Source organism: Natronogracilivirga saccharolytica (genome assembly GCF_017921895.1).
GTDB lineage: Bacteria > Bacteroidota > Rhodothermia > Balneolales > Natronogracilivirgulaceae > Natronogracilivirga > Natronogracilivirga saccharolytica.
The window spans coordinates 1-57,671 of sequence record NZ_JAFIDN010000008.1; the positions used below are offsets into that span (position 1 = coordinate 1).

43 protein-coding genes and 1 tRNA gene (1 of these 44 running past the window's edge) are annotated in these 57,671 nt (G+C 48.6%); 23 read left to right on the top strand and 21 right to left on the bottom strand.

The genetic code is table 11. The features are described 5' to 3' along the window. The first annotated feature begins 165 nt into the window (after positions 1-165). A complete protein-coding gene (locus NATSA_RS10370) occupies positions 166-801 on the top strand; it encodes a TonB family protein (RefSeq protein ID WP_210512354.1) in 636 nt (211 codons plus the stop codon). A 156-nt stretch (positions 802-957) separates the two neighbouring features. Here NATSA_RS10370 and NATSA_RS10375 read toward each other — a convergent pair whose 3' ends face one another. Beyond that, positions 958-2,655, bottom strand: a complete 1,698-nt coding sequence (locus tag NATSA_RS10375; protein WP_210512356.1) for a phosphodiester glycosidase family protein — start codon at positions 2,653-2,655, stop codon at positions 958-960. 310 nt (positions 2,656-2,965) lie between these two features. Here NATSA_RS10375 and NATSA_RS10380 point away from each other — a divergent pair. The 6 genes from NATSA_RS10380 to gcvP all read left to right on the top strand — a co-directional run bounded on the left by NATSA_RS10380 (position 2,966) and on the right by gcvP (position 15,062). Next, positions 2,966-3,039 (top strand) — tRNA-Val (locus NATSA_RS10380). 935 nt (positions 3,040-3,974) lie between these two features. After that, positions 3,975-7,178, top strand: a complete 3,204-nt coding sequence (locus tag NATSA_RS10385; RefSeq protein WP_210512358.1) for a TonB-dependent receptor — start codon at positions 3,975-3,977, stop codon at positions 7,176-7,178. A 131-nt stretch (positions 7,179-7,309) separates the two neighbouring features. After that, on the top strand, positions 7,310-9,361 hold the full coding sequence (locus tag NATSA_RS10390; protein ID WP_210512360.1) for a hypothetical protein: 2,052 nt from the start codon (positions 7,310-7,312) through the stop codon (positions 9,359-9,361). A 70-nt stretch (positions 9,362-9,431) separates the two neighbouring features. Next, positions 9,432-10,457, top strand: a complete 1,026-nt coding sequence (locus tag NATSA_RS10395) for a PorV/PorQ family protein (protein ID WP_210512362.1) — start codon at positions 9,432-9,434, stop codon at positions 10,455-10,457. Between the two features lie 50 nt (positions 10,458-10,507). Next, positions 10,508-11,791, top strand: coding sequence for an IPT/TIG domain-containing protein (locus NATSA_RS10400; RefSeq protein WP_210512363.1), 1,284 nt, complete (start codon positions 10,508-10,510; stop codon positions 11,789-11,791). A 382-nt stretch (positions 11,792-12,173) separates the two neighbouring features. Further along, positions 12,174-15,062 carry an aminomethyl-transferring glycine dehydrogenase gene (gcvP, locus tag NATSA_RS10405; RefSeq protein ID WP_210512365.1) on the top strand — a complete coding sequence of 963 codons (2,889 nt, stop codon included), beginning with the start codon at positions 12,174-12,176 and terminating at the stop codon, positions 15,060-15,062. A 71-nt stretch (positions 15,063-15,133) separates the two neighbouring features. Here gcvP and NATSA_RS10410 read toward each other — a convergent pair whose 3' ends face one another. The 5 genes from NATSA_RS10410 to NATSA_RS10430 all read right to left on the bottom strand — a co-directional run bounded on the left by NATSA_RS10410 (position 15,134) and on the right by NATSA_RS10430 (position 20,321). Beyond that, positions 15,134-15,865, bottom strand: coding sequence for an SPOR domain-containing protein (locus NATSA_RS10410; protein ID WP_210512367.1), 732 nt, complete (start codon positions 15,863-15,865; stop codon positions 15,134-15,136). A 69-nt stretch (positions 15,866-15,934) separates the two neighbouring features. Further along, on the bottom strand, positions 15,935-16,798 hold the full coding sequence (locus NATSA_RS10415; RefSeq protein WP_210512368.1) for an aldehyde dehydrogenase family protein: 864 nt from the start codon (positions 16,796-16,798) through the stop codon (positions 15,935-15,937). Continuing rightward, the gene (locus NATSA_RS10420) at positions 16,795-18,279 is read right to left on the bottom strand and encodes an aldehyde dehydrogenase family protein (RefSeq protein WP_210512370.1); all 1,485 of its coding nucleotides are present in this window, start codon (positions 18,277-18,279) and stop codon (positions 16,795-16,797) included. The genes NATSA_RS10415 and NATSA_RS10420 overlap by 4 nt, the downstream gene beginning before the upstream one ends. Positions 18,280-18,283: 4 nt before the next feature. Next, the gene (deoC, locus tag NATSA_RS10425; protein ID WP_246481794.1) at positions 18,284-19,177 is read right to left on the bottom strand and encodes a deoxyribose-phosphate aldolase; all 894 of its coding nucleotides are present in this window, start codon (positions 19,175-19,177) and stop codon (positions 18,284-18,286) included. Positions 19,178-19,268: 91 nt separating this feature from the next. Then, positions 19,269-20,321, bottom strand: coding sequence for a glycosyltransferase family 2 protein (locus NATSA_RS10430; protein ID WP_210512372.1), 1,053 nt, complete (start codon positions 20,319-20,321; stop codon positions 19,269-19,271). 153 nt (positions 20,322-20,474) lie between these two features. On the opposite strand from NATSA_RS10430, the gene NATSA_RS10435 reads away from it, so the two are divergent. Next, entirely contained in the window at positions 20,475-20,999 is a 525-nt protein-coding gene (locus NATSA_RS10435; protein WP_210512373.1) for a metallophosphoesterase family protein, read from the top strand. A gap of 17 nt (positions 21,000-21,016) precedes the next feature. Here the strand turns inward: NATSA_RS10435 and NATSA_RS10440 are convergent, their stop codons facing one another. The 5 genes from NATSA_RS10440 to NATSA_RS10460 all read right to left on the bottom strand — a co-directional run bounded on the left by NATSA_RS10440 (position 21,017) and on the right by NATSA_RS10460 (position 27,915). Further along, positions 21,017-22,504: a phytoene desaturase family protein gene (locus NATSA_RS10440; protein WP_210512375.1), complete on the bottom strand. Its 1,488-nt coding sequence runs from the start codon at positions 22,502-22,504 to the stop codon at positions 21,017-21,019. A gap of 560 nt (positions 22,505-23,064) precedes the next feature. Next, complete coding sequence (gene rlmD, locus NATSA_RS10445; protein WP_210512377.1) at positions 23,065-24,492, bottom strand: 23S rRNA (uracil(1939)-C(5))-methyltransferase RlmD; 1,428 nt, start codon at positions 24,490-24,492, stop codon at positions 23,065-23,067. Further along, positions 24,493-25,044 (bottom strand): cyclic nucleotide-binding domain-containing protein, encoded by a 552-nt coding sequence (locus NATSA_RS10450; protein ID WP_210512378.1) that lies wholly within the window; start codon positions 25,042-25,044, stop codon positions 24,493-24,495. It abuts the gene before it with no gap. A gap of 204 nt (positions 25,045-25,248) precedes the next feature. After that, positions 25,249-27,537, bottom strand: coding sequence for a BamA/TamA family outer membrane protein (locus NATSA_RS10455; RefSeq protein WP_210512380.1), 2,289 nt, complete (start codon positions 27,535-27,537; stop codon positions 25,249-25,251). Between the two features lie 132 nt (positions 27,538-27,669). Then, positions 27,670-27,915, bottom strand: coding sequence for a DUF2795 domain-containing protein (locus tag NATSA_RS10460; protein WP_210512382.1), 246 nt, complete (start codon positions 27,913-27,915; stop codon positions 27,670-27,672). Between the two features lie 181 nt (positions 27,916-28,096). On the opposite strand from NATSA_RS10460, the gene NATSA_RS10465 reads away from it, so the two are divergent. The 4 genes from NATSA_RS10465 to NATSA_RS10480 all read left to right on the top strand — a co-directional run bounded on the left by NATSA_RS10465 (position 28,097) and on the right by NATSA_RS10480 (position 31,572). Continuing rightward, a complete protein-coding gene (locus NATSA_RS10465) occupies positions 28,097-28,360 on the top strand; it encodes a Sec-independent protein translocase subunit TatA/TatB (protein WP_210512384.1) in 264 nt (87 codons plus the stop codon). Between the two features lie 58 nt (positions 28,361-28,418). Continuing rightward, complete coding sequence (locus tag NATSA_RS10470; protein ID WP_246481795.1) at positions 28,419-29,966, top strand: amidase family protein; 1,548 nt, start codon at positions 28,419-28,421, stop codon at positions 29,964-29,966. A gap of 17 nt (positions 29,967-29,983) precedes the next feature. Next, complete coding sequence (prmA, locus tag NATSA_RS10475; RefSeq protein WP_210512385.1) at positions 29,984-30,838, top strand: 50S ribosomal protein L11 methyltransferase; 855 nt, start codon at positions 29,984-29,986, stop codon at positions 30,836-30,838. A 131-nt stretch (positions 30,839-30,969) separates the two neighbouring features. Beyond that, a complete protein-coding gene (locus NATSA_RS10480; RefSeq protein WP_210512387.1) occupies positions 30,970-31,572 on the top strand; it encodes a sigma-70 family RNA polymerase sigma factor in 603 nt (200 codons plus the stop codon). Between the two features lie 129 nt (positions 31,573-31,701). Here NATSA_RS10480 and NATSA_RS10485 read toward each other — a convergent pair whose 3' ends face one another. Further along, on the bottom strand, positions 31,702-32,196 hold the full coding sequence (locus NATSA_RS10485; protein WP_210512388.1) for a hypothetical protein: 495 nt from the start codon (positions 32,194-32,196) through the stop codon (positions 31,702-31,704). Positions 32,197-32,396: 200 nt separating this feature from the next. Here NATSA_RS10485 and NATSA_RS10490 point away from each other — a divergent pair, with 200 nt between their 5' ends. Together NATSA_RS10490 and queG are read left to right on the top strand one after the other, a co-directional pair. Beyond that, positions 32,397-33,557, top strand: coding sequence for an ion transporter (locus NATSA_RS10490; RefSeq protein WP_210512390.1), 1,161 nt, complete (start codon positions 32,397-32,399; stop codon positions 33,555-33,557). After that, positions 33,554-34,564 carry a tRNA epoxyqueuosine(34) reductase QueG gene (gene queG, locus NATSA_RS10495; protein WP_210512392.1) on the top strand — a complete coding sequence of 337 codons (1,011 nt, stop codon included), beginning with the start codon at positions 33,554-33,556 and terminating at the stop codon, positions 34,562-34,564. The genes NATSA_RS10490 and queG overlap by 4 nt, the downstream gene beginning before the upstream one ends. Positions 34,565-34,594: 30 nt before the next feature. Here queG and NATSA_RS10500 read toward each other — a convergent pair whose 3' ends face one another. Beyond that, positions 34,595-36,046 (bottom strand): alkaline phosphatase, encoded by a 1,452-nt coding sequence (locus tag NATSA_RS10500; protein ID WP_210512394.1) that lies wholly within the window; start codon positions 36,044-36,046, stop codon positions 34,595-34,597. A gap of 332 nt (positions 36,047-36,378) precedes the next feature. Here NATSA_RS10500 and htpX point away from each other — a divergent pair, with 332 nt between their 5' ends. From htpX to purB, 4 genes are all read left to right on the top strand, one after another. Next, a complete protein-coding gene (gene htpX, locus NATSA_RS10505; RefSeq protein WP_419539879.1) occupies positions 36,379-37,239 on the top strand; it encodes a zinc metalloprotease HtpX in 861 nt (286 codons plus the stop codon). Positions 37,240-37,394: 155 nt separating this feature from the next. Beyond that, complete coding sequence (locus NATSA_RS10510; protein ID WP_210512398.1) at positions 37,395-37,835, top strand: single-stranded DNA-binding protein; 441 nt, start codon at positions 37,395-37,397, stop codon at positions 37,833-37,835. 199 nt (positions 37,836-38,034) lie between these two features. Further along, a complete protein-coding gene (locus NATSA_RS10515; RefSeq protein ID WP_246481796.1) occupies positions 38,035-39,438 on the top strand; it encodes a hemolysin family protein in 1,404 nt (467 codons plus the stop codon). A gap of 47 nt (positions 39,439-39,485) precedes the next feature. Continuing rightward, positions 39,486-40,778, top strand: coding sequence for an adenylosuccinate lyase (purB, locus tag NATSA_RS10520; protein ID WP_210512400.1), 1,293 nt, complete (start codon positions 39,486-39,488; stop codon positions 40,776-40,778). A 68-nt stretch (positions 40,779-40,846) separates the two neighbouring features. Here the strand turns inward: purB and NATSA_RS10525 are convergent, their stop codons facing one another. From NATSA_RS10525 to NATSA_RS10535, 3 genes are all read right to left on the bottom strand, one after another. Further along, on the bottom strand, positions 40,847-42,421 hold the full coding sequence (locus tag NATSA_RS10525) for a class I adenylate-forming enzyme family protein (RefSeq protein ID WP_210512401.1): 1,575 nt from the start codon (positions 42,419-42,421) through the stop codon (positions 40,847-40,849). Beyond that, complete coding sequence (gene menC, locus NATSA_RS10530; protein WP_210512403.1) at positions 42,418-43,533, bottom strand: o-succinylbenzoate synthase; 1,116 nt, start codon at positions 43,531-43,533, stop codon at positions 42,418-42,420. Before menC ends, NATSA_RS10525 begins: the two co-directional genes overlap by 4 nt. 152 nt (positions 43,534-43,685) lie before the next feature. Next, entirely contained in the window at positions 43,686-44,564 is an 879-nt protein-coding gene (locus tag NATSA_RS10535; RefSeq protein WP_210512405.1) for a 1,4-dihydroxy-2-naphthoate polyprenyltransferase, read from the bottom strand. Between the two features lie 240 nt (positions 44,565-44,804). Here NATSA_RS10535 and NATSA_RS10540 point away from each other — a divergent pair, with 240 nt between their 5' ends. Next, on the top strand, positions 44,805-47,000 hold the full coding sequence (locus NATSA_RS10540; protein WP_210512406.1) for a glutamine synthetase III family protein: 2,196 nt from the start codon (positions 44,805-44,807) through the stop codon (positions 46,998-47,000). 120 nt (positions 47,001-47,120) lie between these two features. Here the strand turns inward: NATSA_RS10540 and NATSA_RS10545 are convergent, their stop codons facing one another. Then, positions 47,121-48,644 carry an MFS transporter gene (locus tag NATSA_RS10545; protein ID WP_210512407.1) on the bottom strand — a complete coding sequence of 508 codons (1,524 nt, stop codon included), beginning with the start codon at positions 48,642-48,644 and terminating at the stop codon, positions 47,121-47,123. 234 nt (positions 48,645-48,878) lie between these two features. Between NATSA_RS10545 and NATSA_RS10550 the strand changes: the two genes are divergently transcribed. Next, a complete protein-coding gene (locus NATSA_RS10550) occupies positions 48,879-52,253 on the top strand; it encodes an amidohydrolase family protein (protein ID WP_210512409.1) in 3,375 nt (1,124 codons plus the stop codon). A 5-nt stretch (positions 52,254-52,258) separates the two neighbouring features. Here NATSA_RS10550 and NATSA_RS10555 read toward each other — a convergent pair whose 3' ends face one another. After that, on the bottom strand, positions 52,259-53,302 hold the full coding sequence (locus tag NATSA_RS10555) for a DNA-3-methyladenine glycosylase family protein (protein ID WP_210512411.1): 1,044 nt from the start codon (positions 53,300-53,302) through the stop codon (positions 52,259-52,261). Positions 53,303-53,329: 27 nt separating this feature from the next. Next, a complete protein-coding gene (locus tag NATSA_RS10560; protein WP_210512413.1) occupies positions 53,330-53,689 on the bottom strand; it encodes a hypothetical protein in 360 nt (119 codons plus the stop codon). A gap of 116 nt (positions 53,690-53,805) precedes the next feature. Between NATSA_RS10560 and NATSA_RS10565 the strand changes: the two genes are divergently transcribed. Continuing rightward, positions 53,806-54,660, top strand: coding sequence for an ATP cone domain-containing protein (locus NATSA_RS10565; RefSeq protein WP_210512415.1), 855 nt, complete (start codon positions 53,806-53,808; stop codon positions 54,658-54,660). 49 nt (positions 54,661-54,709) lie between these two features. Here the strand turns inward: NATSA_RS10565 and NATSA_RS10570 are convergent, their stop codons facing one another. Then, complete coding sequence (locus NATSA_RS10570; protein WP_210512416.1) at positions 54,710-55,513, bottom strand: ABC transporter permease; 804 nt, start codon at positions 55,511-55,513, stop codon at positions 54,710-54,712. Further along, complete coding sequence (locus NATSA_RS10575; protein WP_210512418.1) at positions 55,506-56,147, bottom strand: ABC transporter ATP-binding protein; 642 nt, start codon at positions 56,145-56,147, stop codon at positions 55,506-55,508. The genes NATSA_RS10570 and NATSA_RS10575 overlap by 8 nt, the downstream gene beginning before the upstream one ends. Before the next feature lie 111 nt (positions 56,148-56,258). Between NATSA_RS10575 and NATSA_RS10580 the strand changes: the two genes are divergently transcribed. Continuing rightward, the gene (locus NATSA_RS10580) at positions 56,259-56,804 is read left to right on the top strand and encodes a TlpA family protein disulfide reductase (protein WP_246481797.1); all 546 of its coding nucleotides are present in this window, start codon (positions 56,259-56,261) and stop codon (positions 56,802-56,804) included. Positions 56,805-56,915: 111 nt separating this feature from the next. Then, positions 56,916-57,671, top strand: the 5' portion of a protein-coding gene (locus tag NATSA_RS10585) for a GNAT family N-acetyltransferase (protein WP_210512420.1). Its footprint extends 141 nt past the window's final position; the window shows 756 of its 897 coding nt (coding positions 1-756); its start codon is at positions 56,916-56,918; its stop codon lies off the right edge, out of view.

Genomic DNA, 57,671 nt, shown 5'->3' on the forward strand with positions numbered 1-57,671 from the left:
GTATTTTATAACCGGCAACGACCTCATTCCTGGATGGATGGCAGTAGTCCGGAAAATTTTGAAATCAAACTCCAACCCTTAAACAAATGTGCTTAACCGGGTGTCCTGTTTTTGGGGTCCACTCCAATGTATTGAAAATTCAACACAGCAAATAGAATTTTTGAGATGAATATTCAATCTGTAATTATTAAAATTTTTTTGCCAATAGCATTATCAGTTTCAAATACCTTGCTCGGGTGTACTGCCAAGCGCGAGGCAATGGAACCAACTCAAGTTACCGAGCTCCCGGCATTTAAAAGTGAAGAAGACAAAGATTATCTGGAACTCATAGTTATGTTCCACCTGGAAGAAGATGGAACTATCAAGGATCTTCAAATGGTCGATTCAAGTGGAGATGTTCGTTGGGACAGCGCCGCAGCTGATTCCATGAAAAGCTGGCGTTTTCCCTCACCGTCTGACTCTGAGAGCAAAATCTTCACAAGAACGGTAAAAGTTGATATTATACCTGCTGAAATTCTGAATATTGCCGAGTTGCTGTTTCAAAATAAGAGTGATGCAGACCTGATCTACTCACGGCTCAGGGCGGGTAAGAGTTTCGAAAGTTTTGTTAAGGAAACGCAAGAAGGAGAGACCATTGCCATTGAGGGGCGTTTGATAGAAGGAGTAGAGTCAACAGAATATCCGGCTCAAGTTGCTAAGATACTTGTTAATTTGCAAGAAGGGCAATATTCCAGCCCTGTTGAACTGGGAGGAAAATATGCCATTTTTAAAAGATATGGTGATGACTTGCAAGACCAATAAAGCAGAAGCTTACACAGGCAACAGGCTGTTGTATAACTCACTTTTCGTTAATACAGGCTCATCAGCCAACTGGCTTTGTGTCCAGATAGTTTTTGAAGTTATTCCACGGAATGGTTCTTCATAAATCTGCTAAATGGGTTTTCTTGTTTCTGCGGGCTATTTCATAAGCGTCATGGTTTTCCTTTCGATGTAGTTACCCGAAGAAAGCTCGTAAATATATGTGCCTGAGGACAGGCCGGATGCATCGAACCGGACCTGGTGCGTGCCTGCCTGCTGCTCTTCCGAAACCAGTACAGAGACCGGACGTCCGAGTATGTCGTATACTGTAATCTGGACATGAGCTGTTTCAGGAAGCTCATAGGATATTCTGGTGTCGGGGTTGAACGGATTAGGGTAGTTCTGGTGCAGAACAAAAGCCAGAGGCCGGTCGCTGACGGGTTCAGTTGAAACCGGTTCCCTGACAGTCACACTGGCGGTATCAGAAAGCTCACCGTAATGGGTTACAATATAGCCCTCGCCGTAATCTGACGGCGCAAACCTGCCGGAAGCGTCAATATTGCCCTCCAGGTCTATAAGCTCCCAGGTAAATCCATCCTCTGCTCCCGGCAGGGCATAATCCCAATTGTCAATGAGACTCGCAGTGAACTGTTCTGTTTCAGAAGTGTCAATTACCGCCTCTTTTGGGGATATGCTGACGTGACTGGTAATTTCATCATAGTTTATCCTGGCAACGGCAAGAATTCCGTTAGCCACCGAGCGAAAGGTTCCCAGGCCGAAGGACCGGTCATGATCATTTACAGGTTCGTCTCTGACCACAAGTGTAGTTGATCCGCCGCCGTCAAGATTCACAGCGTTCCAGGCACCGATACCTTTCATAATATCAGCCATTTCCCTCATGGTTGCTCCACGCGAGTGGTGCTGCCTGCCATCAACGGCGACAAAATAGATTTTTGTACTGTCTTTGCTGAACCCGACAGCTGAGCGCGGGTGTCTCTCGCCAGAATGGTTTTCCCCGAAACCCTCAAATCCTACAAACTGGGTTGTTGCCCGTTCACCGTTGGTCAGCAGACGGGGGCCGCCACCCATCAGTTCGGAAATGGATTTTCCGGCCAGTTCTTCGTGCATAGAGGGCTGTACGCCGAGAGTTACGGTTACCTGATCACCTGCCGAGAGGTATTTATAGACAGAGTCGGCTATGGCATTGGTTCCGGTAAGGACATAAGTGTCTTCCTGAATAGTCATGCTTCCCTGATGGCGCTCTACTTCTGTAACTTCGAATGTTACAGGCCTGTTTGTTGCAATATCGTCCAGAGGAACAAGCCGCCATTCCGTAGTGGAAGCATCTGAACGGGTATCCGGAGCCAGGTAATGGTTGTAGATCACAAGTCCGCTGTCAACCGGCGCTCTGTTCAATCGCTCAATTTCATAGGTGTCACTATTTGGAAGCTCAATATGTCCGAAAAAATTGAGAATGTCTATTACCGGCTTGCCGTCATCGGTCATGCCAAACGACGAACGGTTGCGAAAGCCGCCAAATACATATTTGTTATCGATGATCTGACCGTTACGGAGCTTGTCAAAGGGATAACTTGTGCCATAATAATCACCGTTCAGAGCTCCGATCACAAGGTGGCCGTCACCTGTGTTGCGGTCCGACATGCTTTTCACCTGTTCGTTCGATGATATGAGCTGATCATTGGCCAGTACTGTGGTTAGAGAATTTTCCGGATGACTGATGTCAAATTCCAGAATTTCAATGTGAACAGGCTGCGACGGGTCATGGATGTGGATGTGAACGGCGCCGGGGCCTACAACGGTGCGTGTTGTGTCAGCTGCCTGAGCCGGTGGCAGCAAGAAAAGCGACAGGTATACAAGCGGAAATATGGAATAGCTGAGGTGGTTCAGTAACTTTTTTTCATATGCATGATGAGGTGTTTTCAGGCGATCAATCGCCGGAGGTTGTTTGTCCCTGTTAATACTGAAACTGGTGCTTAGAGTAATTTCCGAAATATTGACTTACCAAACAACATCAAGCCTGTCCTGGTGAAATTTTAAGTCGATGGTTGTCAAAAATTCAGGTATGTGGTATATTTCAAATCTGATAATATCAGTGATATTTTTGAATGCCTGTTGTTTTCTAAAACAGGAGGTTGAAGCCTGATAAGGGTTCTTAGCTCAGTTGGTTAGAGCGCCACGTTGACATCGTGGAGGTCGGCAGTTCGAATCTGCCAGAACCCACTATACTCTTCGTTATATGTAATAAAACCAGTCATTTATGCACTTCTTTCGATTGGTCCAAAACCCGAAATTGACGAAATAAGACCGTGCAGTCCAGCGTCTGACCAGGTTCAAAAGGCCTGAGTTTGGGAAAATTCAGTCAGCTATTACCACAAGATAGTCACTATTTTGCCACAAATAGGTGAAGGCAGCCCCGCTTGCACAACTGCCGTTCCTGTAGTCGGGGATCATTAACCTGCATCAAGGTATACGGCAAACACCTGATTGCAGACTACCCTGAGTTTGTCTCCGGCAAAATTCTGTAATCTTTGAGACTAAAGGCCGGTATCACACAGCGATATTTTTTACATGCGAAACTTGATCACTGTGTCTGGATCTGCATTAATAAATAATTCCGGCTGCAAAAAATAATCTACGACCGGATGATATTGCAGAACTTATTGGCAGTTTTTTATATCCTGTTTACCGCTTCCGTGTGGACCGGCAAAACCGCTTCCATACAATACTATTTACTTTTTGTTAATAAAGAGCACCTGATACGAAACAGATGAAAATATAAGTTTCAGAGCGTCAAGTGTTGTAAAAACGAGGCTATGTGCATTGATTGTCTCGTGTGAAATTCAAAATTTTACTTAACAAAATTCAGAAGAAAACAAACAAACTAAAATCGTGCATACAGCACATCCGGTAATGTCAACAAAGACCGGATAATGTATTGAATTCTATCGATAATTTTAATTACAGGGACATTTTTTCTGGCGAACAGGGCTGTTGTTTATTGCATCATAAGCAACGGAAAACCAATGTCAATCAGTGTTTCCTGCAAGAGCATATGTGAAACAGAAATTTAATATAATCAGCCTGTCATTTCACAAACCATATCATTCGAAATTCCATAATCCCGAATACAGGTTACCAAGAAACATATACTAATCATGGCAATATTTGATTCATTTCTACCACGAATAAAAAGAATCCGCATATTCTGGATCACAACGTTAATGCTGTTCGGGTTTACCAGCCTTTCACTCGCGCAGACAGGCCGGGTTGCCGGAACAGTTACAGCTGCTGATGATGGAGAGCCTCTTCCAGGAGCTCACGTGATGATTGTGGAGGAGGATGCCGGCGCGGCCGCTGATCCGGACGGCAACTATTCCATCGTAAATGTCCCCCCCGGAACTTATACCATTGAAGCTACTGCTGTCGGCTTCGCCTCAACAACTATTGAAGATGTCCGCGTCAATATCGACCAGACTACCAATGTGGATATTGAAATGCGTGAAGAAGAGTTTGTCGGAGAAGAAGTGGTCCTTGTGGATGAGCGCCCGGTTGTAGAAAGGGATGTGGCTTCCAGTCGGGCCAACATCAGTGCTGCAGATATGGAGAGCCTGCCTGTAGTGGATGTTTCTGAAGCGATTGGGTTGCAGGCTGGTATTCAGGGACTGAATGTCCGTGGTCTGGGCTCGCAGTACATGCAATTTCAGGTTGGCGGTTTCAGTATGCGTGATGAACGCGACAACACTCCGTACACTGCCATCAGCATGACTTCTGTAGCGGAAATGCAGGTGCAGACCGGTGGTTTCAACGCCGAGTACGGAAATGTGCAGTCCGGAGTCGTCAACGTAGTGACACGTTCGGGGGACAGGGATAACTACAATGCAGATGTGATCTTCCGTTACAGCCCGCCCGGCAAGAAACACTTCGGACCTTCGCCCAATGATCCCGAATCCTTTTTTATGCGTCCCTATCTCGATGATGATGTCGCCTGGGACGGTACTGACAGTGGTGCATGGGACCGGTATACCCAAAGAAAATATCCCGAATTTGAAGGATGGAGAAACGTAGAGCAGTCCAATCTGTCACCCGGATCGGAATACTACGGTCTCTCCGCTACAGCAGCCCAGCGTCTGTTTGAACATGAGCACAGAAAGGACTTCGCCATCACAGAGCCTGATTATGATCTTGACCTTGGATTTGGTGGTCCGGTGCCTTACGTCGGTGAATTTCTCGGGAATCTCCGCTTCTGGGCTTCACATCGGCGTACCCAGGAAATGTATCTTTATCCGCTCTCTGAAGACCGGTACCAGGATCACAGTACACACATCAAGCTGACCTCCGATGTCATCGAAGGGGCCGGCATGACACTGGATATTGAAGCTCTGTTTGGCTCTCAGTCCGGAACAAATAACAACAACGTCGGACAGCCCGGAATTTTCCGCGGTGCAGGAGGAATAGCTGCAGCACCAAGTATGCACTCATATCAGCGCTCTGTTGTGTTCTCAAGTGACTATTTCGCACCAACAGAGGTTGACCGGTTTATGATAGGAGCCAATTTCACCCGAATGGTGACAGACGATACTTTTTATGATATCTCCTTGAGCCACTTCCAGTCTGACTATGACACCAATCCAAATCCGCTTCGGAGTGATGAGACTGTTGCCGTTTTCGGAAATGACTACGAGGCAAATGAAGCTCCCTTCGGGTTTCAGCCCGAACCCTCATCGGGTATCGGTACCGGTATGAGGATGGGCGTTGGCATGAGCAACTCCAGAGACAGCAGCCGTGTCAGCTATCAGACAGCCGAATTCGATCTGACAAGCCAGCTGACGCATTTCATGCAGATCAAAACAGGTGCCGAGTTTGTCCGGACGCACAGCAAGGTTAACTATGCAGCAGTGGATGAGTTCCTTCAGGCCGGAAGAACAGCTTCCCGATGGGATAAAAAGCCCTTGCGCGGCGGACTCTATGCCCAGACCACACTTGAATTTGAAGGTATGGTGGCAAATTTAGGTTTGCGGGCAGATTACCACTATGCGAACACGACCTGGTACGATTTTGACCCGTTTGACCCGGCTCTCGGACCCGGAAATATCGATATGATGGATGACCTGCTCGAGACGACGGACACCGATCACCAGGTATTCCTCAGCCCGCGTCTCGGAGTATCTTTTCCTATCACCGTGGAAAGCAAGCTCTTTTTCAATTACGGACATTTCCGGTCCATGCCGCAACCCGAAAATCTCTATATGATCCGAAGGGAAACCCTTGAAGACCGTGTGGCCCGGATTGCCAATCCCAATATGCCGCTCCCCCAAACCGTAGCATACGAACTCGGATATGAGCACAGTCTGATGGATCAGTATCTGATCAGGGTAACCGGATATTATTCCGACATGAGAAATCATACGGAGCTGGTGGACTATGTCAGCGCCGATGACCGGATCAGCTACAGCATCAGCGAACCCAACTGGTATCGTGACCACAGAGGTTTTGAGGTCACGCTGGAGCGGGGCGAGGGACGGTTCTTCACCGGATTTGTCAACTACACGTATATGGTTACTTCCCAGGGCAGGTTCGGCTTCCCGTGGCAATATGAGAACCCTGCAGAGCAGCGCCAGCAGGAACGCCGGTATGAACCCGCCGAAACCCGGCCGGTTGCCCGTCCGTATGCACGTGTCAATCTGGACTTCCACACTCCGGCAGATTTCGGACCTGAGTGGGGCGGTTTCAATCCGCTCGAACGCTGGAATATTAACCTGCTTGCAAACTGGCAGGCAGGCCGATGGCTGACATGGACCGGCCCTGGTGCAGCCCCTCCGGGTGTCTCCAACAACATACAGTGGAGAGATGAATTCAATATTGACATGAGAATTACCCGGGAATTTGAAATGCAGGGCACACGTATCCGACTCTTTGCAGACATAAGCAACGTTCTGAATACCAAGCGGATGTCACAGTGGGCAAGCTACGGTTTCGAGGACGGTGATGACTACAACCGCTATATGCAGTCACTGCACCTCCCGGCCGAGCATGAAGACGAAATGATGTACGAATATGTACCAGGCGATGACCAACCCGGTGATTTCCGGGAGCTGGACAAGGACTTCGTCCCCATCGAAGCCCGGTCGACAGTCAGCAGTGATGAGGTTTCATCTCCCAATGAAAGGGCTCTTTACTACGATACCGGCACGGACGAGTATTTCCAGTGGAGTGATCAGGAAGGTGATTTCATTCCGGCGGATGAAGACCATGTGGATCATGTACTTGACAATAACAAGTACATCGAAATGCCCAATCATCAGTCATTCACATTCCTGAATCCGCGCAATGTCTTCTTTGGTATCCGGGTTCAGTTCTGATATCACCGCCTGCAGCCATTTCGCACAACATTCTCACTGTTTTAACTATATATACACTGAATTATCCAATGATGAATTATTTGAATAAAGCATCTCTGATCTTACTATTGGTTACTCCTGTTTTTCTGGTCTTGACTACACAGACAGCAGAGTCACAGCAGACACGCTGGATGAACGCCGGATCATTGCATAACTGGTATTCCGAAATCCACTCGGAGAGAGAGCACGGACTCAGGCAGGAGCAGCAGTTCGGACTCCGCTGGCCCGCCATTTTCCAGTATCAGGATTCCCAGGCATACAAGGGATGGTGGATAGGTGTCGGTTCGTTTGATGACGGGGTCAGGGATCCCTACACGCCAAGGGTGATTCATGCGGGCCCCCGTGTTACCGGAGAAGATTACTTCGAAGCTTCGGAGTTTAACCTGGTATCCCGGATTCCGCAGCCCGAGGTTCTTGTGGACGGCCTGCCGAGTTTTCTTGAATCCGTAGAGCCGGATGAAGTGGACCCGGATATGCCCGCCGATCTTATGATCTCCAACACCATCGAAACCGCAATGGGTATAGAGGTGGAACGGAATATCTATCAGTTCAGCCAGGAGTTTCATGACAACTACCACATCATGGAATACACCTATACGAACAGAACCGGAGAGACCGGTGAAACCGGAATTTTTGACGATATTCCCGAACAGACTCTTGAGGATGCCTATTTCTTCCACATCTTCAGGTATTCCCCCGTGCGCAAGACGCGGTATATGGTAGGAAATGCGTCCGGCTGGGGTATAAACACCATGATTGACCGTGTTGGTGACGGCATTGACGGTGAAGTCGGAGATCCCATGCGGGCACAGTTCGCATGGCACGGTTATTTCCCCGACCGTGATGTGGATTACGATAATATCGGGGCGCCGATGATTGAACCCAATACCGTCGGCGGATATATGAGCGAAGCTGACTCTACGGGAAGACTGGGAGCATATCAGTTCCCCGGTTTTGCAACGATTCATGCCGACGAGTCTCCTGATAATCCGGCGGACGATCCGGCGCAGCCCTCTACTCAGAGCTATGTTCATTCCGATGATGACCGGACTTCCGGCAACGATCCGTTCAACCGTGCTGAAATGCAGCGGGAATATAACCTGATGACCGAGGGTATCGGCTCGCGGCACGCATGGGATGTAGAGAGCGACGGCGATTTTGCCAATCAGCGCAGTGCCCCGAACATGGGAGCATCCGGTGGTCATTCAGCGACCAAAGGCTATGGCCCGTATACACTGGAACCCGGAGAATCGGTACGCATTGTATGGGTTGAAGGTGTGTCCGGTTTGAGTGAAGAGAAAGCAGAAGAGGTCGGGCGCGCCTTCAAGGCATATTTCGAAGATACCGGCGATGATCAGTATGAAAATATTGACGGTGAAGTGGTCACCATGGATGAGGAAGAAAAAAACCGATGGGTGCTGACAGGCCGTGACTCGCTGCTGCAGACCTTTGAGCGGGCCATCGCCAACTATGAAAGTGAATTTGACATTCCCGCACCTCCGGATCCGCCAAGCATGGTAGAGGTAAATTCCGGTGGTGACGCAATTTTTCTTGACTGGTCTTATGATGGTGACATAAGTGAGGTATCCCACTTTGAAATTTACCGGGCCGAGTCTTCCTTCGACAGTACACATACAAAGATTCACAGAGCAGAACCCGATGAAAGATCATTTGAAGATCCGGAACCGGTCCGCGGCCGGGATTATTACTACTACATCACCGCCGTGGGTTTTGAGGAAGACAATACCGGTGATGTGATGACTCCTGATGATGTCGCTCTGCGAAGCAGCCGTTATTACACTCAATCCTATGACCCGGCACGCTTGCAGCGGGCACCCGGTGAGGCCATGGAACAGATAGCCATTGCTCCGAATCCGTATGTAAGAACCAACGAAACGGAACTTAGTCTGGCTGATCGTGATGAGGTAGCATTTTTTGATGTGCCCGGCGAGGCAGACATCAGAATATATACCGAACTAGGAGAGCATGTCAGAACCATAGAACACCGTGACGGAAGTGGTGACGCCTTCTGGGATCTTCAGACCGAATCACGGCAGATGGTTGCCAGCGGAATATATCTGGTCGTTTTTGAAAACCTGGAAACCGGTGAGTCCATAACTAAAAAACTGGTCGTGATTTATTGATCACAGCCGGTCAATAACACAAACACAGACCGTTAAAGTCCAATTCTTAATTAACCAAAGGATATTTACCGTGAAGCTGAAATCATTACTTACAACGCTTTCAATCTTTGCCCTCTCTGCAGCATTGCTTGTTGATGCCGATGCACAGCCCAGAGATAAAAGGGCTCAGACTACGATGAAGTTTCTCAGTGTTTCCACCAATGCCAGGGCAACAGGAATGGGAACGGCTGTTACAGCCATAGAAACGAAATCCTCCTACGGCCAGTTCTACAATCCGGCAACCATTGCCCGGCTCGACAGAAGCTTTGATGCTTCTTTCGGCCTCGTGAACTGGATCGCAGATATCGACTACAACATGGGAAGTGTCGCATGGAGACCAGCAGACGGCCGCTATGGCGTTTTCGGGTTGCAGTTCGTATCCACCGACTATGGCGAAATTGACGAAACCATACTCGGCGCTGGAGAAAAAGGATATTACAGACTCGGCACGTTCCGGCCCAATGCATGGGCAGCCGGAATTTCCTATGCAAGAGCTCTGACCGGCCGTTTTTCCGTCGGTGCAAACCTGAAATATGCCAACCTCGATCTTGGAACCGGAACGCACGGCTTGTCGGGCGACGGTGACCTGGAGCGCAGCGACTACGAAGAAGGGACCATGGTTGTGGATTTTGGTGTTCACTACCAGACCGGATTTGAAAGTCTGAACTTCGCGATGTCAGTCCGCAATTTTGCACCTGATATCAGTTTTAACGAGGAAGACAGCGAACTCCCGCTGACATTCCGCATAGGTGTTGCCATGGATATGATGGATCTGTTCGACGGCATTGATCAGAATATGCACTCGTTCAATCTCAGTATTGATGCCAATCGTCCCCGTGATTTTGACGAACAGCTGATCATCGGAGGTGAATATACCTTCATGAACGCATTTTCAGTCAGAGCCGGATACGGTTTCCCGACAGACACCGAGCAGATATCAGCCGGCTTTGGTATACGTCAGAGTCTGGGATCCGTGGAGTTGAGTATAGATTACTCCTATACCACATTTGACGTCTTTGATAATGTCGACACCTTCTCCATTCAGCTTGGATTCTAACGATTACTACATACGTTTATTCAGATATTCCTAATTATTGACTTTCTACCATGCTAAAATTCAAGTTTCAGTTTCTGCTTCCCGTTGCAATTTTCCTCATTTCAGGAATTTTGTACGGATGTGACGATGACAGCAATACTATTTTTGATCCGGACAAGGAAATGGATCCGGATCCCGAGATTCAGCAGGTTGTGCCTGAAAACGAGGCCTTTGCCGGAGTCGGTTCCGTTACACTGGAAGGAATCGAACCCGTTGTCATCTACGGTGAAAATTTCGGCAATGACAAAGACCGGGTTGATGTATACTTTGGTGAGAGCCAGGCTGAAGTTCTTGAACTGCACGAAGACCGCGTTATTGTAACTCCACCAGATGACCCGGGTGAGGAACGCAAAATTCGTGTCTCGGTCATCGGTGCTGAAAAATACTCTGAGGTAGACTACGAACTGGTTCCCATTTTCGAAACATTTCCGGGCCTGGAAGATGCTGATGAACCCCGTGGTATGACGACAGATCCCGATGGAGTGCTCTACGCAGCCAACATAGTCAGTGATGCTTTCGACGGTGTGGACCGCTTTTTCCGGGATGGCAGCAGTGAAAAGATTATCGAACCGGAGAACTGGTCCTATCTGCGTCTGCGACATGGACCCGATGATGCCATCTACCTGCTGAGAGGAGGAACAATCCCTATCGTCTATCGCGCTGAAGAGGGCCAGGATTCTCCTGATGTAATATCAGGACCGGCCCATGGCCTGGCGTTGCAGGATCTGGATTTTGACAGCAACGAAAACCTGTGGACCGGTGGTCTGAATCATGGGGACGACGATCAGGATATCCTGAGAATTGACATTTATGGGGATCCCAATGATCCGGAACATTTCCGGTTTGAGGGCGATATTCATGCCATCAGGGCATATCAGGGAGACTTGTATGTCAGTGCCCAGCGGTATGAAGATGATGATGCCAATGATCCGAATCAATCAGGTGTCTGGAGACTGCCGATTGACGGCAATGATGAGCTTGGTGATGAGGAACTGTTCGTCGAAATGCCTGATCCGGAAGAGTACATTCGCAAGATTACCTTCACCGAAGCCGGTCAGCTGGTTGCGGCAACCACCACGGCGGAATCGATATATATCCATCGCGACCAGGAGCTCGAACCGCTTTATCCGGGTGTCATCCCGCCGGGTGCATTTAACTTTGCCGTATCATCCAAAGATAAAGAGCAGCTTATTGTCGGCATTCAGGGAACCACCATTGACGGCCGGACATCCGAAGACAAAATGATTATTCTTGAAATGAATCAGGAAATGGCTCCCTTTTACGGCTCAAGATGATCAGGGTTCATTTTCTGACGTACATGGTTTCCGGATGTAATCTCTTATACCGAAATCCGGTTTAGTCCGGAAGCAAGACCGCCGGGAATACATTATTAGTCCCGTACATTTTGATTTTGTTCCCTGTGACAGGTAAACACCCGAAAGTCACAGATTTATGGAATGAAGTCAGCATGTACGGGATTTTTTTTGCAGTCCTCTGTGAGAAGCCGGAGCGTTTTTAATTCAGGAAACGCGGAATGTTGTGTATCTTAGGCATGTTTTGAGACACATACCGGCACAATCAGGCATTATATACGTTAATAAGCCATGCAGATGTGGTTGTCATGCTGATGTGCTTACTGATGTAACGTTTTCATTAAAAAAACCGACGATTATTTTCATGAATACCCTGTTTCAAAGAGAATATTTTGAGCATCGTCACAATGGACCGGACCACTCTGAAATAAATAACATGCTGGAGACGGTCAGATGCGCTTCACTGGATGAACTGATTGAGCAGACAGTACCGGAAAATATCAGGCTTAAAACCGGTTTGAATTTGCCGGAACCGCTCAGTGAGCACCATTTTATCAAAGAGTTTCGCAAGATCGCCTCAAAAAACCGGTTGTTTCAAAACTATATCGGAATGGGGTATTATGATTCCATCACACCGGCGGTCATTCAGCGCAATATTCTTGAAAATCCCGGATGGTATACCGCTTACACACCGTATCAGGCTGAAATTTCACAGGGCAGGCTTGAAGCGCTTGTCAACTACCAGACCATGGTGATGGATCTGACAGGGATGGAGATAGCCAATGCTTCGCTGCTCGATGAGGCTACGGCAGCTGCTGAAGCAATGACGCTGCTCCGTGATACCCGCAAGGGAATCAGGAAGAAAGGGACGCGATTTTTTGTCTCCGAATTATGTTTTCCGCAGACCATAGACGTACTCAGGACACGGGCTGAGTATATGGGAATTGAGCTGCTGATTGATCATCCGGATAATCTCGATGTAACCGATGAAAAGCTATTTGGTGTTTTGCTGCAGCACCCCGATTCAAACGGGGCGATAAATGACATCCGTCCTGTAATCGAATCGGCCAATGAGTATCAGGTCGGTGTTGCCGTTGCAGCAGATTTGCTTAGCCTTGCTTTGATCACACCTCCGGGAGAAATGGGGGCCGATGTAGTCATTGGAAATACCCAGCGGTTTGGAGTGCCTCTTGGCTATGGCGGGCCGCATGCTGCATATTTTGCTACAAAAGATGTCTTCAAGCGTCAGGTGCCGGGACGTATCATCGGTGTTTCCAGAGACAAGGAGGGAAACCCAGCATACAGAATGGCGCTGCAGACCAGGGAGCAGCATATTAGAAGAGAAAAGGCGACATCAAATATATGTACTTCCCAGGTGTTGCTTGCCGTAATGGCCGGTGCCTATGGTGTGTATCACGGACCATCGGGGCTCCGGAGAGTTGCAAAGCGTATCCGGGCTCTTGCCAGACTTACGGAGCTTGGACTGGAAAAAGCGGGATTTGCACAGGTTAATGAATTCTATTTTGACACACTGAAAATTGATGTCGGTTCAAACGACAGGAAGAATCAGATCCGTGAAGAGGCGCAACGAAGGAAAATTAATCTCAGATACTTTGAGGATGCGTTCGTAGGTGTTTCATTTGATCAGGCCAAAGAGCCCGAAGATGCGGCAGAGATCATTTCTCTCTTTTCGAAAATTGCCGGAGTATCAGAACCCGATACCCAACAGCTCATGGATATGGTAGATGTTGATTATCCTGCAGCTATGGCCAGACAAAGTGATTTCCTGACACACGAGGTATTCAACAGTTATCACAGTGAGCATGAGATGCTGCGCTATCTGAAGCGCCTTGAAAACAGGGATATCTCTCTGACTCACTCCATGATATCACTGGGTTCCTGCACCATGAAACTCAATGCCACGACAGAGATGCTTCCTGTCAGCTGGCCGGAGCTCGCCGACATCCATCCATTTGCACCGGACGACCAGGCTGAGGGCTATCATCAGATCATCCGGGAACTGTCAGACTGGTTGTGTGAAATTACGGGATATGACAGCATGTCGATGCAGCCCAATTCAGGTGCTCAGGGAGAGTATGCAGGGCTGCTCACTATCCGGTCTTACCTGGAGGCAAAAGGGGAGCAGCACCGGAATGTGACCATCATCCCTTCATCAGCTCACGGGACGAATCCGGCCAGTGCCGTAATGGCTGGCATGAAAGTGGTTATCACCAAATGTGATGATCAGGGGAACATCGACCTTGAGGACTTGCGCGAGAAGGTGGCGCAGTACAGGGAAAATCTGGCGGCACTGATGGTTACCTATCCCTCGACACATGGTGTTTTTGAAGAGGACATCCGGGAAGTCTGTGATCTGATCCATGAAAACGGTGGTCAGGTTTACATGGATGGCGCAAATATGAATGCCCAGGTCGGAGTAACATCACCGGCCATTGTGGGGGCAGATGTTTGCCATCTCAATTTGCATAAAACATTTTGCATCCCGCATGGCGGCGGCGGGCCCGGAGTGGGGCCGATCGGCGCGGCAGCCCACCTGACCCCGCACCTTCCCGGCCACTTCCGTCTTCCCGGTGATAACCGTGCCGTAGCGGCAGCGCCTTATGGCAGCCCGGGTATTCTTGGCATTTCCTATGCCTACATTCGTATGATGGGGGCCCGGGGGCTGACCAATGCCACAAAAATTGCGATTCTGAATGCCAATTATATCAAGGACCGGCTCAAAGATCATTACAAGCCGCTCTACGTAGGCAAAAACGGAAGAGTGGGGCATGAGATGATTATTGAGCTGCGCACATTCCGCCAGACAACCGGAATCGATGCTATTGATGTCGCCAAACGCCTGATGGATTACGGCTATCATGCACCGACCGTATCATTCCCGGTTCCCGGAACAATGATGATTGAGCCTACGGAAAGTGAGAACAAGGCGGAGTTGGACCGGTTTTGCGATGCCATGATATCCATACGCAGCGAAATTGCGCAAATTGAACAGGGTCATTGGGATAAAGAGAATAATCCACTGAAAAATGCCCCTCATACATCGCGTATGGTCACTGATGATGACTGGAAATTGCCTTACAGCAGGAAAAAGGCTGCATTTCCGCTTGACTGGTTGCGCCATAACAAGTTCTGGCCAAGTGTCAGCCGGATTGATGATGTTTACGGAGACCGGAATCTGATGTGCAGTTGCCCGTCACCGGAAGAATATGCAGATGAAGAGGCCGGGGTCTGAATTGCATTGTTGGTACGGGCGATGGTTCTCGCGAATCTGCAAACACTTGAGAAGTGACGTCAACGCACTGATTACCGTTCCACACGGGCAGGGTTTATACTGCTGTGAACAACCCATGCTTCGTCAAACTCCAGCCGGACGAACTCGGTGAACTCCATGGCTTTTTCGCGGCTCAGATAATCACCTACGTGTACACGATAATAGGGCGGTCGAAAAGTCATGTAAGTGTTGGGATAAGGTGGTGCACTCACTTCTCTGATCCAATCATCGAAATGATCTTTGATGTCATTGGCAAGCCGTGCATCTTCCGTGGAAACAATTTGTATGCGATAGCCCCGGTCGGGCTCCCTGCGCTCTTCGGTTTCCGGCTCACTCAAATAAATATCAGGTATTTCATTCAGAAAAACAGCCCCCTGGTCTGACAACTGACTTCGGTGACTTTTGAGATCAAAAGCCAGCTCCGGGAGCTCTTCGAGCAATTCAACGGCGTGTTCTTCAACCTCCGTTACAGTATAATCATCCGGTTCCGGCTCCGTGCGTGCCCGTTTATCAAGCTCTTCAGCAAGATCGGCATAATCTTCTATGGCTTCATCGAGAAGAAGCTCCATTTCATCATCCCTGAGCTCTTCACTCGGAGCACAGGAAGCTGCAATCAGAGCCGCGCTGATGAGGAAAGTCCGGAAAAATCCGGAATGGTTCCAGAAAGCATGATCGCCTGTGGTTCGGGACCGTTCAGGATTCTGTTTTGCCGGATTAGTATCAAGTGACCGTATCGGGTCCCTGCGTGCAGGTGTATATGACATCGGAGTAATGATGTTAACAGATCGTACAAATGAAAATGGGATGATAAAACGTATGGCGGATGAACTTGTTTATGTCCCTACCGGATGCCAGGTTGTTTTTATGTCCTGAAAGTCCAGTATATAATAGGGGGACTGGGCATTGTCCTTCAGCCAGTCGGTTTTTTCGTAGCACTGAATCCTTTTAACGTTCAAATGGGCGTTTTCCTGCACGATTTTTTTCTGCCCGGGATCATCAGCAGCAAACAGGAAGGCGTTGACATCCATATGTGAGGCAAGGTGCGGAATGATTTCCTTGCGATACCCCGTGAGTATATTCACTACACCACCCGGTACATCAGAGGAATGGATAATCTCGGCCAGTGTACAGGCAATACTGCCATGTGTCTCTGAAGCCAGAACAACGCAGGTGTTTCCCCCGGCAATGACAGGTGCAACGATGGAGACGAGCCCGATAAGCGGCATGTCATCCGGAGCGGCAATGCCGACTACGCCGTTAGGTTCCGGCATTGAAAAATTGAAATGCGGGCTTGCGACCGGATTAACCGTACTGAAAATGGATGAGTACTTGTCCGTCCAACCGGCGTAGTGAACCAGTCTGTCGATGGCTGCATCTGTTTCGGTTTCGGCTTTGCGCCTTGACACGGCAGTGCGTTCAAGCTCTGCAACGAACTGATCCCTGCGACCTTCCATGATCTCGGCCATCCGGTAAAGGATCTGTCCCCGGTTGTAGGCACTCCGGTCAGCCCAGCCTGACTGAGCTTTTCTTGCTGCGGCCACAGCGTTTCGCATGTCTTTCCTGGATGCACGGCAGAGGTTGGCAAAAGGATTGCCCTTCTTGTCCATTACCTGAAAGTAATGTTCAGATTCGGATCGAGAAAATTTGCCGCCGGTGTAAAGTTTGTACGTTTTCAAGACGTTAAGACGATTGCTCATGATGATAACTCCAGATATGGTAAAAGTCCGTGGATGCCGCCTTCCCGGCCGACGCCGCTCTCTTTGAAACCGCCGAACGGCGAAGTGGGATCAAATTTGTTGAATGTGTTTGCCCAGATGACACCGGCGCGGATTTGCTTGCCGGTTTTGAAAATTTTTGATCCCTTGTCGGTCCAGATACCGCTGGACAGGCCATAGTGGGTGTTATTGGCAAGTGATACGGCTTCTTCGGGTGTCCGGAAGGTCTGAATGGTTAGTACCGGACCGAAGACCTCCTCCTGCACGATACGGTGAGACTGACTGACGTTCTCAACCAGCGTCGGGCAGCACCAGTAGCCTTTGTCCGGAAGGCTGCATTTTGTCTGAAATATCTGCTGGTTTTCCTCAACACTTTCAGAGAGGTACTCGCGAATGCGTTCAAGCTGCATTTTTGAGTTGATGGCACCGATATCGGTGTTTTTGTCGAGGGGATCACCGACAATCAGCGTTTCCATCCGCAATTTGAGCTTGTGAATCAGTTCGTCGGAAACTCCTTCCTGGACAAGCAGCCGGGAGCCGGCGCAGCAGACATGTCCCTGATTGAAGAAGATTCCGTTAACAATTCCTTCCACTGCCTGGTCTATCGGTGCGTCATCGAAAACAATATTGGCTGCTTTGCCTCCAAGTTCGAGCGTATATTTTTTTTCCGTTCCTGCAACCGCCTGTTGAATGCTTTTACCAACGGCAGTAGATCCGGTAAATGCAATTTTATCAATTCCGGGATGATTCACGATTTCAGCGCCTGTACTTCCCGGTCCGGTTACAATGTTGACAACACCAGGCGGCAAGCCGGCATCCTTGAACAATTCGGCCAGTTTCATTGCCGTGAGAGGTGTGGTTTCAGCCGGTTTGATCACAATCGTATTTCCGGTGGCAAGTGCAGGGGCAATCTTCCAGGCGGCCATCAGCATCGGAAAGTTCCAGGGTATGATCTGGCCGGCAACACCAACAGGTTTTGGAGTCAATCCGGGAAAAGCATAGTTGAGCTTGTCCGCCCAGCCGGCATAGTAGAAATAGTGGGCTATGACTTGCGGGATATCGACATCCCGGGATTCCCGGATGGGTTTGCCTGTATCCAGTGTCTCAAGAATGGCAAACTCGCGGGCCCTTTCCTGGATAAGCCGTGCTATCCGGAAAATGTATTTTCCCCGTTCTTTTGCCGGCATTTTTGACCAGATCTCGTCGTAAGCCTTTCTGGCAGATGAGACAGCCTTGTCTACATCCTTCTTACCAGCTTCTGCTACCTCCGACAGCAGCTCCTCAGTGGCAGGGTTGATGCTTTTGAAGTATTTCCCGCTTTCGGGAGCCTGAAAGGAGCCGTTGATAAACAGGTCGTATTTTCCGGCAATGGTTACATAATCCGCGCTTTCCGGTGCAGGGTCATAAGACCAGAGGTCATCAAACCGGAGCGTTTTTTCTGTTTTTGTTTCTTTTTCTGACATAAGTTTATCCGATAGAAAAATAGTCGGGAGATTGGTAGTGACCGGTTTTTTGTTTTACGATCTGCATGAGCAAATCATTGGCCAGCGAGCTGGCTCCAAAACGAAACAGATCAGGTGTCAGCCAGTCGGCGCCGAGCGTTTCTTTGACCATCACCAGATAGTGCAGCGCGGTTTTGGAATCACGTATGCCGCCGGCAGGTTTCATACCAATTTTCTGCCCGGTTTTGAAGTAAAAATCACGAATGGCTTCCAGCATGACCAGAGTCACCGGCATTGTTGCGGCAGGTGAGATCTTTCCGGTTGATGTCTTGATGAAATCCGCCCCCGCGTACATGGATATATCGCTGGCTTTTCGCACATTCTCATATGTCTGCAACTCGCCGGTTTCAAGGATTACCTTGAGATGAGCGTGGCCGCAGGCCTCTTTAATGGCGGCAACTTCATCAAAAACGTGGGCGTATTCTCCTTTCAGAAAAGCCCACCGGGAGATAACCATGTCAATTTCATCCGCACCTTCATCAACGGCATACCTGACTTCATCAATCCGCGATTCGAGTGTGCCCATGCCGCTGGGAAAAGAGGTGGCAACGCTGGCGACCTGAATGCCGGAACCCTTCAGAATGCCGGCTGCGAGCCTGACCCGGTTCGGGTAGACACAAATGGCGGCAACCTGCGGGATGTCGGGATCCTGTTCGTATGGATAAAGTGCCTTGTAGCACAATTGTCTCACTTTGCCAGGGGAGTCCATGCCTTCGAGTGTGGTCAGATCCACCATTTCCAGGGCCAGCTTCAGGGCAAACAGTTTTGACTCTTTTTTTATGCTGCGAGTGCGGAATTTCGCAACGCGTTCTTCAACACCCACCTGATCCACGGGAATAATCTGTCGGAAATCAGGCATTTTCAAATTTGTGTCTTTTTGCATGAACAAGAATTTACGGGTAAGGGCCGGAATAAGAATACCCCGGCACAGGTACGTATAAATATCGAAATTAGTCAGATTGCCCGTCAATTTCCAGTCCGGGAAGCTGCTGATACGTTTTGCGTTTCGCCAGAAAATAGTGCCGGATAATCGACAAGGGCGCAAGCACAAGGCTGTCGTCTTTGGTGACCCGCCGGGACGCAAGGTTTTTTCGCTGTTTCGTAAGTTGCGGTATTGATCTGTAAAAGTGAAGATGGGCCCGAATCACAGCATAACACTCTTTGAGCTTAAGACCAGCCAGAAAACGTGCCAGTGATATCATGTCAAGAGTCAGCCTTGCCGTGATTTTTGCGGCCAAAGTTCCGGGAGCACTGTTTTTCCAGATCATCTTAAGGTTGTTGCGATAATTGAAATAGAGCTTTCTGGGGGATTCGGCAGGCAGGGATCCTCCACCGAGATGATAAACGACGGAATCCGGAGTGTACCGGATGCGGTATCCGAGATTCCAAAGCTGCCAGCAAAGGTCAATTTCTTCCATGTGGAACTCGAAAGACTCATCGAATCCGCCGCATTGCAAAAACAGATCCTTTCGGATGGCAAATGCCGCCCCGCTTGCCCATGCTGTATCAGCTTCATAGTCATACTGACCTTCGTCCGTCTCAAGGGTGTCGAAAATCCTGCCCCTGCAGAACGGATAGGCAAACCGGTCAAGCAATCCGCCGGCCGCTCCTGCGTATTCAAAATACCGCCGGTTTTTCCAGCTCAGCATTTTAGGCTGAACAGCAGCGATATCGCTATGACTGTCAAGGATCTGCTTAAGCGGACCGGTCCAGCCCGGAGTTACTTCCACATCGTTGTTGAGGAATATCAGGTTGTCAGACCGGGCATGGGGAACAGCCCGGTTATTGCCGCCGCAATACCCGTAGTTTTTGTCAAATGTAACCACCCGAATTTCATGATAGTTTTCACATACCCAATCAGATGTCCCATCCGTTGAGGCATTATCGGCGATGATAATTTCGGAGTTGTGCCCGGAGTGCTGATGGACAGAAGGAAGAAACGTTTTCAAGTGATGCAGGGCATTCCATGTCACGATAATAATACTGAAGTCGGGATTTGCCATATGTTAATGTTTGTGTAAAACAGGATGCACAGGGTTCTTTCACACTTACGGATTGAAAAAAAGCTTTATCCCTGTAACTTATCGTCGTATAATGACATGATAAATTTAGTGACAGGATATGTTGGCGCAACCCTATAATAACGATTATGAGCGATGCTTAAAATAGGGCTGATATCAGACACACACCATTATCTGGACCCTCGTGTTCCCGAATATTTTGACGGGGTGGATGAAGTCTGGCATGCCGGGGACTTTGGTTCAATAGCCATAGCGGATGATCTGAAGAAGCTGGCCCCGCTGAAAGGGGTATATGGTAATATTGACGGAAGTGATATCAGGTCTGAATTCCCGCTTCATCAAAGATTTCAGAAAGAAGGAGTGGATGTATGGATGACACACATCGGCGGCAATCCCGGTCGTTATGCCTTGCCTATCAAGGGGAGTCTGGAAGAGCACCCACCGGGTCTGTTTATTTGCGGGCATACACATATTCTGAAAATTGCCCGTGATCCGGACAAAAATAACATGATCTACATGAATCCCGGTGCGGCAGGCCGGCACGGTTTCCACGAGTACCGGACTATCGTACGTTTCGGTCTCAGTAACGGCAAGGTGAAAGATGTAGAGGTAATCAATCTGGGTAAAAGGTCAGAGGTGTCTTTTGCCACCGCAAAGTGACCTTAAACGAACAGTTTTTAAACCCGTTTGTCATAGCGTTGTAACAAGGTGCTCACATTCAGTGCAGACTGAAGAACAAGCGGAATGCCTCCTCCCGGATGCGTGCTGCCGCCACAGAGATAGAGATTGTCAAACCAGGGAGATTTGTTCCTCGGACGGGCAAAAGCAGCTGTCCGCGTATTGGAACTGGTTCCGTAAATACTTCCTCTGTTGGAGCGGTACATCCGCTCAAAATCAGCCGGCGTGATCACTTTTCTTTCAATTACCGAACTGCCCAGGCCATCGAGGCCCCGGTTTTCCAAAGTATGAATCAGATGATCGGCATAGGTCTCCGTCCACTCATACCACTGCTGGCCATTTTGAGTGTAAGGCGCATTGACCAGCATGTAAAGATTCGAACAACCGGAAGGTGCATCTTTGCTGTCCGTTCCGGATGTATTGGTGACATAGATCGTGGGTTCTTCCGGGAGTTCCCTGCGTTCAAAAATTGCACGGAATTCGTTCTCATAATCCTCGGAGAAAAAGATATTGTGATGTTCCAGCTGGTCATACGTCTTGTCGATACCCAGCAGAACTACAAAACCGGAGCATGATGGCTCAATCCGGGAAATTTTTCTTCTGTGCCGGGCCGATATGGCATTGTCCGGAAGCAGGTTGAGATAGGTGTCGGTAGCGTCACTGTTGGAGATGACCACATCCGATTCAAAAAGCGAACCGTCAAGCATGATGCCTGATACATGTTTGCGCCGAGCCGGGTCCGGAATAATCATATCAACCGGGAATCCGGTATGTATGCGGGCACCGCTGTCTTCGGCCAGTCTGGCCAGAGCCAGTGCCAGGTTGTACATCCCGCCTTTTATGTAAAACCCGCCAAGGCGAAGTTCTACGAAGGGAATCACATTAAGAGTTGCAGGTGCAAGATACGGGGAAGAGCCATTGTAGGTTGTAAACCTTTTGAAAAGCTGTCTGAGCCGGGGAGAACTGAAATAGTCATCCACCCGTTTCGCGACAGTTGAAAAGGCGTCAATTTTCAGAAAATCGGGCAGGTCGGTGAGGTTGAAATCGCCAGGCCGCTGCAGCGGATTGAACAGAAAAGTCTCTGAAGTATGCCGGTACAGGTCGGCACTGTAATCCATGAACTCATCCCAGGCTTCCACGTCTTCGGGAGCAACCCGCAAAAGCTCGTTGCGGTTTTTTCCCGCATCATAGTAATTATTGAAAACGACCCCGTCAGAAAACTGATAGCGGCAAACAGGTTCAACAGGCACCCAGTCCAGATAATCCTCGGTTTTTTTTCCGCACAACTCAAAAATACGCTCAATCACAAAAGGCATGGTCAGCAGACTCGGTCCGGTATCGAAACGGAATCCATTGATACGCACTTCCTGCATTTTCCCGCCGGGATGGTCATTTTTTTCAAACAGGTCAACGGCATGACCCCTTGCGGCTAAAATGGCTGCGGATGCCAGACCGCCGAGGCCGGCGCCGATTATACTGATTTTCATGTGTTTAAGATTTTCGATTTATAATGACAGATGTAATACCATGACAGATTTAATCATTCACCTGTGTGTCAGAGCTTATGCTCTGTCATGGATATTTCATCTGTTTAAAATTTTCATGTGTTTATAATTTGTGATTCTGACGTCACATGTAGTACCCATGTTGGCTATAATCATGCTCGTGTGTGACGGTAAGCCGCCATGGGCATTTCATCTGTTTAAAATTTTTTATTCATATGGTCACATGAACCGAAGGTCACGTAGTGAAATGTCATGACCGTATGTAATCATGCGCCTTTGTGTCCGGGCGCCGACCCGGTCATGTTCATTTCATCTTTTTAAATGTTTGGATTCATATCGTCACATGAACCGAAGGTCACGAAGTGAAATTCCAGGACTGTTTTTTGTTATACGACCGTATGTCCGGGATTTTTTCCGGTCAGACAGTACTTCAATGCGAACAAAGGTTTGTTTGTTCTGAAAACGGGATCGGGTGCTGTTTGAACTGCAAATTCTGCTCCGGTATAATGCTGATTCAATTTCCAGTCTTCCCGAATGAGTTTTTATCTTGCTTCTAAAACGGCTACCGACTCAATATGATATGTCCGTGGAAACATGTCGACCGGCTGCAGGCTTTTCAATTCATAATGATCGGACAACAGGGCGATATCACGGGCCTGTGTTGAGCTGTTGCAGCTGACATAAATGATTTTGCCCGGTGCAATGGAAATAATCTGGTTGATAACGTTTTCATGCATGCCGGCTCTGGGCGGGTCGGTGATGATAACATCCGGATGACCGTACTGCCCGACAAGGTCATCGTTGAATATATCCTTCATATCACCATGCTTAAAAACGGCATGGCCGATATCATTGTCTGCAGCATTTTCTTTTGCTTTTTCGACGGCACCCGGATGCAGCTCAATGCCGATAACTTTATCAGCCTTTTGACTGAGGTAAATGGAGAGTGTTCCAACGCCGCAGTAAAGGTCATAAAGCGTTGAAACCCGGGTATCTCCCAACGCCTGCATTACCAAATCATAAAGCTTTTCCGCCTGTAAAGTGTTTGTCTGGAAAAAGGTGTCCGGATCAATGCGAAAACGGCAGGGCCCGAGATGCTCCTGTATAAATCCGGGTCCGGAAATGATGTTGCGGTATCTGCCTTCAGAAGAAGGAGAGCGCGTGTCGTTGATGGTGTTGACAATGGTCGTAATCTGAGGAAACTGCTGCTTCAGATGTGTTGCCAGTGCCGTTATGGTCTCCGGATCATCTTCTCTGGTAACCAGATTGACCATCAGCTCACCGGTATGCACACTGTCCCGGATGATTAAATTGCGCAGGTAACCGGTGTGCTTGTGTGTGTTGTACGGTTCAATGTCATGGTCCAGGGCATATGAGCGGACGGTGTCGAGAATGCGGAAGGATACGGGGTTCTGCAAATGGCACTCTTCAAGATTCAGTATCCGGTCATAGCGCCCGGGAACGTGCAGGCCGAGTGCAAAGTGTTTGTCCTCCACCGGTTCGTCAGACTGCACCTCTCTATCGGTCAGCCATCTGCGGTCACCGAATGTGTACTCCATTTTATTTCTGTAATAAAACGGGTGGTCTGCTTCAATAGCAGGGACCATCGGCAAATCTTTAAAACCGCCTATGCGCTGAAAGTGATCCCTTACATGTCCGGACTTGTATTCAAGCTCTTTTTCATAAGAGATATGCTGCCATGTACAGCCTCCGCAAACGCCTGCGTGGCGGCATTTTGGAGTAATTCGCTCTTCAGAGGGGGAGAGTAATTCAAGGAGCACTGCTTCTGCGTATTTTTTCTTTTTCTTTATGATGCGGACTCTGACACGGTCACCCGGTGCCGTATTTTTCACGAACACCGCATAATCATCCACCTTGCCCAGTCCTTTTCCCTCGAATGCAGCTGCGGTAATTTCCAGATCCAGTATACGGCCTTTTTTTACAGGGGAAGGGGCTTGCTGACTGCTCATTTATTGTACTTTTTCGTCAACCGATTCTTCGGATGGAATGTCATAGGTTTCAAATAACATGGCATAAGACTCCGGTTCGGAATCCCGGCCGAGTCGTGAATAGGCGAGATCAAATTGCTGTACAGAAACCACATTAAGGGTTTCCAGAAGTTTCAGTGCAATTCTCGGATGCCGTTTGCTTAAAGTCTGGTAGTCGGAGATGAAAAAGCCATAGAGAATGCAGTCGTTGGTACACCTGGCGGATGCTTTTCGTCTGATCTGGTAATCTACGCTGAATGTTCCGAAAGATTCAGGAGAATGCAGAACGGTCAGAGGAATGACTTCAGAGTCCTGTGATTGTTTGAACAGCAGCTCTACGGAACCTTGCTCAATAAGATAGAGACCTGTGCCGGGATCTCCCTGGTGGTAGACAAATTCACCGGCCTTGTATCTGCGACGGTGGCTGAGCTGCAGCAACTCATACCGCTCCAGGTGAGATAGTCTCTTCAGAAATGGGGACTGAAAAATTACTTCAGATTGTGATTTTATCCGTTTCAGGAATTTGGGTTTCATCCGCTTTAAAATTTTATTTCCAGCATTATATGTGATGTCAAGGTCGTATGCACATGCGCCAGTGCGCAAGGGTGGCCAGCACGGTCACTGGCAATTAATCAAATCAGTAATTTGATCAAAAAAGTTATTCAGGGTATCAGTACTGTGTACGCAAACGTTTTACAGAGTCTTCGACTCGTTCTCACAAAATAGGGCATTGGGTAACTAAAAGGAATGGCCGATCCCGAAATGCCAGTAGGGGCTGGAGTTGTTGAACCATCCCCGCTGCAGATCATGAATGCGATAGGCCACATCGATACGGAAAACCAGATAATCCCAGTCAAACCGGACGCCAAAGCCGGAACCCACGGCAATTTGTTCATAGAATTGGTCGAGCCGGAATTTGCCTTCATCAAACGGGCTGCGGGCGCCGTACCAGATATTTCCGAAATCGGTAAAACCGGCAATGCCCCAGTCGGTATTTAAAAAATTATGAAAGATGGTATGGCGGTATTCCAGAAACCCGGCAATTTTGATGTCGCCACCGTTAATGGGTACTTCTCCCTCCGAAGCATCAAGATCTGCCGGACCCAGCCGCAGCGGGGGCCAGCCCCGGATATCATTACTTCCACCGGCGAAAAACCGGCGGTTAAGGGGTATCTGTTCATTTTCGCCAAAAGAGTAGGCATAACCTGCAAAAGCACGCCATGCAAACACTCCGTTTTCAAGTACCGGGGTATAATTCCTGTAATCCAGAGAGACTCTGAGGAACTGGCTGTAGGTAAGAGTACTGTCGCTGAGACTCAGAGAGGGGACATTTCCCTTGATTTCACCCGGGTCGAAGATGAGCCGGTCCATCAGGTAGGGAATGGTGCCACCCACTTCTATGGATGATTCGCTGAAAAATCCGAAATTCCGTTTGATCAGATCCGTATTGGCATAGCGGAAGGTATATCTGACAATTGAACTGAACTGGGGGTTGAAGTCTTCAAGTATGCGTTCAACAATGATATCGTCAAAGCGGTCACGCAGGTTTCGCTCAAAATCGGCGGTAGCAGAGGCATCCAGCCAGTCAAGCTCAATGAGGTCAAACAGACTTGCCATCTGAGGCCGGTGGCGTACCTCAAACTGATTATTGAAGCGGAAATTGGCATTTATGGTGAAATTTTCCTGACGGCTTTGCGCCCAGCTGAGACGATAACGGGTACTGGCGTTAAGAAAAAACGGAGTCTGGTCGAGAGCCCGGAACGGAAAATTGAGTCGCTGCACAGTATAAGCGGTACTGAGCTCGGTGCTGTTCAGCAAGGTGCCGCCAACGAGTTCGAAGTTGCCCTGAACGCCAACCTCAAAGTTTTCCGCACCCCGAAACAGGTTGTTGTTGATATACCGGACACCGGCCCCGGCTCCGAAACCAAGTCTTCTCATACCGAAAAAGTCCATTTGGATGCGGTGTTTGGGCAGTGTCTGCATCCTGACATATACCGGAAGCACATCCCTGGAGTAATCGGGCAGGGACCCGTCCTCTGTGTGGCTGAATTGATTTACTGCAAGCATGCCCAGATTCTGAAACTGATTGACCGAATTTCGGTACAAGCTGTTGTTGTAAATGGTTCCGGGTTTGAACAAAATCTGGTTGGCAAGCAGCCTGGATCTTGTTTTTGCGTTTTCATCCACCCTGATGATTATTTTGTAGGGCTCTTCGGTATACGGCTCCCCCTGCAGCGTGTCGTAGCGCACATTGTCAAACTCTCCGTCCGGTCCGCTGAGGTCAATGTGGACATCCCCGAACCGGTACGTCCTGCCGTGGAATATCCGGAACATCAGGTCGAGTTCAAGCTCGTTTTCATTGTCTTCACGAACAACAGCGTAAACCGAGTCTCGGTTTACGGATGCATATCCGTGATTCCGCAGATAGCTGATAATCCGGTTGCGTTCCTCAGCGACCTTTTCATAGGTGAAAGGAGTGTTGGAATGGAAAGAAGTGTCGGATATGGCTTCGGATACAAGGTCGCTGTTTTTAAAAAATGCAAACAGATCGCTGTCTGAACCCATTTCCGGCATGCCGCTGAAATAAATGTCGCGGATTTTTGACTGCTCACCTTCCCTGATAATAAAAGATACTTCAATGCGGTCCCGGTCAAACATCGTCAGATTGGTGTCGATTTCTGCATTCCGGAAACCCCTCGACTCATAGAAATTGTTCAGCCTTTCGATATCTCTTTCAAGGACACGATGATCCAGAAGGGCGGCCGACTCGCCGAGACGACTGGAAATCCGGTTGAGCTGGTACCAGATTGTCAGGCCGGGAATACCAAGGAACTGACGGTTTGGTCTGGTTCGGACAATCGACCGGAGTTCACCATTACTGAAAGATTCATTGCCTATAAAGCGTACCCTTCTGATGCGCCGGTCCTCTTCATCTAAATACTCCGTTTCATCAAGAGACTCAGTCTTTTCAGTAACAAGGGCAGCCGCAGATGCTTCCTGATGCAGGGCATAGGCCGTGCTGAGCAAGCAAAGTAAGCATATAGCACGCAATAAACGCTTCAAATATTTACAAAATAAATACAGCTGCGGGTAACTGAATGGTTATTACCCGAGCTGTTATTGAAATGGTAGTGAAATCAGGAAGGAGTAAGGAGAATGTTACACGTCGTCATAGTCAAATCCTTCATCTTCTTCGCCATGGAAGAAATCCTCCTTCATGATGTAGTCAGGCCAGATCTCTTCAATACTCTCATAAGGTGTGTCGTCTTCCTCATCAAGTTCGTACAGGTTGTCTATTACCTGCTGCGGACAACCGTTTCTTTCAGCCCACTCAATGAGCTCGTTCCGGGTAGCAGGCCATGGTGCATCTTCAAGAGTTGCAGCGAGTTCGACGGTCCAAATCATAATTTCAGGTTTTATTATTCTGGTTCGTAACTTTGCAGGGTTATAAACTAATATTTATTGTAAAATTCAAGTGCCTAACGCCACCACAATAAAATAATTTTGTCAGGGGTTATCCCTGAAGAGAAAATTGATTATTTTACGGCATAACACGGAAGTGAAATTACATAATTTTGAGGTTTTTATGGGATCATTTGGCGGAATTGAATGGCTGGTTATAATACTTGTTGTTTTGCTCCTCTTCGGAGCCAAGAAAATTCCTGAACTTGCGCGGGGACTCGGCCAGGGACTGACTGAGTTTCGGAAAGCTTCTTCCGACATCCGGAAAGAGATCGAAAAAGGCTCACAGGAGCCGACAGCGCAGGAACGGGCGGAAAAAAAGCAGGAACAACAGGAGAGTACAAAAAAGGAAAAGCAGCCTGCTTCGGATGAGAAACCCGAAAGCTGAGCGCTGATTTGTCCGCAACACCTGCCACTCACCACAAAAAATCAGTAGTTAATCTGTTTTGAACGATAACACAATCCGGGGTATCCGTGACAAGTTTTCCTCAGGAGATGCTTCTCTCAGTGAAGTTGTAAATGGATACCTTTCAGTAATTTCTAGAAAAAATCAGGAAATAAACGCTTTTACTTCGGTCCATGCTGATGAAGCCGCGGAAAGGGCGGAAGTCATCGGGAAAAAAATCAAGGAAGGCACGGCCGGACCACTGGCCGGAACGGTAATCGGCATCAAGGAGGTGCTTTGCCAGAAAGGCTATCCTGCCACCTGCGCTTCCAGAATGCTGGAAAACTACGAAGCGGTTTATGATGCAACGGTTGTCAGGCGCCTGATGGAGCAGGATGCCGTCATCGTAGGGCGGCTCAACATGGATGAGTTTGCCATGGGGTCTTCGACAGAAAATACGATTCACGGCCCTGCAAAAAACCCCCATAATGCGAATAAAGTGACCGGTGGATCCAGTGGCGGAAGTGCAGCTGCAGTAGCCGCTGATATGTGCAGTGCCACGCTGGGCACGGACACCGGAGGGTCTATCCGCCAGCCGGCATCTTATTGCGGGGTGGTTGGACTCAAGCCATCCTACGGACGCGTGTCACGGTACGGATTGATTGCCTATGCATCATCGTTTGACAGTATCGGTCCGTTAACCCACAACGTATCAGATGCAGCCACGATTCTGAAAGCTATTGCCGGGCACGACCCCTCAGATGCAACATCATCATCACGACCTGTCCCTGACTATCCGGCTTTGCTTGAAAATCCCGAGCCGGCAATCAAAATCGGCATACCGGATGAGTATTTCGGAGACGGGCTTGATCCGGTTATCCGGGAGCGGGTTATGGATACCGCGCGGAATATGGAGAAAAAGGGTGCGGAACTGGTTTCCATCTCTTTGCCTCACCTGAAATATGCCATTGCCACCTATTACATTCTGGCAACTGCTGAGGCATCGAGCAACCTCGCCCGGTTTGACGGTATCAGATATGGCCACAGGGCGGATATTCAGGAGGTCCGAAAGGAGCTGAAAAATGAAGAGGAAGCCATCAGGCAGTCTCTTGGAACCAACGGCAACGGTAAATCCGGCAGGGAAAAGCTGGACAAGGCGCTGCTGGCCATGGACAGCCCAATGATCCGTTTATACAAAAAAAGCCGCACAGAAGGGTTCGGAACCGAGGTGAAACGGCGCATCATGCTCGGAACATATGTACTGAGCGCCGGTTACTACGATGCCTATTACGGAAAGGCTCAGCGCATCCGGCGTCTTATAAAACAGGATTTCCAGGATGTCTTTTCAAAAGTTGACGTGATTATCTCACCGACAGCGCCTACAACCGCATTTGATCTGGGTTCAAAGGTCAATGATCCTTTGCAGATGTATTTAAACGACATCTACACGATATCAGCCAATCTGGCTGGAATCTGCGGAATTAACGTACCGGCCGGTTTGCATTCTGACGACGGTCTTCCCATTGGTGTTCAGTTCATGGCCGATGCTTTTGATGAACCCGGTTTGCTTAATGCTGCCAGGATTGCGGAACAGGCACTTGCAGGATAACGGGTATCTCGTTGATGATGAACAGGACATTTCTCAGACTGCAGTTTCGCATTCCGGAAGAGCATCAGGAAGCGGTCATAGCCCGCCTCACCGACTTCGGGTTTTACGGTTTCGAGCAGGAGGATGATACGGTTGCCGCATGGACGGAAGCGGATCCCTTTTCCCGGCAGAGCCAGACTGACTTTGACCGCTGGCTTGAAGCTGAAAGCTTATGCACATTGATAGGCAGGGAAACTCATGCCGAGCGTAACTGGAATGAAGAGTGGGAGCAGTCCATTCGTCCGCAAACCGTCGGAAAATTTTACATTCATCCGGCCTGGGCGGATGAGCCGAATCCCCAAGGAACCATTCCGCTTGTCATCGACCCCAAAATGTCATTCGGCACGGGATATCATGAAACAACGCGTTTGCTGCTGCACATGCTGCCGTCATTTGTAAAGCCGGGCGACCGGGTGCTGGATATGGGATCAGGGACCGGCATACTCGCTATTGCAGCGCTAAAGCTGGGTGCCGCTCATGCCGTTTGCGTGGATGTGGATGCCTGGTGCTTTGATAATGCCGGTGAAAATGCGAGGCGAAATGGTGTTGAAGATGTGATGGATATCCGGATCGGTTCCGCTGAGCAGATGGGAGCGGATGAAAAATTTGATATTGTACTGGCCAATATTAACCGCAATGTCCTGCTGGATCTGGCCGGTGAGCTTGGCGGGATGACGAAACCAGGCGGTTGCCTGCTGATATCGGGCATTGTCCGGGATGATGAGCAGTCTGTTCTGTCCCATCCGGATTATTCGCAGCTTTCAATTGAGGATACAAAAGCAGAAAATGAATGGTATGCCATTGGTTTGAGGAAACCGGAACAGAATCTGTAATTTATCCGGGACTATTTCCGGTAGAATCGGAATGGAATCTTGCTATATTTTATATGGTCAGAATGTAATCGGAAAACCGGTTTAAACCGGTCTGATGACTTAAAGTATCACCTCGAGAAACATGGTAACCCGTGCCTGAAAAACAAACCGCAACTGAAAGCAGCCGCAAGGACAGGGTTTTGGTAGATGCCGCCCTGTCCGGCGATCAACAGGCGTATCACAAGCTGGTCGACAAATATCAGCGGGCACTGTATTACCATATCCTGAAACTGGTGCGAAACCGTGATGTGGTTGATGATCTTGTTCAGGAAGCGTTCAGTAAAGCGTTTGACTGCCTGGACACATACAACCGGAGTTATGCTTTTTCAACCTGGATTTATCGCATTGCAACCAATCACACAATTGACTACTTGCGGAAAAAGAAGCTTCAGACCCTGTCGATTGATGAGCCGGTGCAGGGGAAAGACGGTGAGATGAAAATCGAGATTGCCGATGAAGGCAGTCAGTCTGACCGTGAGATTATCAGAAAGCAGCGAAAGGAGATGGTCAGATCGGCAATAGAGAGCTTGCCGGAAAAGTACCGTATTGTCGTACGGATGCGGCATATGCAGGAAATGAGCTACGAAGAGATATCAGAGGAGCTCGATCTCCCGCTCGGTACAGTTAAAGCTCATATTTTCCGTGCCCGCGAGCTGCTGAACAAGCATTTGAAAGACAGGCTAACGGCATATTGAATAAACGCAGTATTGCTGTCAGCAGAACCGGCAATAAACCCGTGCCGTATAGAACAGGAAAGAATAAAAAAGCCCGATCACAAATGACCGGGCTTTTTTATGAAAGACATCATTGAGTTTCTTAGAAAGTCAGATTCCGAAGCGCACGCCGATATTAAATCCGAACTGATCGATACCGGTCAGAAACAATCTTGGCTCAGCATAGAGAGTTACGGCGTCCAGACTGTACTCACCGCCCACACCAATTCCGAGAGCAAGGTCGGTATCAGAGTATGAGGCACCTCCGATATCGGAACTTACACTAACCCGGTGAATACCAAGCGAACCGATACCGTAAAAGGTTAATTCGTCTTCCTGATAAAACAGATAGTGTGCATTACCGTTGATCTCAAAATAGTTCACGGATACTTCTGAAGGAGAATCGACCAGCCAGTAAACGAAATCGCCGCCGAACCGGATATCTTCATCAAAAATGTAATATCCGCCGAACTGAAGACCCAGTTCACTGAGCTTCTCGCCATAGGAGAGTCCGCCGCCAAGTACGATGTCACCTTCTCCCTGTGCCTTGACATTTGTGGATATTGCGAGCAGCATGACGAAAAGCATTGCTGTCAGAAATCGCATAGCTCGTTTTGACCTATTTACCATTGGTTGTACCATTGTATCAGATTTTGTGAGTTGTAAAGAAAGTTGTTTTTAATGCAGCAATATACCTCTAAGTTGCTGTGATTCGGTTAGTCGCGCTTAAGATATTAATTGACGTTTTTAAACCAAAACGGATTTACCTTTTTTTATAGAGTTTGTGCTATTCTTATTTTCCGTCTATGAATAACCGCGATTACAACACTACAAAGGAGTTTCACGAGGATAACAATTCAGATCCGCAGAATGCAGCAGGAGATCCGCAACAAGACACTGACCGTGGCTTGTACTTTTTTCTGCTTGATGCCGTAATGATCTTCCTGCTGGTGATCAATCTCACCTGGATTGTTTTTGACTGGCTTTTTGAATATCAGATTATTTATGACTTTTTGTTTGGGCTGGCACCGGGTTTTACCGAAATGTATGCCAGTGCCATACATCCGAGGTTCATAGTAATCGACCTGATTTTTGTATCCGTATTTCTGACAGAATTTTTCTTCAGATGGGCTGTTGCTGTATATAAACGGATATACCACCGCTGGTTTTTCTTTCCTTTCATCCATTTTTATGACCTGCTCGGATGCATACCCATCGGTGGATTCCGGTTTTTGCGGCTGCTCAGAGTCATATCCATCATGTACCGGCTGCAGAAAGCCGGGTTCATTGATCTGAGTGACACTCCGCCGGCCCGGTTTATAAGAAAATATCACGGAATACTGATTGAAGAGCTTTCAGATCGTGTTACGATTAATATTCTTACGGATGTCCAGCAGGAGGTTCGCCATGGCGGGCCGGTCGTGGACCGGATTGTCAGCGAAGTGATTCTGCCCAAAAAAGAATCAATCGTAGAATGGATGTCGCACCGCATCGAAAAAGTTTCAAACCAGAACTATGATAATTACCGTGACAGTATCAGGGATTATGTAAAGGAGCGAATCAATACCGCACTTGAGGAAAACAGTGAATTCGCCCGGCTGGAACAGATTCCGCTTTTCGGATCGTTGGTACGTAATACACTCGAAAAAGCCATCAGTGATATTGTCTTTAGTGTTATCAACGGAATTATGCAGGATCTGGCGTCGGAGCGGAATAAATTTCTGATCGATGAAACCTCGGATATCCTTTTCGATGCGATCCTTTTGAAAGAAGAAGACACGGAACTCAACCGCATGGTTACAGAGACCATCGACCGCTCACTGGAAATTGTGAAACAGCAGGTTCAGGTCCAGCAGTGGAAACTGCGTGACCTGGCGGACGATGAGGAAGACTTCAGGCGACGGCTTCGCGAAGAGCTGATGAAGGCGGCAGATCAGCCGGAAAATCACACACGTGCAGAAAAATGACCGGAATAGCCCAGAATATTTCAAAACGCACCGAGCTGGTAAGGCAGGAAGCACATCGGCTTGGTTTCGACGGGGTCGGATTCGCGCGGGCACGCCGCCTCGAGAGGGAAGAGTCCCGTCTGGAACAGTGGCTGAAAGAAGGCCGGCACGGATCGATGCAATGGATGGAGAACCACTTCGACAAACGCGTTGATCCACGCAAACTGGTTCCCGGTGCGCGCTCAGTCGTTTCGGTTATGATCAGCTATCACCAACCCGATCTTGTCAGGGAACAGTTGTCCTCAGATCAACCCAAAATTTCAAAATACGCAGCCGGTGATGATTATCACAAAGTTGTGAAGGAAAAACTGTTTGAGCTGTTTGCTTTCACGGAATCCGTTACGGGTAAAGTGGAGGGACGTGTCTTTGTGGATACGGCTCCGGTACTGGACAAGGCCTGGGCTGTGGAGGCTGGAATCGGCTGGCTTGGAAAACACACCAACGTGCTCAGCAGGGAGTGGGGGTCATGGTATTTTCTGGGTGAAATGATCCTGGACGCGGAGTTTGATTATGATGAACCTGTCGCGGACCACTGCGGTTCATGCACCCGCTGTATCGATGCATGTCCTACCGATGCCATTTACGAACCATACAAAATGGACGGCAGCAAGTGCATCTCCTATTTCACCATTGAACTGCGCGACGAGATCCCGGAAGAGTACCACAGACAGATGGGGGAGTGGATTTTCGGTTGTGACATTTGCCAGGATGTGTGTCCCTGGAACAGTAAAGCCCGAAGAGGTTCGGAGGAGCGGTTGTTTGCCCGCCCGGAAAGTGCCGATAAAGACATAGATTACTGGGAGGAGCTGAACCTTCAGGAGTATCGGGAGCTCTTCCGGAAAAGCACTGTCAAACGTGCCAAGTTCGACGGACTGAAACGAAATATTCGTATCGCCGCAGAAAACGTCAGAAGCCGCGACATGACATTCGTCAATGTTGCCGGCAAACTGAAAAAGAAGCAAAAATGACAGCGCTCCGCCGGTTTTTGTGAACCCGTTTCAGCCTTCCTGGTATTCCTGAACACCGGCCATTTCGATCATCAGATCGAACATATCGGTATTTTTTGTGATTGGTCCGATGCGGTCACTTCCCGGTCCGAGAGCAGCAAGCTCAACATAATCAGCTGTGTGTGAAGTTCCTATCCAGTTGAAGGCCAGATAGTTGGCAAGAATTTGCCCCATCACGGGCCAGGGCCGGCTCATCATTCTGTGAAGATTTTCATAATCATCGGCGTAAGCCTGGCGAAGGATTTCCGCTTCGTCCCGTCTGATCTCAATTTTTGTGGCATGCTCAACAAGTTCTCTGATTTCGCTGATGGAGCTGTTCTCATCAAGCTGAGGCAGGAACCAGTTGTTGGTATGACGAAATTCGGCGATACGGTCAAACCGCGGTTCACTTTCGGAGTAACCTGATCCTACACCATTAAGGCCGGGATTGGCATTTCCATGGTCTGTAGTAATGATGACAAGCGTATCATCACGATTTTCTGCGAACTCCAGGGCGGCTCCGATGGCATCGTCAAATGCAATCTGATCGTATATGAGTCCGGCTGCATCGTTTCCGTGTGCCGCATGATCGACTCTGCCGCCTTCGACCTGAAGGATGAACCCGTTTGTATTTCGGGACAGATGCTTTATCGAGGTCTCGGTCATCTCGGCGAGAGTGGGTATATCGCGCTTGTACTCTTCGGTGTTGATGTGATCCAGCGTATAGGGCAAATGACCGTCGTAGAAAATTCCAAGAAGTTTCCCGTTTCCGTCATAAGCCTTCATATCATCTTTTTTTCGGACCACCTTGTATCCTTCCTCTTCATATTCAGAATACAAGTCGCGCCCATCATCACGGTGTTCGGAACTGTAAAACATATTGCCGCCACCGAGAAGAACATCATACCGGTTTTCAAGATACTGTTCGGCAATGGTCTCCTGATCACCGCGGTTCATGACATTGGCACCGAATCCGGCAGGTGTGGCGTGGGTAATGGTTGTAGTAGTGGCAAGTCCTGTAGCTTTGCCGGCATCCCTGAAAATCTGGAGGATGGTCCTGAGCGGCTCCTCCTCTTCGGTCATATTGACACGGCCGTTTACCAGGCGCTGGCCGCATCCCCATGAACTGGCTGCCGCTGCTGAGTCGGTCACTATGGAAGAACCGGATGCCATATCCATCAGCCCCCGGCTGACCCGGTTCTGTTCGTAAAGTGATATCCAGTTTGAAGTGCGGTCGTAATGTCTGCGCAGGATGTGATCGGCGGCAGTCAGCGTTCCGTTGCTCATTCCGTCACTGACCATGAATATGATATTTTTTGCATCGCCGGGTTGTGCTCTTCCATTTTCAGAGGAGCAACCTTTTAAAATGGCACCTGATCCAAGCATCATACCGGAAAGGGCACCTGTTTTCAGAAAGTCCCTGCGTGAGAAAGATCCGTTTTTACTCGATTTGTTTCTTTTCATAGTGACTGCAGCGTTGATTATTCAGGTTGAAAAAAAGAAATTCTGTTTGGTATCAGAACGTATCAAAAAAAATGGTGTTTTCCCGCGTGTGATTTATAAGAACCAAAGATCGTGCGGAAAGATACTCTCCTCAGGATAATGAAAAAGATATAACCAAACTGTAAAACTTTGAAATGTGTGAAAGCGTCAGAGTTGTTGTTTGAGAAAAATAAAGCGGCCTGTTTTGCAGTTATAGTTCGGAATGAAATCTATTGTTAACTTCTTTCTGATCGAAAATAGGAGGAAGTTCAGATGCAATTTTAAATTAAGTTTAAAGGAGGTAGTGATTTATGATTAAGAACTCGATGCGCACCGTCTTTCTGATGGCTCTCGTTGGTGCGCTGTTCTTGCTGGTTGGCAATGTACTTGGCGGACAGGGCGGGATGGTGATCGCATTCATCTTTGCCATGCTGATGAACTTCTTCAGTTACTGGTATTCCGACAAGATGGTGCTGAAGATGTATCGTGCAAAGGAGGTTACACGGGAAAATGCTCCCCAGTTTTATGGCATGGTTGAGGATCTTGCCCGACGAGCTGATCTGCCCATGCCTAAAGTCTATATCATCCCGCAGCAGCAGCCCAATGCGTTCGCCACCGGCAGAAACCCGCAAAATGCAGCAGTTGCCGCAACACAGGGCATATTGCAAAGTTTGAATGAGCGGGAGTTGCGCGGCGTTATGGCACACGAGCTGGCTCATATAAAAAACAGGGATATCCTGACACAAACGATAGTGACAGCTTTTGTGAGTGCAATTACCATGATTTCGCAGTTTGCAATATTTCTTCCCATCGGTCGCGGAGGCGGAGACGGACCCAACCCGATTGTATTGCTGCTTACACTGATTCTTGCGCCACTTGCGGCCGGGATGCTGCAGGCAGCCATATCGCGGACACGCGAATTTGAGGCTGACCGAGTCGGCGCCGAGATTTGCGGGAGTGCGGAAAGTCTTGCAAATGCATTGAAAAAAATTCAGGCCTCGGTTCAGCAGATGCCAATGCAGGCATCCGAAACCGCACAAAGATCAACGGCGCACATGTTCCCGGTCAATCCCTTTTCTGCCAGGGGAATGAGCAAGCTGTTCTCGACTCATCCCGACACCGGATTGCGTATCCGGAAATTAATGAATATGGAAAAAACGGGTGTTTACTCGTAATCATTTTTGAAAATGGAACAGGGATTCGGTACCATTCCAGTTTGGGGCTCAGGACTGGCTGAGACAAAAAGGCGATAAGTTGATCCGTAAGGATACGGAATGAGCATACTCTAACCCCTACCAAACGTAATCAGAAACGAAAGTTAAATACCACTATGGGATCACTGAATAAAGCAATGATAATCGGCCGCCTCGGAGCAGATCCGGAAGTCCGTTATACACAAAACAATACCGCAGTAGCCAACATGAGCGTGGCTACCAGTGACCGTTACAAAGACGGCAATGGTGAATGGCAGGAGAGAACCGAATGGCACCGGGTGGTAGCCTGGGGCAGACTTGCTGAAGTGTGTCAGCAATATTTGAAAAAAGGGTCACAGGTCTATTTTGAGGGGCCAATACAGACCCGTTCATGGGAAGACAAGGAAGGCCAGAAACAGTATACAACGGAGATCAAGGCACTTGGTATGCAGATGCTGGATAGCCGGGGAGCAGACCAGAATGAGAATATGGGCGACTCCTCACAGTCCGGAAGTCAGGCAAAAACCGAGACTGCACACAGTGAAGTCTCTGATGTAGATGATGATCTTCCGTTCTGAGTATAAACACATTTTTAAAAGCAATCGACTGACGGGCTCATGCCTGTGATCCCGTCAGTGTTTTTTATGTTGAGACTGAGTGCAATCGGGATGCAATGCTGCCACCCCGCAGATGTTTTGTAAACCTGGCTTAATGTCGTAAATTTGGATTGCCGGCAAGCAGCCGGCGAACCATTTAACAAACGCCTCTGTAACCCAGTTGGATTTTCTATTACCGTACTACATTCTGCTGTCCGATAGCCGCTTATTTGCTGCTGCGGAGGGAAGTACGTTTGATACACTGCTCACAAATCCGGTGGACTTTGTCGTCCTTATAACTGTCATCATACTTGGTCTCATTTTTTCGGCATTTTTCTCGGGGTCGGAAGTTGCTTTTTTTTCACTCGATAAAAAGGTGGACCGTGAAACCATTGAGGAGGCAAAAAAAGATGCTGCGCTTGGAAGGGTATTATACATGCTCGACAAACCAAGGCAGTTGCTGGCTACGATCCTGATAGGCAATACTTTTGCCAACATCATTACAGCAGTTGGTGCGGCAGTGCTGACCGGAAGGCTGGTCGCATTCATCGGCTTGCCTCAGGTAGTAGTATTTGCAGTTGAAATCATGGTGTTAACATTTGCCATTGTTATCTTGGCGGAAATAACACCCAAGTTGCTTGCGCTGAACAAACCGATGATGGTATCCAGAAAACTGAGTGCGCTTCTGTATGTGTTTTTTGTGCTTTTTGCACCACTCTCCCGGTTTATTTCATTTGCGACGCGATTTCTGGAAAAGAATGTTCCGCGGCCGACTGACAATATTTCATCCGATGATCTCAAGACCATTGCTGAGGTAGGTGAGCTGCACGGATCTATTCACGGCGATGAAAGAGAGATCATTGAAAATGTCATCGAATTCGGGAATACGTACGTGCGTGAAATAATGACTTCCCGGGTCAATATTTCAGCCATTTCAACGGAAAATACACTTCAGGAAGTCCTGGACCTGATCAGGGAAAAAAGTATTTCCCGATTGCCGCTCTATGAGCAGCATCTCGATAACATTATCGGGATCATCCATTCCAAAGATCTACTGCCGTATATAAATACGGATTTGGGTCAGACAACCATCAACTGGCGGACACTGGCCCGCAAAGCGCTGTTCATTCCAACGACGAAAAAGCTGGATGATTTGCTCCGTGATTTCCAGAAAGAAAAGACTCACATAGCTATTGTTGTTGATGAATACGGCGGAACGGAAGGGGTCATTACACTCGATGATGTTCTTGAGGAAATAATTGGCGAGATAACGGATGAATACACCGAGCCTGTTGAACTGTTCACAAGAAAAAAATCAGGCAACTATATTTTTGATGCAAAAATTGATCTGGATGACATGGCAGACATTCTGTCCATGGATCTGACTACAGACGAAGATGAATACGAAACGCTTGGCGGCTTGATTTATCACCTGCTTGAACGCATTCCGGAGGAGGGGGAATCCATAGAATTTAAAGGAATGGAACTTACTGTCAACGAAATGGACAACAATCGCTTGTCCAAGGTAGAGGTGAAAGTGCTTGATGAAGGTAACAGTAAGGATGACGGCGAAGAAACAGTATAATTATCGGCAGTGCGTGCTGCCGGAACATCAGAAACGCAAGTATAATTATGATTGAAAGATACGCTCGTGAGAAAATGGCGTCGGTTTGGACCGAAGAACAACAGTTTCAGGCATGGCTTGATGTAGAGCTGGCTGCATGCAAGGCCTGGAGCAGATTGGGTGTTATACCTGAAGAGGATGTGCAAAAGCTTTTTAAACATGCCGGATTTGATATTGAACGTATTCATGAAATTGAAAAAGAGACCCGGCATGATGTGGTGGCTTTTACCAGAGCGGTTTCCGAAACTCTGGGCGATGAAAAAAAGTGGGTCCATTACGGGCTGACATCAACCGATGTTGTTGATACCGCTTTGGGGCTGCGACTGAGAAAAGCGAATGAAATTATCCGGAACGGACTGGATTATATAATTGATGTGCTTGCCGATAAAGCAAGAGAGCACAAGAATACCGTCATGATGGGCCGTACCCATGGCATACATGCTGAGCCAACAACGTTCGGTTTGAAATGTGCGCTTTGGTTTGAAGAAATGAAACGCAACCGAACCCGTTTCGATCAGGCTTCGGAAGCAGTCGAATTCGGAAAACTGTCCGGGGCTGTTGGTACATTCGCAAATATACCACCTGAAGTTGAATCGTATACCTGCGAATTGCTCGGACTGTCACCGGCACCGGTTTCCACTCAGACTCTTCAGAGAGACCGGCATGCACATTACATGTCTGTACTGGCTTTAATCGGTTCCAGCCTGGAGAAAATTGCTGTTGAGATAAGACATCTTCAGCGGACCGAAGTCAGGGAAGCAGAAGAACAGTTTAAAAAAGGGCAAAAAGGCTCGTCTGCCATGCCCCACAAAAGAAATCCGGTCAGCTCCGAAAATATCACCGGCTGCGCCCGGGTGCTCAGGGGATACATGACCACCGCCTTTGAAAACATTGCTCTGTGGCATGAACGTGATATTTCCCATTCATCTGCTGAAAGAATCATCATTCCCGATGCATTGATTTTGCTTGACTATATGCTGCACCGGTTTGCCGGGGTGGTCAGTAATCTTGTTGTGTACCCTGAAAACATGAGGGCCAATATTGATAAAACGCATGGTGTGGTATTCTCGCAGCAACTGCTGCTCAAACTGGTAGAGAAAGGCATGTCCCGGGAGCAGGCATACGATATTGTACAGCCTCTGGCCATGGATGCCTGGGAAAACCGGAAACCATTCCGCGAGCTGGTCGAAAAAAGTGATGAAATCACAAGTGTGCTTGGCAAAAATGAGTTAGAAAAGGTTTTTGATTTAAACTACCATATCCGGAATGTGGATATCATTTTTGACAGAGCCGGCTTATAACAGGGCGCGGGCTGTCCTTGACGTGCATTTCCGTAACAACTGCATCAGGACCGGGCCAGAGTACTTGATTACAAGCGGCTGAAAAGTTTCAAGGCAAGCTTCTGCAGCTTCGGTCTGTCAAGCTTGCCCATCGCATTTCTCGGAAGAGACGATACAACAAAATACTGCGACGGTTTTTGATGGGGTTTAAGCTTACTCGAGGCCTTATGGATGATATCATTCGGAAGACCTTCAGAACCTTTCGCAGGTGATACAAGGGCTACCACCCGCTGTCCCCATTCCGGGTCAGCAACTCCTGTTATTGCGACATCATCAAAAAATCCGCTCGACATCATTTTACTTTCCACTTCTGCCGGACTTACATTTTCGCCGCCGGAGATAATCAGGTCACTTCTCCGGTTATCGATAAAAAGCGTTCCGTCAGACTCCATTCGTCCATAGTCACCGGTCCGGAACCATGGGTCGTTCCTGCTCAAGGGTGCATCCGGCAACAAAATGTCATCACTCATGTACCCGGGGAAAACCTGTGGTCCCCTGACCAGAATTTCGCCTGAAGCGCTTTTCGACCCGTCTGACGAACTTTCCTCATTTTCAAACCGGATCTGGTGATCGTTGAACAGTTTTCCTACAGAACCGGGGATCCGCGCATCGGACTTGTTTTGCGCCGCAATTTGTCCGCATGTTTCTGTCATCCCGTAACTGAAACAGACAGGCAGGCCCAAATTTTCGGCTTTTTTCAACACTTTTGTATCTGCCGGTCCACCTCCAACCAAAACGTTATTAAGATTATCCCACAGATTTTCATGAGATGATTGCTCTGCTTTTTCCGTGAGACGCTTCAGCATTGTGGGGACCAGTGAAATGGAAGTGATTTGTGGATGCAGTGAGACATCGCGGATGATTTTTTCCGGATCAAAACTGCTCCACATGAATATACCTGTACCTGATAGTAATGCACGGAATACAATGGCAATGCCGCCTGCATGAAGAAGTGGAAGACAGTTCCCCCAGAGCGATCCGGCGGGTGGTGATGCTTCAAAAGCGTTTCTGGCTGCCGCAATCATATTGGAGCGCAGCAACGGCACCTTTTTTGGCCTCGAACTGCTGCCCGAAGTCAGCAGCCCGCAAAAAATGCCCTCTTTTTGATCCCTGATGGCAGTTTGTTTTAGCAGGGCTGTTTCAGACGGAGCTGCCGGTTCTGATGAAGCATCTGATTTTTCTGAAGACGTTTTTGATAAGGCTTCAGCTGATGCTTCATTTAATGCTGCTGTTAATGCTTTCGCTGAATCTTCAGCTGTTTCTGCTGTTGGTTTTTCTTTTACTGTTTTCGGTGCTATGTCGAAGGCAGCATCAGAGGAGATGACCCCTCCGGGATGAAAACGGTCAAGTGGTTCGGAGTTCATCTCACTAAACGGCACAAAAGGTATTCCCTCAATCCAGCAGTAAATCATCCAAAGACAAGCATTCCATCTGTCCGTTATGTCAATTCCCAGAGAACGGTTTTGTTTTGAAAGCGCGGGCAGGGCCTCCCTTGCATTCCGGAGGACTTCAGGCAGATCGCGGTAATACATCACACGTCGTCCGTCCGTCAGCAAGACAGTATTGCTGCGCTTGATCATATTTGCGGTAACCGGATGGCTCATAAGATCCGCTCAATTTTTATTGTTTCGGAGTTCTGCTCTTCCAACGTAACAATTCCGGAAAACCCGGCTCCCGGCAGATCCGGAATGGATATTTCGGGACGATCCGGCATCAAATTTGACCCGAGGTCGCTGGCCAGCATGTGTCCGGTTGCCAGACCGTGCGTGTTATTTCTGAAGTGATTCAGGTACAGGGACAGATTGGCGAGAAGCTGCCTTCCGATGGCTGTTTCCAGAGAAGAGGAAATAACGGTTGTGGTGCTGTTTTGCCATATCATTTTCAACTCGTCGAAAGGGCCGGCAATCATGGGTTTAATTACAAATGCATCAAAAGCTCCTGATTTTGCAATCTTCCTGATCGCTTCTGCACTGCGGACAGACTCATCGGCAGCAATGGCTATTCCGTATGTCTTCAGATCATGAATATCCTGCAGTTTTTTCCACTTAATGGGCTCTTCAATGTACTCAAGATTATCTAAAGCTCCTCCGGCCAGATGCTTTCCGAGTTTCTGAAGGAGCTTATGAGTATCGGTTCGGGACAGCATGGCATTAGCATCAAACCGGAATGTTACACCGGGGAATTTATCGCAGATGTTAAGAATGTAACTCTCTGCTTCCGCTGCATCTCCCGGAATTTTGAGCTTTATGGTTTCATAGCCGTTGCTGCTGAATTCATAAATTTGAGAGAGAACATCAGGCAAGTCAGATAATCCGCAAACAGCATTGCATTTGATACCGCTGTCCGTTTTTTCCCCGGTCCAGTGCTGAAACAGGGACATTTTCCGGTCACAAGCCGCCTGCTGCTCGTGAAGCAGGGACAAGCCGAACGCAACTGAAGGCAATTTTTTAAGTCCCGTGCTGGTATTTTTTTCTCGAAGGTAACGGGAAAGAGTCCTGTTGTTGAAGTGATCCTGAATGGCGGGATGGTTGTTTTTCAAAAAGGCCCAGGCGTCCTGAAGATTGTCAGAAGAAAAACCGGGGAGCGGGGCAATTTCAGTCCAGATCCGGTTGCCGTCACCCATTATAAATCCTTCACGATAGTTAATAACACCCGCTGCGTTTTGAAAAGGCTTGCGGAAGGGGATCCGGTAACTGAATAAGCACAATTTGCTCATGAGTATAGTTGGCTCAGATTCACAATCGAATAATTACAGGCAGGTTAAACATATCAGGAATTTTTCTGGCTGAGCAGGCATATCATGCGGGGCAACAGCTATTGTTGTGAATTTAACCGGTACAAAACAGATCAGCATGCAAGCATGTTCCTTCATCCAAGTGCAATACCTGCACTGAACAGAATTCCGAAAGCAGTCATGAACTGCGCTGTTTGAACCAGTATGTCATTAAAAGCTTCCTTGCGATTTTCGACATGGAACCAGCGTATGATATAAATTGCCCAGGGCAACAGGATCATAGGTAAAAAAATAAGGAAACCGTACTCTTCGCGGAAAAAAAAATGAGGCGGTATGGTAAATGGAAGCAGGGCAAGAATGGTGAATTGCCATCGGGCAAATCGTTCTCCAAAAATGACGACAAGTGTGTTTTTACCCGCCCGACGATCGCTGTGCACATCCCGGTAGTTATTGGCAACAAGTATCATGGTAGACAGCGACCCGACAGCAACTGAAGCCCAGAGTGCCTGTTCTGACCATTGCAGTGTATTCACATAATACGTTCCTGTTACAGCGGCAAAACCGAAAAAAAGAAAGACGAAGAGATCTCCGAGACCATTGTATGCAAGTGGAAAGGGACCACCGGTGTACATGATGCCCGCAGCAATAGCAAGAATTCCTGTTACAAGTATGGGCAGACCGGCATGAAGAACGAGATAAAGTCCGAGCAGAAAAGCTGCGAAAAAGGTACTTAATGCTGTAGTCAGCATGGTGCCGGGTGATATGGCCCCGCTGGAAGATGCCCTGGTAAAGCCTACACGATCATCAGCATCAGCGCCGCTGCGGTAATCGAAATAGTCATTTGCAAAGTTCGTTGCAATCTGGATCAAAACAGCGCATGACAAAGCGACAACAGTGGCAGGCCAGTAGAGCTGCTCGTGCTGCCAGGCAAGTGTGCCGCCAACCATAACGGGAATAAGAGAAGCGGGCAGGGTCCGGAGCCGGGCAGCTTCAACCCAAACAAGAACATTCATGAAATACTGAAATTTAGAAAATTTTAATTTTGCTTAATGTAAGGAAAACATGAGACGTTCGTGATTCAATCCCGCCTGAAAGCGCTTTTTTAAACACTGTAAGTCAAAAATGCCAAATAGAATGAAATAGTAAAGCCCCGAATGATAATTGATTAAAAAAATATGGATATTTTTGTTGAATGATTTATATTGTGCTATCGTTATGAACGAAGCGAAACCAAAATTTAAAGTGATTGATTCATGAGTAAAACGTATAAGCGATTTGATGCACTGGAAGCAGTGACAAAGGCAGATGATAAGCTGACCGAAAGAAACGGGACAGGCAAGATCGATATGAATATCGCCAAGATATTTGGCGAGAACTGCCTTTCCATAGACACTCTCAAGGAGCGTCTTCCGAAATCCGTATGGAAAGTGCTCAAAAAAACCATCCGGGACAACGAGCCCCTGGAGTTTGATGTAGCAGATGCCGTAGCTGTTGTTATGAAGGAGTGGGCTACGGAAAAAGGAGCTACTCACTACACGCACTGGTTTCAACCGCTTACGGGTGCAACTGCTGAAAAACATGACAGTTTTATCACACCCAACCAGGGCGGTGGTGCCATTACCCAGTTTTCAGGAAATGATCTGATGCGGGGTGAGCCTGATGCTTCAAGCTTTCCGAGCGGCGGACTCCGTCCTACATTCGAGGCACGTGGATATACCGCATGGGACCCCACATCTCCTGCGTTCATTATCGATAATGGCAATGGTTCCACTCTGTGTATTCCGACGGTTTTTGCTTCCTGGAAAGGAGAATCCCTGGACTTCAAAACACCGCTTCTGCGCTCTGTCGAAGCTCTGAACAAGCAGGCCATAAGGGCACTGAAGCTGTTTGGCGAAGAAGAGTTGACTTGGGTCAATGCCACCGGCGGTTATGAACAGGAGTATTTTCTGATTGATCAGGAGTACTTTTACCGGCGACCCGATCTGCTTACTTCAGGCAGAACTCTCTTCGGTGCAAAACCGCCAAGAGGACAGGAGCTGGATGATCATTATTTCGGCTCCATTCCCGAGCGTATTCTTTCGTTTATGTTCGAAGCAGAGAAAGAGTTGTATAAAGTTGGCGTCCCGGTAAAAACACGTCACAATGAAGTGGCTCCGGGTCAGTTTGAGATTGCACCCGTTTTTGAGAAGGCCAATATCGCGGCAGACCATCAGCAGCTGACGATGATAACCCTGAAGAAGGTAGCCAGAAAGTATGGCCTTGTATGTTTGCTCCATGAAAAACCGTTTGCAGGTCTGAATGGCAGCGGCAAGCATGCCAACTGGTCAATGGTTACCAGCAAAGGGCAGAACCTGCTTGAACCCGGTGATAATCCGCATGACAACAGGCAGTTTCTGTTTTTCTTCACTGCAACCCTGAAAGCGGTACATGATTATCAGGGGTTGCTTCGTGCATCTATCGCAAGTGCCGGAAACGATCATCGTCTCGGAGCAAATGAGGCGCCTCCGGCCATCATCTCTGCCTATGTCGGCGAGCAGCTGGAAGACGTTGTTCAGCAGCTTAAAAAAGGAGAGGTAACCGGGTCAAAAGACGGCGGACTTCTGGGACTGGGAATACCAGTGCTGCCAACCATACCCAAACATGCCGGGGACCGTAACAGAACGTCTCCCTTTGCCTTTACCGGGAATAAGTTTGAGTTCAGAGCTGTCGGATCAGAGCAAACCGTCTCATTCCCGACAACCATACTCAACACAATCGTAGCCGGAGCCATTGATGAGCTTTCCACAGCGGTAGAGAATAAGCTGAGTGGCGGTGCTGATCTTGAAAGTGCCCTGCGTGAGGTCTTCAAGGATACCTATACTGAAATTGAAAATATCCTTTTCCACGGTGACGGGTATTCGGATGACTGGCAGAAAGAAGCGGAAAAACGTGGTTTGCTGAATTTGAAATCCACTTTAGACGCTCTTCCGCAACTGACAGACGAAAAGAACGTCAAACTGTTCGAAAACTATAATGTTCTTTCGCATCGTGAGCTGGAATCCCGCCTTGAGATATATCTTGAGCAGTATTTCATCAAGCTCAATATCGAGGCCGAGACCACGGAAGATATAGTCAGAACAATGATTGTTCCTGCTACTATCCGGTATCTCAATGAAGTCATTGCAGTTAATGACCGGGGCAAGACAACGGGACTCGATATTGCGTCAACCAAAACTCTTGCCGAAGAGGTCAACGGAGAACTTGCAAATCTGCTTAAGGCCGTCGACAAGCTTCGTGAAGTGAATGAAGATCTTGGCGGCGATACAATTCCCGAAAAAGCGACCCATCTCTCCAAAGTAGTTCTGCCCGAGATGAACAAGGTAAGGGAGATTGCCGACAAGCTTGAAAAGCTGGTTCCGGATGATTACTGGCCGTTGCCCTCTTATCGTGAGATGCTTTTTGTAAAATAAGTCTTCTTGACGCAACAGGAGGAAAGAGCAAGCCCGGTTCTGTGAGAGCAGGCCGGGCTTTTATTTTGGTGCGCCCGGCAGGGCGCATCCGCAAGCGTTCAGGCGGGTACTTCCGGCCGCCTATCCGAGCTTCTCTTCTATTTTTTCATCGATGAGTGCCGGGTTTTCAGTCATTTCATCTTTCGGCTCTTTAACCAGATACCAGGCTGCCGCGGAGAACGCTACGGTCAGGGAACAGATTACCAGCAGAACCGCTTTATTATCCACTGCTTCCACGATATCACCCACCGCAAAACTTGAAACAAGCTGCGGGAGCACAACCGACAGGTTGAATAGCCCCATGTAAAGTCCCATCTGATTCTGAGCAATTTTTTGCGACATAATGGCAAACGGAAGACTGATGATAGAAGCCCAGCCAATGCCCACTACCAGCATCATGATATAGAGAACATAGGGAGTATCAGCCAGTACAAATATAAGGGCATAACCGACGGCCATGCAGACCAGAGCGGTTGCGTGAGTTCTGACGCGGCCGAACTTATTGGCAAGGGGTTCAAGTGCGAGCACAGGAATGATCGCAGCAACAACATTAAGCGAAAAGAAACTCCAGTTTACCACACTTCCCACATCGTCACTGCTCAGTTCCGGCATCCGGAAATCAACGAATGCAAAAAAGTAGATGAACATGCTCTGCGCACCGATCCAGGAAAATGAGTGCGCTGCCAGAACTTTCTGAAATCCAATTTTTCCTGCTTCTTCACGGGTCTTTCCCTCTTCAGATTTGAATAATGCTTCCCCGATCAGATATATGGTCACGGCCAGTGCAATCAGTTCAAAATAATATCCCGGAAACTCAAAACCGCTGAGCCGTTTTACAATGGCATATATTCCGTAACCCAAAAAGCCCCACAGGGGACGAATACTGATCAGAATGCGGTAAAGGGAAGCATCGTTAATCTTCTCACCATCATCTTTCTTTTGTTGAGCTAATTCTCTGGCAATATCTTCCTCGCTTTCTCCATAGCGACCGAGGTACTTGGGCTCCTTTATGAAAAACGGCGGTATCACGGAAAAGAAAAACACCAGGAAGACCCCGAAATAGAGCAGGAAAATATTACCTAATACCGCTCCGATAAAATAGGAAAGTACTCCGAAGGTACCCGAAACGGTCTGCATCCAGGCATATCCTTTTGTCCGTTCCCGCCCCTCAGGTGTAACATCTGCGATTATAGATCGCGTGGGATTAAAGGATACGTTGATGGATAAATCCAGCACCATTGAAACAACAATGGCAATACCGAGTATGGCCTCAATGCCCAGTCCGGCCTGAATCACACCAATGTTCGGCAGTGCCAGCAGCATCAACGAAGCCAGCACACCTCCGATGACTATAAAGGCACGCCTTCGCCCGTTCCAGACCCAGACGTTATCACTTATGATACCGATTATGACTTGTCCGATGATACCCGCAATAGGTCCGGTAGCCCATACAAGTCCGATATCCGTAATCTGCAATCCGTATTCATAGGTCAGCAGCCAGCTGAGTGCGGCAATCTGCACTGAAAGTGCAAACCCCATGGCTGTTGCCGGTAACGCGAGGATCGCATAAAATGAGTTCGAAAGGCGCTTTTGAATCTCTAACATGGTGAATCAAAATTGTACAGATCACGGCTAAGCGATCAAATGTGATGAAAAAAGACAATTAGTTGGTAAAACAAGATCGAAAAAAAATTTCTCCTAAAATACAATCTCAAAGCGATTGCACAAAGTAATCAGAACCCTGATTTTGTGCTCATTTATACGCCACCATTAGGCATGCACGCATTTTTTTGTATCTTAAACAGGTATTTTCGGGTTTTTAATATTATTGCAAACAAAATGAATATGATTTCACTGGTTACCTTAATATTACTTTCGGCATTTGGTGGCAGCACAAACAGCAACGCTCCGCATCAGATCCCGGATGGATTGTATTCTTTTTACTCCGGAAACAATGAATCTGTGAACACCAGAACTCCGGGTTCCAATGACAATGAAGAAGCGGATAACAGCCGGGATGATGATGACAATGTAACAAAACCGGATGATCACTGGGAAGTAGAAGGTGATCAGTGGGATGAGTGGCCGACGCGCGACATCCGCTTTGAGACCGACGAAGGAACATGGATGAACCTGGATGTCTGTCCGGACGGGGAGTACATCGTTTTTGATCTGCTTGGAGATATCTACAGAATTCCGCTGAGCGGAGGCGAGGCTGAACTGCTCTCCGGCGGAGCGGCTTTCGATATGCAGCCGCGCTACAGTCCGGACGGGGAAATCATTGCCTTTACCAGCGATCGCGGCGGCGGTGACAATATATGGCTGATGAATGCCGACGGGTCCGACCGGCGCGCCATAACCGATGAATCATTTCGCCTGCTCAGCTCACCGTTCTGGACGCCTGACGGCGATTATATTGTTGCAAGGAAGCACTTTACGGGGACACGATCTCTCGGAGCCGGTGAAATCTGGATGTACCACGTGCAGGGCGGAACCGGGCTGCAGTTGACCGAAAAGGAGAGCTGGACTTCTGATCAAAATGAACCGGCAGTTTCTGCCGACGGCCGCTGGCTCTATTACAGCTTTTCCGGACCGTTTGATTACAACCGCGACGTTCATGAAGGAATTTACCAAATCAACCGGTTTGACCGGCAAACAGGGCGTAAAGATCCTGTAACCAGAGCAACCGGAGGAGGAGTGCGTCCCACACCCTCACCCGATGGAGAAAAACTGGCTTTTGTCCGGCGTATCGGGAACAAATCCGCATTGATGATCCGTGATATTGAAAGCGGAAGAGAACGTGTTCTTTATGACGGACTTGATCTTGATCAGCAGGAAACCTGGGCAATTCACGGTCTTTATCCTGCCTTTGCCTGGACTCCCGACAATGAACAGATTATCATATCTTTTGACGGGAAAATTAACCGCATTGAGGTTGAAACCGGTTCCGTGACCCCGGTGCCATTCGAGGTTATGGTTGAAAAGAAGATCGCCGATGCCGTTTCGTTCGATTTTCCGGTTGCGGATGATACTTTTCGTTCGAGAATGATACGCTGGCCGTCGCTGACACCGGATAAAGAACAACTGATATTCCAGGCGGCCGGGCACATTTACAGGATGGATCTGCCTGACGGAAAACCTGAGCGGATCACGGAATCAGAAGGTCATTTGGAATATGCGCCATCGGTATCCGATGACGGCAGGTATGTGGTTTACACAACCTGGGATGATGAAGCCGGAGGCCATGTGAAAAAGGTCCGGCTTGACCGGCCGGATGATGTAACCCAGCTGACATCGCAGCCTGATCAGTATGCCAATCCGGTATTCTCTCCTGACGGCGATAAAGTTGCCTTTCTGCAGGGCAGCGGAATCGTCAACCGCGGAAAAAACATGAGCTCCGAGTTCTTCCTAAATATCAAGTTAAAAGATCTCGAATCAGGTGAGATAACACATGTCACCGAAACACCCAACAGAGGTGCCAACCGGCGCATGCCGCGGATGCAATGGAGTTTTGACGGATCAAGGCTGTACTACTTCGAGACCAAGGACGGGGAAACGCGCTTGTCCAGCATTAAACCTGACGGCAGCGATGACACGTATCATGTCAAAAGTGAAACAGCAGAAGAATTGCTGCTTTCACCCGATACCCGTTACATCGCATTTAAGGACATGCACAACATCTATGTAGCTCCGATGCCGCGGGCCGGCGGTGACCCGCTTGAAATTTCGGCGGGAAGCGAATCCATCCCGACCAGAAAAATTACTCGCTACGGAGGAGACTGGATCAGCTGGTCAGCAGATTCCCGCGATGTTGTTTTTGCTTTGGGTGATGCGGTATACCGGCAGCAGGTGCGCCCGCTCTTTGACAGAAAGAATCTCCCGGAGAAAAATGAAGAAAACCGTGATGACTGGAGAGCTGGTAATGTAACCTACGATCCGGATATTTTTACCGTGGAACTTGAACTTCCGGTTGACAAACCATCCGGAATAACGGCTTATCAGAATGCACGTATCATAACCATGGACGGCGAAGAGGTTATCGAAAACGGGACGATTCTGGTAGAGGATAACCGCATCCTTGAAGTCGGTCCGATGGATGAAATAAACATTCCGGATGACGCCAGGGTTTTTGATGTTTACGGAAAGACTATTATGCCTGGTATAGTGGATGTTCATGCACATATGGGCTATACGACGCTGGACATTACTCCCGACCGGCTCTGGGAGTACGAGGCCAATCTTGCTTACGGAGTGACGACAACACACGACCCGTCGGCCAGTACGCAGTCGGTGTTTGCTTTGGCGGAACAGGTAAAGTCGGGACGCATGACCGGTCCCCGGATTTACTCTACCGGCTATATTCTGTATGGCGCCGAAAATCCGAACCGTGCCATAATCGAAAGCCTTGACGACGCCCGTTATCATTTAAAACGACATCGTGCCGTAGGTGCGACATCGGTAAAGAGCTATAACCAACCGCGCCGTGATCAGCGGCAGTGGGTGCTGGAAGCTGCCAGGGAGGTGGGGCTGAATGTTTTCCCGGAGGGAGGATCCATGCTGCAGCACAATATCACCATGATCATAGACGGCCACACAGGTATCGAGCACGCCATTCCGGTCGCACCGCTTCGAACCGACATGCTGGCATTGCTTGGCGTTTCCAATGTGGGATATACACCGACTCTGGTGGTCGGATACGGAGGGATCTGGGGCGAAAACTACTGGTATCAGAAAGAAAATGTTTTTGAAAACCGGCGGCTGCTTCAGTTTGTTCCGCGCCATGTAGTTGATGCAAGATCACGCAGAAGGCTCAAGGTCCCGGATGAGGAGTTCTATCATTTTGAACTGGCGCGTTCGGCAAGGCAGGTTGTAAGGGCAGGAGGCAGGGTACAGCTTGGTGCCCATGGTCAGCTGCAGGGACTGGCTGCACACTGGGAGCTCTGGATGCTGGTTCAGGGTGGCATGACAGAAATGGAAGCCTTGCGGGCGGCGACTATTCACGGAGCCGATTATATCGGACTGGCTGATGATCTTGGGTCCATCGAACCCGGCAAACTGGCCGATTTCATCGTTCTGAATCAGAATCCGCTGGATGATATTGCCTACTCGGAATCAATATACATGGTGGTCAAGAACGGCCGGGTCTGGGACAGCAATCTGAATGAGTTGTTTCCCCGAGAATCGGAGAGAAAGCCGTTTCGGTTTGAAAGGTGATTTGTTCAGAGGTGCTGTGCCTGCTTTTTTTCCGATAAGACCCAGTTGACATATAAAAACTCCAGTGCCGCGGCTTCAAAGCCCTGCCAGGGTTTAATCATCCGGCGGAACGCTTCTTCGCTGCAATGATCCGGATCTCCTCCATAGGCAAGGATGATCCAGCGGCGAACGGCTTTTTCCTGTCCTTTCTGTTTGTGGCTGGCAAACCACCCGTCTGACCTGTTTCGGAAAAGGATCAGATCCTGAGCGGTTGTCGGACCGATACCCCTGATGGAAACCAGGCTTTCATACAGCGCTTCCGGCGGCATCAGTTCAAGCCTGTTATATGTTTCTTTAAGAGAGTCAGCAGCAGATTGTTTTGAATCGTTCGCAACTCCTTCTGCTGCATGTGTATCCGGTTCGGGACCGCCTCCACCTGCAAGCCTGCCGTGAAGCAGCTCGTGTGCCAGCTCTGTCAGATACTCACCCTTTCTGAGTGACAGCCCGTATTGTTTCATGGCCCGGGGGTCGGCTGAGACAAGCCGTTGAGGACGTGGCCAGGCAGGAATGACCCTGTTGCCGCTCTCAAGACGCGTGCCGTAGGCATTGCGGACCTCATGGACCATTTTTCTGGCCGTCGGCTTGTGTTTGATCTGAGTCCGGATAATACGATTGACCGCATCTTCAAAAATGTTTGCACGACTGATGCGCTTCAGGCCGTAAAGCTCCCGGAGAGGGCCGGCCAGTACCGGATCGTTTCCAGCCTGATCATACAGGGGAGTCACATCAAGATCGGTTCCCAGGATCCGGCGAAGTATGCTGTCAGCCTCTGCTTGCTCAGCATCAGTGAGTGATTCATGTGCCCGGATGGTGAACGAGGGTGAGTCAACATCCCCGTTAAAGAAAATGGTGACCAGCACATCCCTGTCAGAAAGCGGTACGGGTCTTGTAAATCCCTGTTCAAACAGTTCTTCCGGTTGATGCTCATGATCAAAATAGGAGTCGACATCCAGACACAGGAAAAAATCGTGAGGAGGACGTGACGGAATTTTCCAGATATGTTGAGCCATTTTACTATGGGACGGAAACAGTCTGCATCAACCGAAAATGACAGTCATGATCCGGAAAGCCAGCCAGATATAAAAGGCTGATATGACTGAAACAAAGATGTTCGGTTTGAATGTGATATATTTATATCGAACCATAAGCGGGAGTACCAGAAACTCCAGGGCAATGACAATGCCCAGCATATAGAATGCCAATGGCGTGAAAAAGTATTCAAAAAACCAGAGCGCCATTGCGGCGATGAGGTTGAACAGACCAAGGGGAGTGGTGAAAACTTCTACAAGCAATCTTCCCAAAGGTTCATTGGAAAGCAGCATCTGCAAAAGTATGTTGAGAATAAACAACAGAATAAATACCGTGATGGTCAGGGAGGTCCTGGTCTCTTTTGCCATAAATTCCTTGGTGATTTTCTAAATGCCGTTGGCCGTTACATTAACAGGTGATAACTTGACAGAAAATGAATCATACAAAGATACACACGATTTGATCATAAAAAACATGTAAAACCATGAATTCATCACCTGAAATACGAATAACAAAGGCATCAGGGGAGCTTGTTCCTTTTTCTGAAAAGAAACTCCGGCAATCACTGGAACGTGCAGGTGCAGCCGAGCCGCAGATTTCGGCAGTCGTGGATGATGTCAGAGATCAGTTGTACCACGGCATCGGAACCGGCAAGATCTATCGCAAGGCCTATGACCTTTTAAGGAAAAAATCGTATGCCAATGCGGCCCGGTACAAGCTGAAAAAGGCGATAATGGAGCTGGGGCCGTCCGGATATCCATTCGAGCAGTTCGTCGCTGCCATTCTGGAACAGCAGGGATTTCAGACCAGTGTGGGAAAGGTCATCAAGGGAAAATGCGTTACGCATGAAGTCGATGTTGTTGCGCAAAAAAACGGAAAACTCATCATGGCAGAGTGTAAGTTCCACAACAGACCGGGGGTGAAATGTGATGTCAAAGTCCCGCTCTACATCGACTCCCGGTTCCGGGATGTCATGAACGGCAGTTTCAACGGCTCGTATTCTGATCATGAAGGATGGATTGTCACCAATACCCGTTTTACGGATGACGCCATCAGTTACGGCACCTGTGCAGGCCTGGTGATGCTTGGATGGGATTACCCGAAAAAAAGCAGCCTGAAAAAGCGGATAGGCCTGGCAGGACTTCATCCGCTTACCTGCCTGAGTTCGCTGCAGCAAAAGGAGAAAGCGTTCCTGCTCGAAAAGGGTGTTGTGTTATGCCGGAGAGTCCGCGAAAATGAGTATCTGCTCAGGGAGCTCGGGTTATCTGACACGCGCATCAAAAAAGTTATCAGCGAATGCGACGAACTGGTCAATGAGCTTGATGTCCCGCCGGAGTGAAATACCGGGGCAATTCTGATGGTTACCTGAGGGCTGTTTTTTCAGAACGCTACTTCTTTTCTGAGATACGGTTATCCATCAGTCTGTGGTCTGCTGAAAACAGCACCCGGTAGGCAAGCAGTACGACACCAAGGGTAGCCAGAGCCGTACAGGCAGCTACCATGAACATAATTACAATCTGATAGCGCACGGCATCCATGGGATCGGCTCCGGCCAGAATTTGTCCGGTCATCATGCCGGGCAGACTGACAATCCCCATTATCATCATCGCATTGACGGTCGGTATCATTCCCGTACGGAGTGCCTCACGTATTTGCTCGTGGGCGGCCTCCCATCGGCTTGCCCCGTGGGAAAGCATGGTTTCAATCCAGTTTCGGTTTTTAAGGCATTCCTCCATCATCCGGTCAAGTCCCAGCGAAATACCAGTGAGCGCATTGCCAAGCACCATTCCGAGCAACGGAATCATATACTGTGGGTCGTACCAGGGGGTAACATTCAAAATGCCTGTTATGGCTGCTCCCGTCACAAGAAAACCGCTGGTTCCAATGGTGACAAGGCTGTTCCAGTAAATTCCCGGAAAACGCCGGCTGGTCCGGTGCACCGCCGCAATACCGGCAAGTCCGGCCATGATCAGCGCCATTAAAATAATCAGCAACGGCTCCCGTGTCTGAAAAATCCACTCCAGAATGAATCCAACCAAAACCAGCTGTACGGTCATCCGGATGGCAGATACAATCAAATCCCTGCCCAGGCCCAGGCGCAGTGCCACTGACAATGCGATGTTCACTATGAGCAGCAGTGCGGCCAGGCCCAGCTGCACATTGCTGATGAAGATATAGGATGTATTATCCATAATTGCTGATGTGAAGGTTTTGGTTCGTCATGCAATCAAGCTGCCGGGTATCATGACTCGTCCATATTAAACTCCTGCTGCTGTCCTGCCTGATCCAATGCTCAATGAGCTGTTCAGCGTTTGAAACCATGGATTCATCCAGGTTGGATGTGGGCTCATCCAGCAGAAGCACTTCGGGCTGCAGCATAAGAGAGCGGATCAAGGCAACAATCTGTTTTTCACCGCCAGAGAGCCGGTCAGCCGTTTTTTCCAGAAAATTCGCAGGCAGCTGCAGCTGAGCTGTCAGTGAATCCAGCAGGTATTCATCAAGCTGCAGATCGCGGTTGGCTTTGAACCGAAAAAAAAGCGAGATGCTGTCCTTTACGGTACCTGTGATGAATGAGGCGTCCTGGGGTATATATCTTACCCGGCGTCTGTAATCGGGAAGGTGCCAGTCATCCAGGCTGCGGCCGTCATACAAAATTTCACCGCCATCAATCTCGTCAAGACCAACCAGGGAGCGCATCAGCAGTGTTTTTCCGGATCCGGACGGTCCGCGCAAGGCCAGACGATCTCCGGGTTTCAATTTAAATGATAGTCCCGACCAGATCGGCACACCATCGATCAGTCTGCGGATATTTTTTGCTGCAAGCATGAAGGTCAGAAGGCGGTAAATGTTTTCCTGTGCGTATGTGTTATTTAAGATAATGAGCAGGCTGATGGCCATGAAATAAGATGTATTGACTGCCCAAAAATACGGTGTAATATGATTAAAAAAAGTCTGATCTGGACGGTTTTGCTGATCATTGCCGGCATGACGGATGCATTGGCGAATCCTGCTGCCGGAGATACACTGAGCTGGCGGCCGGCCGAAGTTTTTCCCGCAACCAGAGAGCACAAAGCTCCCGATTTCGAGCTCAAGGATCCGGAGGGAAAAGTTGTAAAGCTGAGTGACTTTGACGGAAAAATCGTGCTTTTGAATATCTGGGCTACGTGGTGCCCGCCATGTCGTGATGAGGTTCCCGCATTGATCCGTCTTCAGGAGGCATTTGAGGATGATGGCGTGCAGATTGTCGGCGTGGCCATAGATGAAAACGGTGCAGCCGCCGCGGTCTCCGATTTTGCAGCTTCCTTTGAGATTAACTATCCCGTACCGCTTGATGACGGATCTGTACAGGACGCCTACGGACCGCTGAGTGCAATTCCGACTACATATATTCTTGACAGGCAAAGAAATGTCCGCTTTTATGCCGCAGGATATCTGGAGTATGATCAAATGGAGAATGCGGTTAAGGAACTCCTTGAAAATTAGCCCGGCCCGGCAAGGTCAGAATGCAAATTTTTGAGATAATCAGGTATGAGAATATCCGAAAATCGCCCTATTTTACGTGTCCATAAAAAATATTTATTTCAGCGGACAACTATGATAAGAGCATTTACTGACAATGATTTTGACGCCGTACTTCAACTTTTACAAGAGGCACTGATACACGACACTATTGATGAAGGACTTCTGAGGGAAAAAATTTACGGCGATCCCGACTTTTCTTATGACACGACTCTTGTTGCCGAAGAAAACGAAAGTCTTTCCGGATTCATGCAGGGTGTGCTGCGGGATGTACGCGGCGAACTCATCGGCTACCTCAAGCTTATGGCCGTTGACTCCGGCAAAAGGAAGAGCGGTGTGGGAAAAGAAATGTATGAGCAGCTGGAAAGCCATTTTATTTCAAAGAATGCCGGCAAAATCAGGATTTTTGATGCGCCGCTGAACTATTTTCAGCCCGGCATCGATCCCCGGTACACCGAAGCTTTGTGTTTTGCCTGGCGGATGGGGTTTGAGCGCTTCGATGATACGACTAACCTGACGGCCGATCTGCATGCCCGTGACTGGCAGACCTCTGAAAAGGAGCAGCTTCTTGCAGAGCAGGGGATTATTGTCAGCCGGGCTGATGAAGATGACCGTGTTGAACTGCTCAGGTTTATCGAGAAGGAGTTTGAGCTCTGGCGCCATGAGGTAGCCATAGCATATCAGTCCGACCCGGTTGCCGTACATATCGCCCGGCTGAACGGTAAAATCCGGGCTTTTTCCGCCTACAACGGGAATAATGTCGGAACAGGCTGGTTTGGCCCTATGGGCACTTCGAAAGAATTACGGGGCAAAGGTATAGGTGCGGTGCTG

Coding starts and splice junctions, on each gene's coding strand:
- NATSA_RS10370 (WP_210512354.1), top strand. CDS start 166: ATGAATATTCAATCTGTAATTATTAAAATTTTTTTGCCAATAGCATTA.
- NATSA_RS10385 (WP_210512358.1), top strand. CDS start 3,975: ATGGCAATATTTGATTCATTTCTACCACGAATAAAAAGAATCCGCATA.
- NATSA_RS10400 (WP_210512363.1), top strand. CDS start 10,508: ATGCTAAAATTCAAGTTTCAGTTTCTGCTTCCCGTTGCAATTTTCCTC.
- gcvP (WP_210512365.1), top strand. CDS start 12,174: ATGAATACCCTGTTTCAAAGAGAATATTTTGAGCATCGTCACAATGGA.
- NATSA_RS10410 (WP_210512367.1), bottom strand. CDS start 15,865: ATGTCATATACACCTGCACGCAGGGACCCGATACGGTCACTTGATACT.
- NATSA_RS10415 (WP_210512368.1), bottom strand. CDS start 16,798: ATGAGCAATCGTCTTAACGTCTTGAAAACGTACAAACTTTACACCGGC.
- NATSA_RS10420 (WP_210512370.1), bottom strand. CDS start 18,279: ATGTCAGAAAAAGAAACAAAAACAGAAAAAACGCTCCGGTTTGATGAC.
- deoC (WP_246481794.1), bottom strand. CDS start 19,177: ATGCCTGATTTCCGACAGATTATTCCCGTGGATCAGGTGGGTGTTGAA.
- NATSA_RS10430 (WP_210512372.1), bottom strand. CDS start 20,321: ATGGCAAATCCCGACTTCAGTATTATTATCGTGACATGGAATGCCCTG.
- NATSA_RS10435 (WP_210512373.1), top strand. CDS start 20,475: ATGCTTAAAATAGGGCTGATATCAGACACACACCATTATCTGGACCCT.
- NATSA_RS10440 (WP_210512375.1), bottom strand. CDS start 22,504: ATGAAAATCAGTATAATCGGCGCCGGCCTCGGCGGTCTGGCATCCGCA.
- rlmD (WP_210512377.1), bottom strand. CDS start 24,492: ATGAGCAGTCAGCAAGCCCCTTCCCCTGTAAAAAAAGGCCGTATACTG.
- NATSA_RS10450 (WP_210512378.1), bottom strand. CDS start 25,044: ATGAAACCCAAATTCCTGAAACGGATAAAATCACAATCTGAAGTAATT.
- NATSA_RS10460 (WP_210512382.1), bottom strand. CDS start 27,915: ATGATTTGGACCGTCGAACTCGCTGCAACTCTTGAAGATGCACCATGG.
- NATSA_RS10465 (WP_210512384.1), top strand. CDS start 28,097: ATGGGATCATTTGGCGGAATTGAATGGCTGGTTATAATACTTGTTGTT.
- prmA (WP_210512385.1), top strand. CDS start 29,984: ATGAACAGGACATTTCTCAGACTGCAGTTTCGCATTCCGGAAGAGCAT.
- NATSA_RS10485 (WP_210512388.1), bottom strand. CDS start 32,196: ATGCGATTTCTGACAGCAATGCTTTTCGTCATGCTGCTCGCAATATCC.
- NATSA_RS10490 (WP_210512390.1), top strand. CDS start 32,397: ATGAATAACCGCGATTACAACACTACAAAGGAGTTTCACGAGGATAAC.
- queG (WP_210512392.1), top strand. CDS start 33,554: ATGACCGGAATAGCCCAGAATATTTCAAAACGCACCGAGCTGGTAAGG.
- NATSA_RS10500 (WP_210512394.1), bottom strand. CDS start 36,046: ATGAAAAGAAACAAATCGAGTAAAAACGGATCTTTCTCACGCAGGGAC.
- NATSA_RS10510 (WP_210512398.1), top strand. CDS start 37,395: ATGGGATCACTGAATAAAGCAATGATAATCGGCCGCCTCGGAGCAGAT.
- purB (WP_210512400.1), top strand. CDS start 39,486: ATGATTGAAAGATACGCTCGTGAGAAAATGGCGTCGGTTTGGACCGAA.
- NATSA_RS10525 (WP_210512401.1), bottom strand. CDS start 42,421: ATGAGCCATCCGGTTACCGCAAATATGATCAAGCGCAGCAATACTGTC.
- menC (WP_210512403.1), bottom strand. CDS start 43,533: ATGAGCAAATTGTGCTTATTCAGTTACCGGATCCCCTTCCGCAAGCCT.
- NATSA_RS10535 (WP_210512405.1), bottom strand. CDS start 44,564: ATGAATGTTCTTGTTTGGGTTGAAGCTGCCCGGCTCCGGACCCTGCCC.
- NATSA_RS10540 (WP_210512406.1), top strand. CDS start 44,805: ATGAGTAAAACGTATAAGCGATTTGATGCACTGGAAGCAGTGACAAAG.
- NATSA_RS10545 (WP_210512407.1), bottom strand. CDS start 48,644: ATGTTAGAGATTCAAAAGCGCCTTTCGAACTCATTTTATGCGATCCTC.
- NATSA_RS10550 (WP_210512409.1), top strand. CDS start 48,879: ATGAATATGATTTCACTGGTTACCTTAATATTACTTTCGGCATTTGGT.
- NATSA_RS10555 (WP_210512411.1), bottom strand. CDS start 53,302: ATGGCTCAACATATCTGGAAAATTCCGTCACGTCCTCCTCACGATTTT.
- NATSA_RS10560 (WP_210512413.1), bottom strand. CDS start 53,689: ATGGCAAAAGAGACCAGGACCTCCCTGACCATCACGGTATTTATTCTG.
- NATSA_RS10565 (WP_210512415.1), top strand. CDS start 53,806: ATGAATTCATCACCTGAAATACGAATAACAAAGGCATCAGGGGAGCTT.
- NATSA_RS10570 (WP_210512416.1), bottom strand. CDS start 55,513: ATGGATAATACATCCTATATCTTCATCAGCAATGTGCAGCTGGGCCTG.
- NATSA_RS10575 (WP_210512418.1), bottom strand. CDS start 56,147: ATGCTTGCAGCAAAAAATATCCGCAGACTGATCGATGGTGTGCCGATC.
- NATSA_RS10580 (WP_246481797.1), top strand. CDS start 56,259: ATGATTAAAAAAAGTCTGATCTGGACGGTTTTGCTGATCATTGCCGGC.